Genomic DNA, 57,671 nt, shown 5'->3' with positions numbered 1-57,671 from the left:
AGACCATAGCCATTGGAGCCTATCCTTACTCATCTGGCTGCGGGTCAACCACCACGCCTGCTTCCATTCGTTCATATGCATGCCTGCCTTTCACCTGTCATTCACTCATGTTGCTTACTGTGATTACTGTATATATCAATATACACAGTATACAGACCTATTTCTCATCCCGTCAACCCCTAATTTTCCTGAATCAGGAAGACGGGATGGGACACAGTACGAATTTACGTTAAAATAAATTATAGTAACGAATCATAGAAAGGAAGGTTACAGCTATGGATTGGCTGGTAGAGATCGGATTTGTCCTCCTTTTCCTTATCGTCGTAATCTGGTTGGTCCTCCGGGATGAGCCTCATCGTCATTCTGCCAAAAAAGGCAGACACCGCATCCGCCGTAACAACGGTTATACCGACTCTGCTTCGGGATATCCGGTCATTATGGGAGATGACTCCTACGATCGACATGCCAAACACACATCGGATCACAAACATCATGAGTCGGATTCTTCATCAGACACACATTCTCATCATAACAGCGATAGTGGTAGCAGCAATGACAGCAGTGGGGATAGTGGCGGCGGAGACAGTGGGGGTGGCGGGGATTAAACATCATTTCCCAATCACAAAAGAAGGGCTGTACCTGTTATTGTGTAAACACAATTCGGGTACAGCCCTTTGCCGCTCTCTAGCACCTGTTAGAAGAAGAGGCCTTACGATTAAACGAGGTTATAGCCACTAGGCAGACTGCGATCCCTGCGGATTGCGCGAATCTGAGCCAGCGTTAACCGTTGATTGGTGGAGATCAGGGATTCCACGTCATTGCCACGGATCAGATCATCCAAATCTCTCAAGTTGGTGTTGCCTCGGAAGACTCGGAATCCACCTTGGAAGTTAGGACGTGTAAACACAACCAGTGTTGCATTGGAACTTGTTGAGAAAAAGCGCAGGCTCTCCACCCCATCCAAAATATTGTCCAGGTTACGAAGACCCGTGTTGCCACGATAGATGCGGCTTCTCCCTCTGTAGTTCTCTTCTGAATACACGGTAAGACGTGGATACGTCTGACTGACGTTGACTGTTTTTTTCATTTTGTTTCCCCCTCTCGAACTCATTCTATGAATGAATGAGAGAGGAAGCGTGGACGAATGATCTGCTAGATTCGTCCATTTTCATATTTTCAGAAGAGAGTAGTGACGCACGCCCGAGTAACCGGAGGTTATATCTCTACTTTTATACGCCGAGGATAACTTCCCATACCGGACGTGTATGACCACCAGGATATAAGAGATATAGAAGAACATACACAACAACACCTGTTAGCGCTGACCCGAACCAGATCATGGACGTGAACTTACCCCAGCGGCGATGTTTTCCGAACTTCTTTTTGAACCCCAGCACCAGTGTGGAGATGCCAAATATCGCTGCCACGGTAGCCAGGATAATATGAAAGATCAGAAATATCCGATAAAAGATCTCCAGATCCGGGTCCCCGCCCCAAGCTGTATTACCCACGAACACTGTACGAGACATATAGATCACAAAGAAGATTAGAGCTGCAATCGCACCTGCTACCATGGCGGACTGATGAGCCTCACGTTTACCCCGAATAATCAGTACCCATCCAATCCCCACCAGTACTGCACTAATCACAATGAAAGAAGTACTGATCGTTGGTAGCCAAAAATACATATCCATCGTGTGTTCCCCCTCTTGTCAGAACATTACTTCATTATTTGGCAGCCGGATTGAGCGGCCCCCCTGCGCCTCCTGCAGGATAAGAATCATCATCATCTTCCTGCTTCTCTTTCCGATACCATTGGAAAAAGACATAGGCTAACATCGAGGCGAAGATTCCTTCCTGAATAAACTTCATTACAATGCCACCGACCTGCTGATCTTCCTTCGCGGAAGACAGGAAGTTGAAGAACGCAGGCCCACCGAATGAGCGAAGTAACGCCGTAGAATCTCCAGACACACAATACCGCATGGCTTCAGCCCATACTGCCGGGTTGCTGTACGTCTGATACAACGGCTCGGACGCAAAAATAATCAATCCACACGCAGGCGTAAGCAGTACCATATTCAGAAAAATAAAACCGATCTTGGATAACCCCGATGCTTGTCTGCCTTCTGGCAACGGATTCAGCAATGTCCACCACATGAGCATCGAGGTGATGAACAGTGCAATATAATACAACCGGTGAACGGTAAAATTCAGCATGACGTAATCATGTACAATCGGTAGGTGATACAGCGAGAACAGCCCGTTAAAGAGCACTGCCGCAACGATCGGATGAGCCAGGAACGATAGCTGGCGTGTAGGCAACCAGCGTACGATTCTGCGCCATACCCAGATCGGCAAACCTTTCATCATCAGCGGCGGAGCTACCAGATAGGAGAACGCCATACTTACCATGTGGAAGCTAAACATCACGTGACCAAGCAGATTAAAGGGTCCAGCTTGAGCCAGATACAGGACAAACAGCCCTGTAATAAACATGATTTTCTGTGCAGCAGTCGCAGGTTCGGCATCCTTTATTTGCTCACTTAACGGTCCCACAAGTACCAGATAAGCCGCAGCAATGATCAGAAATAAAGCCAATATAAGCGGACTCCATAAATCGTTGAAGCTAAAATATTGCAACCCGAGCATACGGGAAACCTCCCCGTGACCTGATTTGGTTGTTGCCTTCATTACTTTGTGAAGATTCATTCGCCAAAAAGGGGAAAAGACGGCGGCATTGCGCCGCCGCCATCTCTTTTACCACCAGACCCAATAGAGTGCCATAATGATGCACGTAAAGGCTACGAAAAAGCCAAAGGCCATGAACAGAATCGGCATCAAGTGCCCTTTGTCCTTCAAGTGCATCCAATAACCCAATTGAACGAATACTTGAAGAATAGCCATGACGAGCAAAATAATAATGATAAAGGTTGTGTTGACCCCTCCGGCAGAAGCAGCCGCAAACGCAATCAGCGTAAGAATAATGGAGAAGATAAACACCACGACGTGTTTCTGTGGCCCTTCCGTCCGGTGACGGTGTTTCACAGGCTGTTGATCTGTCTTATCCTGTGCCGACATGTGCTACCCCACCTTTCCGAGCAGGTACACGACCGTAAAGATGAACACCCATACCACGTCAATAAAGTGCCAGTACATTGCGGAGACGTATACTTTAGGTGCGGTTACGACCGTCAATCCTTTTTTGAACAGCTGACCGATAATGATTCCGATCCACACAATACCAAAAGCAACGTGGGCTCCGTGGAACCCGACCAGTGTATAGAATGCTGAACTGAATGCACTCGTGGTCATGCCAAACTCTTTATGTTTCACATACTCGTAGAACTCGTAAATTTCCAGTGCGAGAAATCCCATACCCAGTACTACCGTGATGCCAAGCCACAACGCCAGTGCATCTCGCTTGCCCTTATGCATGGCCTGAATCGCAAATACACTTGTCAAACTACTGACCAAGAGAATGAACGTTGCGGCGGCCACAAGTGGCAGGTGGAACAGTTCATTCGCCGTAGGTCCATCATTGGTTTGGCCACGAAGAGCCAGGAAGGTAGCAAAGAGTGTACCGAACAGTACCGTCTCGCCGCCAAGGAACAACCAGAAGGCGATAAGCTTGTTACGGCCTTCCAGCGTTGCTTTCTCCGGTTCATGCGGCAATTTGTCGTTCACCGGTTCGGCATGTGAGGTTGTCATGTTCTAGCCCCCTTCTCATCCTGATCCTCCGGTTCAATATGCCAGCCATGATCATCATAAAGTGAACGAAGTGCCATTGCACCAAATGTGATTACGAGACCAATAATAACTACAATATAATTGTTGAAAATGACATTCATAAATGCATTACCAAATTCATCATTGCTGAACATCAAGCCAAGTCCGGCGATAAAGATACCTACTGACATTACAAACGGCAACGGCGTTGCTGAAGGCATATGAATCGAACCTACAGGTTCTGCCGGTGTCATCTCCGTATGTCCTGCCATTTTTTCCTTCCAATATGCATCAATTCCGCGTACCAGCGGCGTCTGCTTGAAATTATATTCCGGCGGCGGAGATGGAATAGACCATTCCAGTGTACGGCCGTCTTCCCACGGATCGTTTGGCGCGCCAGCCGGTTTTTTCATTGTGATCACGATGTTCACGAGGAACATGATAACCCCAACACCCATTAGAAACGCACCGACGGAGCTGACCAGATTGAGCAGGTCAAAGTCCTGATTCGGCAAGTATGTAACGATCCGGCGCTGCATCCCCATCAGACCGAGGAAATGCTGTACAAAGAACGTTAATTGGAAACCGATCATAAATGTCCAGAACGTCCATTTGCCCAGTGTTTCGCTGAGAATACGTCCGAACATCTTCGGCCACCAGTAATGCAGTCCCGAGAACAATCCAAGTACGAGTCCCCCTACAATAACGTAGTGGAAGTGAGCTACAACAAAGTACGTATCATGGAACTGGAAGTCTGCCGGAGCAGATGCCAGCATAACGCCTGTAACACCACCCATAACGAAGGTTGGGACGAATCCAACAGCAAACAGGTTTGCCGCTGTAAAACGGATCTGTCCACCCCACATCGTAAAGAGCCAGTTAAAGATTTTGATCCCGGTAGGTACGGCAATCAACATCGTGGAGATGGAGAAAAGCGCGTTGGCTACATTACCCAGACCTGTTGTAAACATGTGATGCGCCCATACCATGAAGCCCAGGAAGGCAATCAGGATGGTGGCAAATACCATGGAGCTATATCCGAACAACCGTTTACGCGAGAAGGTCGGGATAACCTCCGAGATAATACCAAATGCCGGCAGAATCAGAATGTATACTTCCGGGTGCCCGAAGATCCAGAAGATGTGCTGCCAGAGTACCGGGTTACCGCCACCTGCGACATCGAAGAAATTCGCTCCCAGTATACGGTCAAACGTCAAAAGTACAAGCCCTACCGTGATGGCAGGAAAAGCAAAAAGGATAATGGCAGATGTAATAAATGTCGTCCATGTAAACATCGGCATCCGCATGTAGGACATGCCTGGAGCACGCATTGTAATAATTGTTGCGAGAAAGTTAATGCCCCCGATGAGCGTTCCCAGACCCGCGATCTGAAGACCGATGGTGTAGAAATCCACACCATGAGTTCCACTGTACTCACTGCCCGAAAGCGGGGTATATGAGGTCCAGCCCGCATCCGGTGCTCCGCCCATAACCCAGCTCAGGTTCAGCAACAATCCACCAAACAGGAATGTCCAGAAACCCAACGCGTTAAGAAACGGGAAAGCAACGTCCCGCGCCCCGATCTGCAAAGGCACGACAGCATTCATAATGGCAAAAATAAGTGGCATGACACCAAGGAAAATCATCGTTGTTCCATGCATTGTAATCAATTCGTTGAAGACCTGTGCCGATACAAAATCATTCATAGGCTTCATCAGTTGAATCCGAATCAAAATGGCTTCAATGCCGCCGATTCCAAAGAAAAATCCACCCGCAACCAAATAGAGAATGGCGATTTTTTTGTGATCGACGGTGGTGATCCAATCCATCAAGCCCCTGTACCTCTTGACGCTATGCGCATGAGCCAAGGTTGTGTACCCCCTTCTTCGTCCTTGCTGTTCTATTCATAGTCCAATTTGTAGTTGGCCAGATATTCGGCAATTCCGTCGATTTCTTCATCCGTCAACCCAAGATCTTTGGGATTCGGCATGGTATTGCCCGGCTTCACGGATTGTGGATCATGGAGCCATTCTTTCATGTTATCCAGTACCGGATTACCTTCTTCCTGTCCCTCGCGAGAATTCAGCAAAATGCCTGCGACAGATTCCTTGCCGCCGATTCCCGTCAGGTTAGGTGCAACCGGTCCACCTTGATCACCAACAGCGTGGCAAGAAAGGCAGTTTGTTTTGAACTTTTCAGCCAATTGAGTGTCTTCAGGAAGGACTGCAGGTGCTTTCATCTGGTTCACCCATCTGTCAAAGGATTCCTGACTCACTGCTTTTACCTTAAACTCCATAAAAGCATGCGATCTGCCACATAATTCGGCACATTTACCACGGTAAACGCCTTCATTCGGTGCAGAGAAACTGAACTTGTTAAGTGTTCCATCCGGGTTTGTGTCCATTTTGCCCGCAAGTGACGGCACCCAGAAGGAGTGAAGCACGTCAGCGGTTTTTAATTCGAATGCAATTTTTGTTCCGGTCGGGATGATGAGATCTTGAGCGGTGGTTACGTCATATTGAGGATAAGTGAATTCCCACCAGTACTGATGCGAGGTGACTTGGACCTTAAGTGCATTTTTGTCATTGGACAGATCTTCGCCTTGGGCAAAAATCGTTTGGACCGTCGGTACTGCCAGAACAATAACCAGCAATAACGGAATGGCTGTCCAGATTACTTCCAGCTTGAAATTACCTTCAACCTGTTCGGGCATCTCAGTCTGCCCGGCTCGTCTACGAAACCGGATCAGAACATAGGCCGCTATGGCAAATACAATGATGAGCACCACGATCATAATCGCGATGGATAACTTCATCAGATCATATTGGCCTTGCGCTACAGGACCCTGAGGTTTCATTACCGACAAGTCTTCCCGCCCGCATGCGGATAGCAGCAAAGAGAACACCGCCAGCAAGGGGAGAATTCGCTTTGCAACCTGCCACTGTTTCATCATTGATCTACCCCACTTTTTTACGTTTTCGTAGATTACCGTTGTCGTTCGGTAGAAAGGCAACAAAAGGTACGTTTCAGCACGATACGCATAATCCTCTTCATCATACAGAACGCTTAGAAAAATAACGCTTCCAGTACTCCCGTGATTTCCTGCTCAGGGCATGTCTGCGCATTCTTCCAATTCATTCTATATGCTTCAATCACTTATTAAATATAAGTTGAGGGTATGATTTTGTCAATCTTTGGACACATGTTCACAAATTGTTCACTTTATGTAAAAAACCGCTCTACAACTTGATTTGCAAACGATTTCAGTTAAAAGTATTACACTCTACATTTGAAAATTTTTGCCAAATTTCGGTGATAAAACTCGATTTATTGGTGATTTTTCTCACAATGAAAACATGTGCTATTATGCAAAAGAAAGATCAGAATATATGGAAAACCTCTTCCATATCCATTCAGAAGACATGCCTATCGCTCCATACCGCTATCTTCAAGCTCAAAACAGCATGGAGCATTTCTGAGAAAGTTCAACACAAGCCCTCTTCTTCACTGAGTTCATCTCACGTGCCATCGGTCAGAATCAAGGGGCCATTCCCAGTAATCGCAACCGTATGCTCATACTGGACCCCCCAGCTGCCATCTACCGTCCTTACCGTCCATCCATCTTCATCCCAGACAACGGCCCCAGAACTGCCTTTTGTAAAGATTGGTTCAATCGTAATAACCATGCCCTCGGTGAGCATCGTGCCCGTTCTACGTTTGCCATAAGGCAGAACATTTGGGGGTTCATGAATATATTGACCAATCCCATGACCGATGAGAGGCTTCACAATCCCGTACCGATACAGTCTGGCTGTTCGTTCAATGGCACTTCCAATATCTCCGAGTGTATTCCCTGGAACTGCCTGGGCAATCGCCCGCTCAAGTGCCTTCTCCGTGCGCCTCATCAGCTTGCGAATGGATCTGCTTGTTTCACCAATTCCATATGTCCAGGCCGAGTCAGCAAGCCAGCCGTCTTTGTTCACCACCATATCGATGGTCACTACATCCCCGCTCGCCAACTCCTCTTCCCCAGGAAATCCGTGGCAGACCACTTCATTAACAGAGGCACACGTCGCGTAAGGATATCCTTTATACCCTTTTTGCTCCGGTGTGGCTCCTCGTGCTGCCAGAAACTCTTCCACCCGCTCATTAATCGCTACTGTCGTGATACCAGGGACCATCCACTGCTCAATATGCTGGTGACAGCTCCACAAAATTCTTCCTGCTTCCCGCATGTAGCCAATCTCTTCTTTGGTTTTCAAAATAGGGTCCACATGCATTCATCCTTCCCGCTGTAGGTGTACTACCATATATATGCAGCAGGAACGCAAAAAAAACCGCCTTCCGGAGCTTAACGCCCGAGAGACGGTTCTATTCATTATCGGAACAGTATAATCAGAGTTGTGTGTTGTTTCAGGACACGGAAGAATCCATCTTGACAAGCTCATGCTCAACCACAGAAGTCAATTCTTCCTCATATCCACCCGTAATCCGGTATTTTCTCACGTACTCCTTCACGAATTTTTTTGGATCCTTAGGACGGAAAATCCGAGTCATTTCCCTCAAACTTTCTTTGACCTCATTGTGACCTTTCGTTGCCATTGTAATTCCCTCCCAAAACGTTGAAAGTGAATGCTCCGTTTAGAGAATGCCGAATAAGTCTTAAATGCCATCCATGAAGTTGTGTGCGCGGCTTAAAGCAAGCTTTAGGTCGGGAACCTCGCTAGAAAGCAAGTACCTGACACTATAAATACCCGATATGATTCGGAATGAATCATAATCTTATTGTAGCATATTCGGAAGTATCTTACGACTTGACGATTTCCTCTAATAAATATAACGGTTTTCATGCCCAAAAAGTTTAATTCCGAATCATATGTTAAGATTGCCACCATTCTATACGGAATTAATATCTCCAGCATAACACTGAACTATTCGGGGGATATTATCACGGACAACCCATACAGTTAAATTACTGGTATCCAAAGGAGGCGTCGTCTCATGGACCGCAAAGAACAAGATATGCTGCCCCTTTCGCATGAAAAGGTGGAAGTAGACGGAGTTTACATCAACGAAGCCGGACGTGAGGAACATCTGCACCGGGGGCAACATTTCCCGGCTGATCCCGTTCTTGGCAAGTCGGAATGGAAACTGACGGAATATGCATATGATAATCACCACGAAGGAAGAACCGATGAGCGGTTGGTTCCCAAAGAAAACGACACCGATAAAATGGGCAAGATTACAAACCCTCGCAGACAGATCGAGGGCGGATAACGATTTCGTTTAAAGCAACGTTTAATCGTAAACGATAACAGGGGCAGAGTAAGCTGTACAATGGCTTGTTCTGCCCCTGTTTGCTTTTTCCTATGTGTTGATCCCCATCCGTCACAGGCAAATAAATTCATCGGTTCAGTTCTGTCCACCTCTCTCATAGCCTAGTTAAAAAGGTCAAAGGAGGCTGGACCGGATGTCCCCCATGAAATCGTCTAGCGGTCTGGATGAAAATATTGCCGGTATGCTTTGTTATCTGTTTACCTTTGTAGGTGGGATTGTCTTTCTCGCTGTGGAGAAACGGAGCCGGTTCGTGTTATTTCATGCGCTGCAATCTGTAACGGTCTTTGGCATCATTATGGTCGGGCATGTATTATCGGCTTTCCTTCCGTTGTTCGGACCACTGGTGGCATCGCTGTTATCCCTGCTTGGTGTAGTGGTCTGGCTTATTATGGTCGTTACCAGCTTACAGGGGAAATGGCTAAAACTGCCGTGGGTTGGCGATTTTGCAGAAAAACAGCTGCGTCATCTGTAACTTTAGGCAGAAGGTAGACGTGTTCCAAAAAGAAAAGACGATCCATTTCCGTTCAACCGGATGTGGATCGTCTTTGATTATAACGAGGAAAAAGAGTCAACCTCTCACCCTTGTGTCATGAACACGTGGCTTAGAATGCTTTTTACGGATCGGAATGAAACTTAGATAAGTACCACATCTCCATACCCATTCCAGCGGCCCATACTGGAACCAGCGCATCCACAGATTACTCGCGATGACTTGTACAATAACCATGCCAATGCACACAAGGGTAGACACCGTATACGATACAGCAGCATCTGCAAATATGAGTTGGTATACCACCAACAAAATGATGGTCTGTGCAATATAATTGGTCAGGGCCATTCGTCCGAATACATGCAGGGGACTTAACATTTTGGCAAAGGTCATGTTCTGGTTCAATCTCAGTAATGTACTTAGATAAAAGATGGATACCACCGGACCAATTGCCACACCGATATGTTCTAATCGAAAAGCAGCATCCATATTGGCTTGCTCAGCAACAGGCAGGCTCGCACCAATCACTTCGTATAGAAACGGACTCATCGCATCCGGAGGAGCAACCCACCACATGATACCAATCCCCACCGTAGAAGCGATGAATGAAATGAACCAGATTCTGCCCAGATACGGAAGTCCTTTCTGGATCTTCTCCATCAGTTGATATTGACCTGCTGACAATCCCAGTATAATTAAAAAAGGAATCGTTAGCATTTTGACACCTATCGCGGCGGCTGCAATAAATCCCACCACACCGATCACCAAATTCACAGTTCGAGGTGCCCAATATAACGGAATGACAACCAGCCCTATGATGGCATAAAGAAATAAAGCTTCTCCAGACTGATACTGTTGATGAATATATCCCAGCGCTAATAAAATAAGCATCCTGCGGATATAGAGAAACAGCTTGGTTTGACCTTTGGCAGCTGACCGGCTTAGAAAAAGATAAAATCCAAGGCCAAATAAAAAACAGAAGATATCGTAAAAACGTGCCTCCACCCAAAAATATAATGCTCGTTGGATCCAAAAATCTACACGAGTATCCGGCTTCAACATAACCCACAATGCCAATACATTTACAAATGGTAAGCCTATCAAGGAAAACCCTCGAAACAAATCCAGAAACTTCATTCGATCTTGTTTTAATACAGGTTGATAATTCATCGTTCCTCCCAGTGAAATTATTGTTATGTAATCAAAAAGCGATTGGATCGCTTATCTCTTTGGTGTATATCCCCATGCATGATAACAGTCTATCCTTCATACAACATGGCTTGCCATCGAATTAGGTGAATAACTTCTTACATCCGGCATAAGGTCTTGTTCCTGTATTGTTCCTGTACAGCGGCATATTGGACGCTATGCTGATGATAAACAAAACAAAAAAACACCGAAAACACGACTCTGCTGAGTCTGTATCTTCGGTGTTTCGCAATGTAAAAAGGGCTTCTTCATGTGATTGAATATTCATAGCATAAATGATGTATGTCATAAACCATTCATGCTGTATATCTTCATGATTAACCTGATTCATTATTCATCTTGTGAATCGTCTATTTATAACAGTTAACATAACAATCCTGCTGGATGATAACCCTAGCCTACTTCGGCTAATTTAAGCTGACTTGCCCGTCTCTCCAAGGATGGCATCTGCCTGTTGTTCAGCCATTTTGGCGGCTGTTTCCTTGGTACCAAGACCATTAAACAGCAGGTTCATGAAGATCGCCGTGAAGCTGCCTGCAATGATACCATTACCGAGCATAATCTGAGCCCAGGCCGGTGCACCTGCGAACAACTCAGGCACAACGGTAACACCCAGGCCCATACCTACAGAACAAGCGATGACAAACAGATTTTCATGTCGGTTCAGATCAACCTGACTGCCGATAATTCGAATGCCTGATGATACCACCATGCCAAACAAGGCCACCATGGCTCCGCCAAGTACTGCCCCTGGAACGAGCTGTGCGAGGGCTGCAATTTTTGGTACAAATCCAATGACCACCAGGATTCCACCAGCCACCACAATGACATCACGTGTCTTCACACGTGTCATCTGTACAAGTCCTACATTTTGCGAATACGTTGTATACGGGAACGAGTTGAAAATCCCGCCTAACACAATGGCTAGACCCTCTGCGCGATAACCGCGCGCCAGATCCTTGGACGACAGGTCCTTGTCCAGGATTTTGCCCAGAGCCATAAATACACCTGTGGACTCGGCCACGCTGACAATCGCCACCAGAATCATCGTCAGGATCGGTACAATCTCAAATGTCGGTGTACCGAAGTAAAACGGCTGAACAACGTGGAACCAACTTGCATCGCGGATAGGAGCAAAATTAACCTCGCCCATAAACCCTGCTGCAATCGTACCTACAAGCAGACCAATCAATACTGAGATGGAACGGATAAAACCGGTTGTAAAACGAGTCATTAGAATGATAAAGAGCAGCACGCCGAAGCCGAGCATTAGATTAACTCCGCTACCAAAATCTTCTGATCCCTGACCGCCGCCCAGATCGTGGAAAGCAACGGGAATCAAGGTTAAACCGATGATCGTAACCACCGAACCCGTAACCACTGGTGGAAAGAGCCGAATAAGCTTCCCAAAGATTCCGGAGAAGATCAATACGAACAGCCCTGAGGCAATAATCGCTCCGTAAATGGCAGATACTCCACTGTTCATCCCGATTAGGATCATCGGGGACACAGCCTGGAATGCACAGCCGAGCATGACAGGCAGCCCTACGCCGAAATATTTATTTCCCCATACCTGAAGCAGTGTAGCCACACCACATGCGAGCAAGTCAATGGCAATGAGATAGGTTAGTTGTTCCTGTGTAAAACCCAATGCGTTACTGACGATCAATGGAACGACAACAGCTCCTGCATACATCGCAAGCACGTGCTGTAATCCGAGTGAGAACGTTTTGATTGGATGCCGATGCCGTTGAAAGATACGTTCGCGTGCCATATTAGTTCGTGCCCTCCTCGTCCGCAAATGTAACCTGTCCATCCGACAGTGCCCCGATGCGAACCAATGATTCCACACGGTATCCTGCTTCTTTCAGCAAGCGACCTCCCGGCTGGAATGCTTTTTCAATCACAATACCGATACCCACCACTTCGGCTCCAACCTGCTCCACAATGCGAGCCAGACCAAATGCTGCTTCGCCATTCGCCAGAAAATCATCAATGATCAGCACGCGATCACCAGGCTTCATGAACTTCTTGGCAACGGTAATTTCATTGGTCTCCTGCTTCGTGAAGGAGTAGACCTTCTCTACCAGAATGTCTTCCGTCAGTGTGAGCGACTTCTGCTTCCGTGCAAAGATCAGCGGCACGTTCAGCTCCAACGCAGTCATGATACCTGGGGCGATCCCTGACGACTCAATCGTCAGCACGCGAGTAATATTCTCGCCTTCAAAGCGGCGAATGAACTCCTTGCCCACTTCCTTCATCAAAACCGGGTCCATCTGGTGGTTCAGGAATGAATCCACTTTGAGTACTTGCTCGGACAGGACAATACCTTCCTGTCTCACCTTGTCTTTTAACAATTGCATTGTAATTCTTCCCCCTGAATGCCCTCCGCACAGAAGCTCACATGCTCTTCCAATCGCATGGTAAAAAAGCAAAAAGCCCGCCTTTTCACACGCTGCGGAATAACCGGAGACGGGAAAGACGGACTTGTACGTATATGGACAAGCCGTATGGATGCTGCAAGTGTGCTGGATGGACAGAATGACAGGAGTTCAATCCTGCTCTGAGAAACCTCAAACAGTGTAATCGGAAACAGATAAAAGCCACTTGAACCTGCTCTTCAGTCAAACTGTCTGAGAATGATCTCATGCCAACCCTACAAAACATTGCAACATCTTTCCCGTAGTCCGATCATTCCGGTGATCAGGTAGAGACATGCAGGCCTATTCCTGCACATATACGAGTAACGGCATATTTAATTTTTTGGCTCCATGATTCGTTACAATGTATGATCGCGAACCTGAATGTAAAAGGTTAAACATAACTGACAATGTTAGAAGTATACCGAATCAACGCCGTGAAATAAAGAAGTATTTTCATGGAAGTTGCGGAAACTTGTCTTAATTTGCAAACAGGGGGTGATTGGAATCTATTTTTTATGTACAATATGAGAACGGAAGCGCGGATCTGAACGGAGAATGGATGGAAACGCGGCCTAGATTTTGAATCGAATGATCAAAGGAGATATGTAAACATGAAAGGCGTACTTAACGAATTCAAGGAATTTGCCGTCCGCGGCAACGTCATCGATCTGGCGGTCGGTGTCATTATTGGGGCTGCTTTTGGTAAAATCGTCACATCCCTTGTGAATGATATCATCATGCCCCCGGTTGGAAAACTGATGGGTGGAATCGACTTCAGTCAGAAAATCATCAACCTGGACCGGGATATCAAAACAGCAAACGGACAGGACATCACCACCCTCGCTCAAGCCAACGAAGCTGGGGCTACCGTGATTGCTTATGGACAATTCATCAACGTCATGATTGATTTTCTTATCGTTGCGTTCTGTATCTTCATGCTTGTGAAGGGCATCAACTATCTGAAAAGCAAAGAACACAAAAAGCCCGAGCCGCAAAAAACGACCAAGGCTTGCAAGTATTGCCTATCGGAAATTCCAGCCGCAGCTACCCGCTGCTCGCACTGTACTTCAGAGCTCGAAGCTGAAGGCAACGGCGCTCTAGCATAATTACAATGAACGTTTAAAGACGCACCGAGTTGAATTACGGATAAATCCTGATGCGGGGGACAACCTCTTACTTGCTAGGGTTTATGTATGAAAAGCTAGCCATATGGGCTTCATTAACTATGGGTTGCGTAGCTTAAAGGTTTGAAGGTTCCACCGTAAAGGTGGGGCCTTTTTTGTGCCTATCATACATGTATTACATATGCTCCCCCATGAATTTCATTCGCGGCCATGCTCATGAATTAGAAGCGGCGTGGCAACAAATGCTCCAGGATCGACTTCAGATCCTTATCTTCCTTGTAAACTTCTTCCCCAGTATCAAGCTCTGTCACGCGAATATATTCAAAGTTTGCCGAAGCATCCACTGGCTTGAATAACAACTGGGCCTCATCTTCCAAACGTACATTAAATCCCATATCCTTAAACATGCTGCTTAACTGACTGTTAGCCGGTTCCTGACCTTGCCCTACAAATATAAGTCCTCTAAGACTTTTACGTTCCTGAGGTTGCGGATAAATCACCTGAAAGTGTACAATGCATTCCATACGATGGTTCCCCTTTCGTTTAAAACATACTTTGTGAAATTTTGAACTTTAAAATCTGCTATATAAGGAGATACGTTTCATGACCCCAGAACGTTTCGACATTTATGACGATCAGCAAAATTGGATCGGCACTTCACTACGCATCGAGGTCCATGCCAAAGGATATTGGCACCGTTCATTCCACTGCTGGATCGTGCGTGACGAAGGCGAGCAGCGACAGGTTCTTTTTCAGCGGCGGCGTGATATTAAGGATACCTTTCCCGGATGTTACGACATTACAGCAGCAGGTCATCTCACCGCAGGTGAACAACTGCAAGACGCCAGTCGTGAGCTGGAGGAAGAACTGGGTGTTTATACTCCATTCGAGGCACTAACCTATCTACTCACGGCTACACAGCAGCTCCAAGGAGAGGTGCGTGGTGTCCCATTCATAGATCGGGAGTTCAGCGCCGTCTATGGATTATGTCTGAACCAGCGGCTCGAAGCCTACGTTCTGCAGCCTAGCGAGGTGGATAGCCTGTATGAAGTGCCGCTGGATGATCTACTCGCTTTGTTTCGTAATGAGATCGACGTCATTCAAGCTACCGGAGTTCAGACTCAGCCGTCTAGTGATCATGCAGCTGATGAACCGGAACGTATCGTTCGCGAGATTCGGGCAACGGAATTTGTACCCCATGGTACAGCTTATTATACGGATGTGCTCGAAGCTCTATATCACGTGCCCAAAGAGTGATCGTGTACAATCCTGTCCAACCCGATCCAGTTCAATCGAATGTTCATAGCTTCATTTTCTCAAAAATAGCATAACTTCATACCTTTACTATCGACTTGACTAGGAACAGATGCTGTGACGAACATCACTGTCATATCTCAAACCAGCACAAACAGGCGTCTGCCTTCGGGCAGCGCCTGCTTTATGTACACACGTATTCGTTTCGTCAAGATAGATACCTTTGTGCTGGCATGTTCACTCCATCAGAGGTGAATTAGTCGCCGATCTGTCTAGCTCTGGTCACCTTCTCCTGAAGGAGAAGACCAATAACGCGCAGAGAGTTCTTCGTACCGGTGCCCATAGCGGGACTCCAGTTCCTCCCCCATATCCTGTTCCAGTTCGTACAACACCAGCTCTTGAGCAAAATGATTCAGCAGCAGTCCGGTCATTACCGGATGCTCCGTCACTACTGCCTGTGTGGCGCATGATTCACCGCGCATGCCCAGCATGCACCAGCGGCGATCGACCACCAGGGAAAATTTCCGACCATTACCTGTACCATACATAGGCAAACCCGGCCAAGGGACAGGCTGATCGAGCATGCCTTCGCCACCATCACACGACCATAACAGCCGCACACCGCGAGCTTCAGCCTGCTGTAAGTCATTACGTAGCAGCTCTGCCTCTTCACGCCAAACGTCTACGACAATCTCATGCTGAGCCTCGGCCAATTCACGGCTCAGATTCTCAAACACATTTTTGTCACCTTCGACGTTATAGAAGACAGGCTTCTCCGGTTCACTTTTGGGCATGCTGCTCTGAACATAGTCCAGCGAGGTACGCATTTGATCGGAGATCATACGTGTCATCTCCTCTGGCTTCAGCACACTATACTTCGCCGGTTCCCCAGGACTACACCGCAAGAATCCACGCTGTTCCAGCCGTTGCAGGGTCGCATATACATTGGAACGGGACACGCCCAGCCGCTTCGCAACCTCATATCCTGAGGCTGATCCCTGACGGGCGAGTTCCACCATAATTTTAGATTCCATCTCGGTAAACCCGAGATGACGCAAATGATGCAGCAGTTGGTCCATATTCCCGTCCCCCCATGCTGTCAGCAACCCGCACTGCCTCACACTGATGCGGCAGTGCTTCTACTGCATCAGATCAGATCTGTTCGGCACCACAGCGCGGGCACCACTTCGACCCTTTGGGCAGCTCGGCTGCACAAATCTGACAATTCACCATTTCGCGTGATACTTCGGTCTGTACGTCCACCGTGTTCACGATCGGGTTGTTTTCTTTCCAGTAGCGGATGCGTTCGTCCAGTTCCTGCTGACGCTCACGTTCCCGTTGCATCTCTTCATCTCTGCGACGTTCCCACTCGGCATCAAACGCTTCCTTTTCTTCCTGGGTAAATTCCGTACTGTTATATTCCGATTCCGTTTCCAGATCCGCTATGGACGGAATGACCGTATGGTACGGCTCGTCTTCCTCCAGTTCCAACTCAGGTGGCGCATCGTAGAAGTCCGGCTCTGGAGTTGGGGTCTGAGCTACAGCTGCCTCCTGTCTTGCGGCTGTGGTGGCTCCTGCAACTCCTGCTGCTACTTTAGGCGCTGCTGTCTTGAGTTCACCCAACTTACGTCCGCATTTAGGGCAGAAGTTGGCATCCAGGGAAGCGACGTGTCCACACTCGCACAACCGTTCGTTCTTAAGTTGTGCAATCTTGTTGCGCAGACCATCAATCTCGTCCTGCAATTCGTCGCAGAGTTGCGACAGATCCACCATCTCTTTTTCTGCACGCGTCATATCCTGTGCCCGATAACCCTCATAGAAGATGCGACCCATATCTGTAAAATGGACTTCCTGTTCCTGTTGCAAGCCCACAATCTGGTTGTTCAGTTTCCCAATCTCAACGGCGTGTTGGGCACGCTCTGTTGCTTTGTTCGCTCCGTCTTTGATGCGCTGAAGCAGTTTCATGACCATTCCTCCTCTGTCCCGTCAAAACCAATATTATCATTTCTATTTAGTAGTAAATTAGCATATTACATCCTTCATGCAAAATGCTCAGGCATATAACTTATACGATATCATGCCAAAAAGTTGCGTAATCTCGTGCAGGTGCCCGTTTTATACCGATACTGGATGAAATCGGGGGCTTTCGTCAAGACCATATGTTCGGGTATAATGAAGCTTTGACCATACTTAACCGCCTGATTAGGCGACTAACTCTATCATACCAATTTACAATGCGATTGTGAAAAGGGCAAATGGTTTACTTTTAGCCGGGATAGTCCTATCCCTGAATGCATACAGAGGTGGATGAAACATGTTAAGTCCGAACTCAACGTTCTACCCCCGTCCGCTCGGGGTTACCCCGGCGGCGTCCCTGCCCCAGTCCCCGTCTGCTCCGCTGGAGACCAGTCGGCAACTCGTGGGTAATGAGCAACAGGATGCCTTTTATTTTCGCTCGCTGGAAGAGGCCGGCATCAAGTTAAACGCACCACAAATCTCGGCAGTCCGTCACGGCAGAGGACCGATTCTGACGCTCGCCGGAGCCGGTTGTGGCAAAACAACTGTACTGGCTGCAAGAGCCGGCTACCTCATAGAGGTCAGCGGCGTACATGCAGGCAGTATCCTGCTGGTGACGTTCACGAACAAAGCCGCCACCGAGATGAAAGACCGGATCGCCGCATTGCCAGGCATACGCCCGGCAGCCGCGAGAGCCGTACAGGCTCGCACCTTCCACTCTTTTGCGCTGACATTATTGCGTCATTACGGTGTGCAGGAAGAGATCTTTGGCGAGTCGCGAGCCCAGCATACGGTGCTGAAGATGCTTCTTCGCCAAAATGGCATGAGTGAAGCCTTCCAACCTGAAAGTCTGCTGGCTATGCTGTCCGCATGGAAGATGCAAGGATTGGAAACAACCGATCTGCCTGAAAAATCGCAGGAAGAACGCGATGCCAAGCGTGTTCTGCTTGGTTACGAAGCCTGGAAGCAGGATCGCGGCAAAATGGATTTTGATGATATTTTACTGCGGGCAGCCGCGCTACTTCGTGATCCTGCTGTTCTGGGGCCGCTTCAGAAGCGTTTCCAGTACATTATGGTGGATGAGTTCCAGGATACCAACCATCTCCAGTATGAAATTGTGCAAAAACTGGCTTCCGCTCACCGCAATCTGATGGTTGTGGGAGACGATGACCAGACGATCTATACCTTTAATGGCGCACGCCAGGAATCAATTTTGGAATTCGATAAAGTATACCCCGGTGCACGCATTGTGACGCTGGATATCAATTATCGTAGTGATGCACGCATTCTGGGACTCGGAAGTGAACTGGTCGCCCGCAATAAACGCAGACGTGACAAACGGCTACGTGCCGCTGGAAACCGCGGCGATGCCCCCCGTTTCGCTACACCCTCCAATGCGGAGGAAGAAGCAGCGTGGGTCGTAAACCAGCTGTGCCAGCAGGTTGAAGAAGGACAACACACCTATCGCGATATTGCGATTCTTCACCGGACAGCCAGCAGCAGCCGGGCTGTATTCGAGCAGCTTGTGTTGAAAGATGTGCCTTTTGTACAGCATGGTGCTTCTCCGGTGTTCTACGACCAGTCTCTCATCAGACCCCTGATGGATCATTTGCGTCTGTCTCTTGATCCACGTGCCATGGATGCTCTCCCCAGTGCACTAGGACCACTCTATGTATCACGCGATGCAGGGCTGGAGTGGATTCAGCGCTGTGAACAACAACAGGCGAAGAAATATCCGCTCATCCATCTGGTGAAATGGGACAAGCTAAAACCGTTCCAGCAGGAACAGGTCAAGGAGCGCATCAAGCTGATCAAATCACTGCACAAACTAAAACCCATCATCGCCATTCAGGAAATGCGCAGGCAGTTCTACGACAAGTATATGGAAAGTGGTGATCCCAGCATCTTCACCCATTATAAGGAAACGATGCTGGAAACTCTGGATGAATTCGAAGCTGCTGTCAAAAAATTCGAAACGGTAGAAGAGTTCATCCAATTCGCGGATGAGCTGTCCCGCAGACACCGTGAGATGGAATCTTTGCGTCGTGCGCAGGATAGTGACGCGGTACAGCTGATGACCATTCACCGGGCCAAAGGACTGGAGTTCCCTTGTGTGTACTGGATCGGAGCCAGTGAAGGCATTGTGCCTCACAGTACCGCACTGCGTCAGGATATTCCTGAGGATCAGAAAGCTGCGCTTGCTGTGCAGCAGACAGATGCCGAACTGGACATGGCGCTGGAGGAAGAACGCAGGCTCGCCTACGTTGCCATCACACGGGCCAAGCAGTACTTGTATGTCACCTCACCGGCGAGCCATCACGGAAAACCAGCGGATGTGTCCCGTTTCCTGCTTGAAGCCTTCGGCATGGAAGTACCGGACAAACGCAAACCTCGTGAGGAGAGCCGGACGAGCAGTCAGGCTTCATATGGTAAAGGCAACGGACAGTATGCCCGCTCGTCCGGCTCAGGTGCCCGTTCCGAAGGTCGGGATGTGGCACAGCGTCGTGCCATCAGCCACAGTGACCGTCGTGACTATGAGGTCCACAACGAACGTGATGAGGATCGCCTCGGTGAACGGCGTGGCAGTGGTGAAATTCGCAACCATAAGGCATTCAGCACTCCGGGTGTGAGTCAGACAGCTGCGAGTTCCTCCAGTTCGCAGTCGCACACTTCAGGTTCAGGTAATGCTGAGCGTACGGAGACCGTTGCGATCTGGAAATGCAGTTCGTCCACCTGCAAAGCGTGGCTAAGACAGAAACCGGCTGTACCTTCAAAAGCAACCAAGAAGGCATCATCGGGTCCACCTGCCTGCCCTCTATGTTCAGGATCGATGGAGGCCGGTACTCGCCAGGTTCCTGTAACGGGGAGATTTGGGAAATAACTCAAAGGAAGAGGTCCCTTAGGAGTTAGCGATGAACCATCACTCGTGTCATGGCTGGTCATATGTGACTGAACATGTGGATGAGTAAATAACACACGAGCATAGTAGCTCGTTTCAGGGCGCTTTTTGCTGTTTATTAACAGTAGAAGCGTCTTTTTTCCATTTCAGAATGGGGGTTGGAATATGCAGGACGGCAAACAACATCTGTATGTATCGGTAACACATAATCTTATTGAGCAAACAAAGAACGAATCTACACCCTTTGAGGTGTTGGTGGATGACGAACAGTTGGGCCGATTGAAAGATCTGATGAAGGTGCTGGAGGATGACGATGCCTATACATTGCAACGGGCTCCGGTACCCTACAAATCAGCAGACCACGATGAGGCAACAGAGCAATTTTCGGATGGCATGACCTTGCTGTACACCTTTCTGTATGACCATGGCACGCCGGACTCCCGGCAGGCGATTGAGAGCATGAACGTGCTTCCAAGGCTGCAGGATACGGATTATGATGACCCTGGATACGAGAATTCACCACTGAATAAATGACCTGATGCCAAAAAGCATGCGTAACCGCAGATCACGCGGAAGACGCATGCTTTTTAATATGCCGAAGGACAACTGCCATGTAAAACGAACTCAATCCAGACGAATCTCCTGCCCTTTCTCAGCGGATTCGTAGATTCCGCACAACATGCGCGTGGAAGCCACACCATCCGCAATTGGGCTGATCGGCTCTGTACCGTTCAGGCAGCAATCCACAAAGTGGTCAATCTGGTTCTGGAATGCACTATGAATATGGAGACCCGTATTGTCCGTCTGGGGTTCAATATTCAGGATGGTATTATTTTTCTCCGTGACGATCAGTGTCTCCGGCTCCAGTTCGAACCCACCACGCTCTCCGTATAATTTCACCGAAGATTCATCTCCACGTGCATGCAGGGTAAAGCTCACATCCACCGCCAGCGAAGCCCCGTTTTCAAACCGAATAAGTGCATTTGCCATATCTTCTACGTCATTCACAGCTGCGCTGTAGTCGGCTGCTTTGTAAAAAGAAAGATGTTCGATATGGGAACGATTGCCCAACTTCCGATACGTATTACCACTGACCGAAACAGGTTTCGGCCTGCCCATGAGGTACCAACATTGGTCGATAATATGTACGCCGAGATCAATCAGAGGGCCGCCGCCGGAACGGCTTTTATCAGCAAACCATCCGCCTGGATTGCCGTGACGCCGCAGAATGGAGGCTTTGGCATAATACAGTTCACCAAACTCCCCGGCATCAATGAATCTGCGCATCATCTGCATATTGTTATCATAACGCCGCACAAAACCAACGATAAACGTACGTCCACTCTTCTTCACCGCTTCTTCAATCCGGAGCGCATCTTCCACATTGGTTGCGACCGGTTTCTCCAGCAACACATGCTTGCCTGCCTCCAGTGCAGCAATGGCAAATTCGGCGTGTGTATTATTCCAGGTACAGATACTGACGGCATCCACATGCGGGTCCTCCAGCATCTCCCGATAATCGGTATACACGGATTGGGCATCATACTTCTGCGCAGCAGCCTTAGCCCGTTCTTCGTTCAGATCGCAGATGGCATAGATGACGGCATCCTCGTTTTTGGCATAACACCTCATATGAAGATCCGATATTGATCCTGTACCGATCATTCCGATGTGCAACATTTGTTTTGTGCTCATCATCGTCCTCCCTTCCTTTTCCACAGCTTCCACAACATCTTATTGTCTAGTCTGCCCGCAGCATGCCTTCGTAAATACCCGGCGTTGAATTTTCAATCTTCACGGCACCCAGCGTCCGGGCATAGAAATCCACAGGTCCCGCTGATCCGATAATCGCATACCCGTAACCGTCCGCCTTCATCGCATGCATACAGGCCAGTAACAAGGCTGTGCCTATACCTTTGCCTCGTGCATCCTGGCTCACACCTGTCGGTCCGAAGAAGTTGCGACATGTCGCTTCGTAACAGGCAAATCCAATCATTTTCCCATGCTCAACCGCAATATAACAGGACACCGGCTGACGCGCAAAAGCGACATCACATTCATCCACCCAAGCCTGACTAAAATGTGACCTCACCCAATCCAGTACAAGCTGTTTCTCTGGGGCAATGGCTCTTCGAATCACAATGGAGGATTCCTCCAACGCTCTCAGTCCACTCTCTTGCTCCGGTAAACGATAGAGCGCTACCAACATATCACTCATCTAATCCGTTCCTCCTCGTACTTGAATGTGAAATAGGACAAAGGTTTGGCCACTTACCTGAAATTAACCTGATCCTGCTGCGGATAACCTGCAATACATGCGATATTTCTAATTTAAACTAACCTACCGCTTACATTCATTGCATTTCAACTGCAACACTTAGACGATTTGTCCCGTCTATTAACTTGAAGCGCGGCCCTAAGGAAGATTTTACCGCGTCAGTACACAGATTAGAAGGGATGAATATTGATGAACAACAACATGAAAAAAGTAAGTGCACTGATGGCCCTATCCATGGCATTGGGTGGTGGAGCCGCTTATGCAGCAACACTGGACAACACAAAACCAGTCCATCAAACATCCGTTTCAGCAGATAGTAACGCAGCGAGTGTAGTAAACGTATCCGTGAATGGCGCAGCCATCTCTGATGGTTATTGGAACAAAGATGGCAAAGTAGCCATGATCCCGCTGCGTGATCTTACCGACGCACTGGGTATTGAACTGGAATGGAATAAAGAAACTAAAACTGCAGAGCTGACTCGCGGTGCTCTCTGGACACAGGTAATCACAGGCAAGGATCAATATTCCGTGAATAAAATGTCGCTCACGCTGGGTACAGCGCCCGAAATCACAGGCGGCAAATTGTATGTACCGGTTTCTTTTGCTGAGAAAGCACTGCATGGACAAGTGAACACAACCGGAAATCAGGTGACTATCTCCAGTGAAGAGGACGTGAAGACGGTCACTGAGCGTGGTGTCATTACCAGAATCTCGAACCAAGATAAATATCAGTCCATCCAGATTGGCGGTGCAGGTACGGATGGTATTGTGCTCAATCTGAGCGATGAGACAAAATTCATCTCAGTTGAGGGAAAAGAGATTGCACTGACTGATCTGGCCATTGGCATGAACGTGGAAGCTGAGCATTCCCTGATCACCACCCGCAGTTTGCCACCACAAACGCCGACCTATACAGTCACTGTGTTGGATGCGGCTACAGCATCTGAGGCACAACCTAAAGAGCTTCTGGGTACAGCGGGTACAATTGAAAATGTAACATCAGCTGAAGGCAGCATCTCACAGATTGAGATTACAGGTACACGGTTAACAGAAACAGCTCCTGACCATGTCGTGCTGAACATTGCTAAAGACACGCTGATCGTGAACCACGAAGGTGAAACGGTGAAAGCTGAAGAACTCACCAAAGGCGCTAAAGTCATTGGGTTCTACAGCCCTATGTTGACACGCAGCCTGCCTCCAATCGGAACAGCTTGGAAAGTGGTTGTTGAAACACCTGCAGCAGAGCTGGAAGCGAAATAATACGGTTAGAAAAACGTCTGACTGAAACACATGTTATATGTTGTTGCAGACGACCGTGTGCATCGCTTAGCGCGGGGTCATGAGTGTGGAGCGTCATAATGACCAGCCATCCGCATGTAGCTCCTGGCGCGCGGTGTAATGAGTTTGGCGCATCAAGAGCTCAGCCGTGCGGCCAGGCGGCGAAGTCAATTCAAAATAGCCTTATCCGCTTGTCTTCTGACAAGCATGGATAAGGTTGTTTTTTTGTTTTGGTTTTGGTTTTTGGTTTTGTTCTGGTTCTGGTTCTGGTTCTGGTTTTTTAGAGTGTGTCTACAAACTGCTTCAAACCGAAGGGTATCTGAAACTTGTCCGGAGCAGACACGTGCGATGTGCACTGCATACGAAATGCATTGCTTACCGAATGTAAGAGCAAGCGGAGTTAACGCTAAGGAATCTCAGGCACGCTAATTTGAATAAATAGCTATTTATAGCATTTTTATCAGAGAAATTTGGGAAATAACGTGTCTGAAGTTCTTTACATTTTAGCAAGAGGACCTGATGGCCAAATAAGACGTCCTGTGTTCCTTAGATATCTTCTGGATAACGGTCAGAATCAATCGGCTTGGGTTTCATCTTCAACAATCGCTTCCACTTCAATCTCAACCATCAACAAGGGATCAATGAGTGCGCTAACTTCAACCATGGTGGCTACAGGCTGGATCTGTCCAAAAAATTCACCGTGCGCCTTGCCAACTTCCTCCCATCTGGAGATATCGGTCACAAACATCCGGGTTCTCACCACATGCGACATGTCAGCCCCCAGTTCTTTCAGTGCATTCTCGATCGTCTGCAAAACGAACCTTGTCTGTGCATACGGATCACCTGCCCCAACAACTACACCATCTTGCATCGCGGTTGTACCCGCCACTTCAATTCGGTTCCCTACACGGATGGCACGGCAATATCCCACCAATGGTTCCCATGGGGAGCCCGTAAATACCTGCTGTCTGCTCATTCTCTCGTCCCTCGCTTTGGTTGTATTTGTCTCTTCGGATTAAACATGAATTATATCAGTCCCCCATCATCTCAGACAATGGAATCAAGTTTAATTCTATCTTAACTCCATTAACATTTTTGCACAGAAAAAAATCCCCTGAATGACTGCCCATTGGTTAGATCAAGGACGGTTCATTCGGGGATTTATGAGAATTAGGATTTTTGAGAATTAGTATTAGTATCTTTTCTTTAAGGATGAAACATCCAAATTACAACTTGATATTAGCCTCATCGAAGTATTCTTCCAGAGTTAACCCACTCTTCGCCACATCCGGTGCCAAATCTGTACCGATGTACCGGATATGCCAAGGCTCATAGACGTAACCTGTGGTATCTTCTTCACCTTGTAGATAACGGATGACATATCCGTATTCTGCAGCATGTTCAGCCAACCACTGGCCTTCCTTCGATGTGCCAAATACCTCTTCCAGCACATTGCCCACACTCGGACTCGATACATCGATGGCAAGACCCGTCTGATGTTCGCTTCGGCCTGGCACAGAGCTCACACGATCTGTGTATTCTTGACCTTTGGTTTTGACATTATTGTTATAGATGGATACCTGACGCTGATATGAACGATAACCGGACACCGCACGAAGCTCAATGCCATCCGCTTTTGCACCTGCAAACAACTTCTCCAGTGCCTCCGCAGCTTCCTTGCGCATATGCCGCTTCTCGTGTGGTTCGTCGAAGGAGAACGGTACATTCGGCTCTACCAGATCGTTCGGCTCGTAACCGTCAGGCAGACTCCGTTGTTTGTTCACAATGACGGTCATAGACTCGGCATTGGTCACCACAGATTGTGCATCAATCGTCGTTTGCAGTGCGCTGATACTGCGTTTCTCCAGCAATGGATCTTCCCCTGTCGCTCCATTACCATTGTCCGAAGAGCCCTGCCCTTCGCCCGCTGAAGCATTCCCAGACTCGCTATCCGTGCCTTCACCGCTGTTGCCAGAAGATGATGTGTCATCCCCGCCAGCATTGTCGCCATCCGTTCCTTTATCCTCCGTAAAATGAACCGTTGTGCCGTCCGTCTCCTGTTGTGTGTTACCTGTTCCATTCGGATTCTGGCTCTCCTCTGTGCCTGAACCGTTCTGGCACGCGGCAAGCAATGCTCCGCATATCATCAATGAGGACAGCATAACCACCATGCGGCGCTGTCTTCCTGTAGTTGATTTCATGTAAAAACTCCTATCGCAATAATATAAATGTTATATAGTTCTCAGCGTGCAATGTTCCCTGCGACAGTATACCTTAATTGGGAGCGAAGCTCCACCGGTAAAGACCTCCTTTAGAAGAGATCCGAATGAACATATACGGGCTGTACAGCCTGTATGATCGTTTTTTGGACTTTTAGAGCTACATCCCTGTGCTGTACACAATAGAATTGAAATGGGAATATACCTTCATATATCCAATATGCAAAAAATTGATTATACCGAGATGCACTTTATTAATGAGCATTAGCATTGTTGGATAAAGACAAAATTCATCTTGTACCGGGAAATGAATTAAATCAAATAATGCAACATGCTGCAATAAAAACAAGCAGGGGTGATCTGAGATCTCCCCCGCTCTGATGGGTGCATCATTTGGTTGCTGGGCTGTCCGTCTTCTTCTGGACAGCCTGCCACATCCGCGCGGCTACACGCTCGCGGATCAAATCCAGCCCTGCGGTGGCTGGCACGCCCGGCAGCAGCGCCGTCAGCTCCGGCAAGGCCGGCGGCTTGCCCGGCTGCGCGAGGCGCACCTCAACGGCGCCAAAGCCCGGCCCCGGCTGGTGCATGGCGCCGTCCGCGGCAGCCTCGGCGATCCACTCGCCGACGGCAGCGCCGCCTTCGCCGCCGCGCACTTGCGGGCGGCCAGCCGTTTCCGCTGCGCGGCCGGGGCCGCTGGGATCATGGGCGAGTTCCTCCGCCCATGCCCCCAGCACGCCGGCGAGCAGCGCTTCGCGCGGCAGGCCGGCGTGCGCCAGCTGCAGCAGCGGCTCGGCCGCGAGGCGCGCGGCTACGGCGCGCTCAGCGGCCGCGGCATGCGCGCAGCTCGGGCGGCCGCAGGTGCACGCCACGGCCGCGCTGGCCGTTGCTGCGCCTGGCGAGCCCTCGGGCGCTTGCGTAGCCGGCAGCAGCCCGGCGAGCTCCTCGGACGCCGGGCCGCCGCGCAGCAGGGCGTACAGCGTCAGCGGGCGCTTGCGCAGCTGAGCCAGTACAGCCTCGCGCTGGGCTTCGCTCAGTCGCGCGGGCGTTCCCGTGACCGTGAACATGCCTGCGGCCGATCCGGTCTTGCCCTCAACAGCGGAAGCGGAAACGGAAACTTCCTGGTCCGCTTCCGCTGCTGTATTTACTTCTGCTGTCCATCCACCGGGGGACATATGCAGCTCGATCTTCCATTTTTCGCTCACAATAATCCCCCTTTCTCAACATCTATATTCCCCTGAATGTTCAAGGTCACAGCCACGTCTCACCCTGAAGAGAAATCAGGCCACGCAGCTCATCATCCGACATCTCGGTCAGCCAGTTCTCACCCGAACCAACGACCTGCTCGGAGAGTGCCTTCTTGCTCTCAATCAGCTCATCAATCCGTTCTTCCAGTGTTCCCTGACAGATCAACTTATGCACCTGCACGTTGCGATTCTGCCCGATTCGGAATACACGGTCCGTCGCCTGATTCTCAACCGCAGGATTCCACCACCGATCATAGTGAACGACATGACTCGCTCGTGTCAGATTCAGACCCACACCTCCGGCACGAAGAGATAGAACAAACATGGACGGCCCCTCTCCTTTTTGGAAAGTCTCCACCATATCATCTCTTTGTGCCTTCGACACACCGCCGTGCAGGAAATAAGGTTCTTCCTCATATCGCTGTTTCAACCTCGATACCAGCAGATCTCCCATAGCAACATACTGCGTGAAGATCAGAGCCGATTCCCCGTTATCACGGATGGCGTCCAGCAGCTCAAGCAAACGTTCCATCTTACCAGATGCCTCAGCCTTGCCGTGGTCTTTCCGATTGCTGTCCGCCAGCACCGGATGATCACAGATCTGCTTGAGCTTGGTCAGGGAGGACAGAACAATCCCCTTCCGGGCAATGCCATTTCTGCCGTCCAGACCACCCATCAGATCATCCACCACACGCTGGTACAACACCGTCTGCTCCGGCGTCAGAGAACAATAGGATTTCAGTTCAAGCTTCTCTGGCAGATCCTTGCGAATATCCGGATCACTTTTCAGCCTGCGCAGCATGAATGGAGATACCAGTCGATGAAGCTCACGCAAGGATGCTGCATTTTCTTCGGATGGCCCCAGTCCCGTATACCGCTGGCGGAACGATGAAGCTGTGCCCAGATACCCCGGATTGAGAAACTGGAAAATCGACCAAAGTTCGCTCAGCCGGTTCTCTACAGGCGTTCCCGTCATCGCAATACGATGAAGTGTAGACAGGCGCATTACGCTTTGCGCTTGTTTGGTACGGTAGTTCTTAATATATTGTGCCTCATCCAGCACAATGGTGGACCAGTGCAACGAAGCCAGATCCGGGCCATCTCTGCCTGCCAGATGATAGGTCGTCAGTACAATGTCATGCGTCTGCGCTTCTGCCTGGAATTCGTTCCCGTGCAGCCGTTGTCCGCCATGATGAATATATAGCGACAGATCCGGGGCAAACCGCTTCAGCTCACGCTGCCAGTTTCCAAGCAGCGAGGTAGGACACACAATAAGTGCAGGCAGATGAACAGGCTGTTCATTCGTGTGCTGATCCGCCGGGAATGAATCATCTGATCCATTCAACAGCTCATTCTCACGGGCTTCCTCTTCAGCGGCCTGGCGTTCCTCGTGTTTGCGGTCCAGCAGACAGGTAATTACCTGAATCGTCTTCCCAAGTCCCATATCGTCCGCCAGACATACGCCAAAGCCCAGCTCACGCATCGCGGATAACCATTGGTAACCTCGTTCCTGATAAGGTCTTAGTTCACCATGCAATTCTGCCGGAACCTGACGAGGCTCAATACTGCGAAGCACCTGTCCATCGAGCAGGAAAGCAAGCATCCCATCAGATTCGGCACCAAAGACGGAGAGGCCCTTCCATGCGGAATCCTCCCCTTCATCCGCTGCCAGATGCAGCCATTCGGAGAGAGGCATATATTGTTCTTCTTCTTTTTTCATGTAACGCAGAACTTGACGAATCTCTTTTGTATCCACTTCAATCCATTCACCACGGAACATGACATACGGAACTGTGGATTCAGCCAATGCTGCCAGTTCCTCCGCCGTGACCGGTTTACCATCCAGCATAGGTTCCGCCTTGAAAGCAACCAATTGTTCCATGCCCAGTGCCGATGTGGCTCCAGGCAACCGCTCTGTTCCCCGATTCAACATCTGCAGACGCAGTCCCGCACGACGTTTCCCGGCACGACTCCACCTTGAAGGCATGAGAACAGTTATCCCGGCCTTCTGCAAACGTGGAACCGCATGCGTGAGAAATTCAAAGAAACCCTGCTGCTCCAGCTTAATTTCCTCCGGACGAGCGGTAAGCAGCGCTGTCTCCAGTTCAGGTGCCAGTTCTGCTGCTTGCCCGAGTGCCATCAATAATTGCTCTGCCGCCGAGGTATATAACACCTTCCCTCGGTCCAGATCTCGCTCTGGATGTGCCCAGATAGTCCGTGCAGGCAACCTCAAGCTTGGTTCCTGCTCACTGTCCGCCCAAAAGCTGATCCCCCAGATCGTTTCATGTTCGCCCAGCGGCGGCTCCAAGCGGAGCACCAGCTTCAATTGGCCTTCAGCAGGCGCCATCTCTTCTGCTCCCACAATTGGCATTGACGTTCCACCAACTTCTTGCAACGTATGAATAAACGCTGTCATATCGTCCGTCGGCCCTTGCACCGTCACAGGACGGAACATCGAGATCAGACTGTTCCACCAGAGTTCGGCTACTGGCGAAGATCCACGTCGATATGGGGTGCGGTAACGGGACAGTTCACTGTCCATGCCCTCCAGTTCACTTGTCACCACAGCATGAATCATGCCACTCATGAATGAAAATAATACCGCAGCCCCTGCTTCTTCACGCGTTTCCGGTTCCAATGAAGCATAAGCTCCAGGAGCAGCCAATCCAATCGGAGGCATCGCTTCAGCAAGATCGCGGAAGCGTTCAATGTCCTCCTCCTGCTGCAAACGTGGCCGCCATACGCCTGTTAATGTCTCTTGCCCGGTCCGTCGCCGTGCTCCGGTCTTTGCTGCGAATTCAGCCGATGGAGCAATTGCTCCCCGCAACAGCAGCTCCTGTGTGAACTGCGCCGCCTTGATCCAGTAACGCATCTCTTCTCCAACCTGAATTCCGGCTGCATTTAACAAACGGTCATCCCATTGCAACAGCAGCCTGAAGGCATCCTTGGGCGAGACTGCCAATCCTTCCAATGTGCGTCCCAGCAGTTGACGCCGCTTCGTGTTCTTCGCTTCAGCCGTGTTCCTCAGCGGATTCGGCCAGCGCAGCTCCGCAAGACGCAGAGCGGCAGGCTGAAACAGACGACCCCCGTCGCCAAAATTCAACCTTCTTACCACGTGGCTCCATGCATCCACACGTGGTTCCGATGTTTCACCGGAAAAACAAAAAAATACGTCACCAAGCCATACTCCATACAGCGATTGCATCATTAAAGTCTCCCGTCATCCCTTCGCATTGTTACTCTCCATCATATACGAAAATGACCGGATTTAAAAACCTTTGCCCATAAAAAGTGGTTATTTCAATGGTTAGGGGGTGTCTCAAAACGCCCTAGAGGCACAAAAAAATGTCCCTTCACCCTAAAAGCGGATGAGGAACATTTGGGTAAACCGAAGGATAATACTGAATATTGAAAGAATTACGGATTGTTATACTCCTATGATCTGATCAAGCTGCCCAGCAATACATCCAGGTTCAAAATACCTGCACGATGATCTTCACAGAACCCGATCTTGTCAAAAACGCCAAGCATGAAACGGCGGTGTTCCTCAGCTGGTTCCTCGAAACGATCATAACTTACGACAGAATCGACCATATCTACGATAAGCGGTACAAATCCACCTTTGTAAGGCACCACAATAATACGTGTAGAAGTGGTATCCTCCTGGTCTGGCATGCCTAACAATACACGAAGACTCACCACCGAAACGACCTTACCGTACAGCGAAGCAAAACCTCGGATCTCCGGGCTTCCAAATGGAACTGTTGTTACCTGTACCATTCTGATGATCTCATGAACTTCATCAATTCGTAGTGCAAAGATCTGGTCTCCTACCGAAAAATTAATATATTGCATTCCCTCGTCCATAGTTATCCCCATATCCTCTCATTCCGTATAATCAGATCATTATAAAATATAAAAACAAAACCACATGAAGAGCACTTTATTTGGCTAAGTGACCTGCTTGTGGTTCGCATTCACCAAGTCACCACAGGTACTTTCGTCCCACTAGATGTTACTTTGGTGTATCGGTTATTTTTGATCAAATGTTTAGGCTTCAGATCAATTTTGCCAACTTCAACAGACGTTGCATTACGGTTGCTGTCTCCGCTCTGCTCATTTGCCCTGCTGTGGAGGGTGGTGGAAATCAGTCGTTTTAATATTGAGCGTAAGTAACCTGACATCGGATTAAAAAATTATATTCAAAAAAAGACCAAAGATCAGCTTTATGCCGATTTTTGGTCTTTTTTATCCCCATATATTATGGATCTGTTTCTATGTTTTCAAATACTTGGAACAAAAAAGCGTTATTCCTGTGGATAACTTGTTTAATTACTCCAAAACGACTGTTTTATCGCATGAAAACACGAGTTATACCTGATTTGTGGATAAGTTGTGCACATATTGCACACATGCTGTGGATATCTTTGGCGTTTCATGTGGATATTCATTAATTTAATGTGGACATGTTGTGTATTTGTTTGTAAATCTGACGTAAAATCCGAATTTCCGCTTCAGTTATCCATTACTGTGGACACGTTGTGGACATGCCCAATTTCCTTCGCTGTAGTTATTCGACCAATTCACCCTGACGCATGATCAGCCTGTCATCGATGTACACGTCCGGCTTTTGTACAACTGCATCAATATGAACACCTGCGGCAATCGTTCCACCAAATGTGTTATTGCTGCCAAAGGCCACATGAATTGTGCCGTACACCTTCTCATCTTCCAGCACCACACCCGTGATTCGTGCCTTGTTATTGGTACCGATCCCGAATTCGCCGAGAAAACGACCATCCCCCTCACCCAGCGTTTCCAGTAATTGAGCCCCATCAGGTCCTTCAGCTGACACCAACCGTCCTTCACTAACGGTCAATAACATCGGTTCACGGAGTGCCCCAATTCCAGCAACGGAACCATCTACAACAATACTGCCCTCGCCCTTGCCCTCAACGGGAGCAATATAAGCTTCTCCTGACGGCAAGTTGCCCGATTCACCAGGGTTCAAATACATACCTGTGCTTGGTACACCGTTACGATCTTCAATGGAAAAGGAAAGACTATGGCCCTGCTTCTCTATTCGCACATGGCGACCTGCGGTTAATAGAGCCGTTACCTTCTCGGTCAACGCCTTTACTTGCGAATATTCAGCTGTAATGGCTCCGTTCATAAACATATCCTCTGTCATGCCAGGCATGGTTGCCACTCGGGTCCCTGAAGCAGCGGCTTTTTTGCGTGCTTGGGTATGTGTTACTGAATATTTTGTTACACACACGGCTACATCTGCTCGAATCATGGCCTCTGCAATCGGCGCAGGTGGCTCTTCTCCAGATCTGCTGCGTTCCTTCATGATTAACAGGACCGACTCTGCACCAAGTGCTTTGCCTGCCTCATAGATGGATTCAGCCAGATCCCGTTTCATATCGTCTGCGATAACTACCAGATTCTCTCCGCTACGCAGTCCGAGACATTCGGTTAGCACATTTTTACTGATTTCCACACGTTGCTTGCTCATACATTCATCTCTCCTGTCTTTGGTTCAGCTCTCAAAAGTCGACTTGACCCTTTCGACAATTGGCACGGGATTCCTGCATGTCCAAACCTGAACTCACCTTAAGGTATCGGCCCATTCGGCGAGAATTGCAGCTGTTTCCTTATACTGAAACGTCGGAAAGTAATGTCCATAGGGTACATCTATCCGTTTGACCTGTGAGTTCATATCCTGGGGATAGTGATATTCCTGATCTTGATTGGCCCATACAACTAATACATTCTTGGCATAATGCTGACTTTCCATTTTCGCCCACAACGTTGATCTGGCGCCTTTCCTCTGACCCGAGTGGATCCAGCGCAATAAGTCTGCATGTGCTCCTGCAATGCGAGGGGACTGGAGACTGGAGCGTATTCTCTTGCCCATGGTATCGGCCATAACACTGCTGTCGCCTACGCCGCTATGTGAACTGAACATTTGATTCCAACTTTTCTCCGATCTGCCACGCAGCAGGGAGCGCATCACCCCTCTTGGCAAACGAGAAATCCATCTCAGCACATTCGGATTCGAATTGTTAGCTACTGGCTGAAGCAACCCCAGTCGAATGTCTGTCCGCCCGCTACGCATCTGTGCCGCAGCTGCAATAGCAGCCCCGATCGAATGACCAACCAGCTTCACCGGACCTTCAAACTCGCCAAGAGCCGTAAGCAGTGCATCCACCTGACCTTCAAACGCTTCATCCCCCTGATGCACCGGAGACCGTCCGAATCCAGCGAGATCGATTAACCATACCGGGTTCCCGGTCCGGTCCCTAAGCTGTTTTCCTAAAGGTAACATCTCATCCGCAGATTGAAGCAAACCATGTACAATAATCCAAGGCTCTCCCTCACCCTCCCAACCAAGCATAGCCATATTTCCACTTCGAGACCGATTATAATCTGTCGGAAAACCCTCAGGTAACGGCGTATACCGAAGACGATAGTCTAGATCGGCTGTAACCAGCGGAAGCTGTTCCCGGATGTCCGGCCAGGATTGCCCCATACGTGTGAACAGAGCCTCCGTCTCTTCAACCGGGAATGACCTGTTGGTAATAAAAGCAACCGACTCCGTTGGAACACCACTGATGCGTGAACCACCTGATTTCATGATCCATTGAATCCATGGTAGTGGCACAGCCCCTTTCGGCTTGGGTACGTCCAATTGCTGCGCCAAGAGTTGCAGCAGTTCCTTCATATTGGGATTGTCTTCCCTCCGAGCCAACAGTGGATAAGTTCCTCCGACTGGAGCGGCTTCACTGGATAGAAAAACAAGCGTCTGTGCAACAAGGTCATTCTCCACAAGCGGTAACCAATAGGATGAACCTCCCGGCACTACCGGCATAAGTCCTTTCTGAATCGCCTGAATGAGCAGCCCAATCCCACCCGTTTGCTCGGTTTCACCTGTGGGACGTGGCCCAACCACTGTACTCGGATTTACAACGGATAAGGGATAGTGATGCTGTTCAGCATGCTCGCGAATGTGCAGATCGGCATGGAACTTCATCTCTTCATATGCACTTTCATTGTTATCCACATGCTCAACCTGTAGATAATTCCCCTGTTCATTCCGCTCTCCATAAGGACTCATATAACCAACAACGTGGATAAAGTGTCTCAATCCATGAGTAGAGTGGATTTCCTGTGCTAGCTGTGCCACTTCTCTGGCCCCGTTCATGAATATCTGCTCGGCTACTTTTCGTTCCAAAGTGACGTCCATCGTTCCACCCGCGTGAATGATCACATTTGCTTCAAGAGCACGCTCCCGATCTACTGCGGTAAGGCCAAGACCCGACATGGATAAATCACCTGTAATAAAGGTAATCCGCTTGAAATCCTTCACTCCATAAGCCTTCAGCACAGTTCTGGCTCGCTGTTCCGAACGAACCAGCAAGAGCAATTGTGCGTCTCCCTGCGTGAGTTGTTTGACCGTTTCTTTGCCGATAAAACCTGTGCTTCCTGTCATAAAAATGGTCTTGGCTGCAATATCAGACTTGCGTATTACCTGATTCATGTTTGTTGAATGTACATTCATTCTGTTACGGCTCCTTTTAGTACTGTATAGTACTAGTTATATTCAAAAAAAGAGCTTCGATTAACGAAGCATCTGACAAAACGTACGTGCCGATTGTTCTATAATCCCTACATCACGGGCAGTTCCCGCTAGGATTAGTGAACCTTCCAGTGCTGCAATAAACAACAACGCAGCTGGTCCCGGTTCGATTTCTTTGCGAAATTCACCGCGATCCAAACCTTGCTGAAACAACTTCTCCACCATAGGTCTAAGCTCACGAAAGAATCTGGATATGCTTTCCTTCACTTGGGGTGCACTGTCCGGTGTCTGCATATATAACGTAACAAAGGGACAGCTCCCTTCGTAATTTCGGCCCTCAATACCTGCCGACAGCAATGCCATAAATGAGTAAATACGCTCCTCCACTCCTCGTTCACGCTGACTGAGCAGCAGGTACAGCTCCGACTCATACTGGGCAATCCAGTATTGTACCACGGCCTGGAGCAGCTCCTCCTTGTTTTTAAAATGATAATAAATATTTGACTTGGATACCCCACTCACTCGCACGACCTCATCCATGCTGACGTAGCTGTACCCCTGACGCAGAAATAATTGTGCCGCCACTTCAACTGCCTTGGTCCGGTTCACCGGATTGGAACTTTTGGATTTGGCAGGTCCCGTATTCATTTTTGAATTTGTCATACTTAGTACTATACAGTACTAATCAGTTGAAAACAAGTATTTCTGTTAACAAAAGAGGACCTCCTACTCCAATTACTCCATACTTGTCCACATTTAGAGTGTAATACACACAGGATATCCACATATAGTATTAACTCTGTGTTAAATACGTCATGAAATCGTTAAATTACTTTCGGGTTATCCACATTTCAGGAATATAGGTGACTTTGAACTTTTCAGAGAGCGTTATTGGCTCCTCGGAAAAACAAAAACAGGCCAACCAGAATAATATTTCTGGCTAACCTGTTTCCAATTGACTTATTTATCTAATAGACTAACTTTTCTATCCAAAAATTTCTGAACCGTTTTTGGTAACCTGTGGATACCGTCCATGATCCGGATTATTTTTTCAGACTATCCCAGTTCTGTTGCAATGCGTCGAGCAATCCGGCTTTATCCGATTTGCCTGCAACGTAAGCCTGAATTGTGCTGCCATACTCTTGTGGAACCCCTTCAGGGAAACGGTTGAAGTTCCAGCTGAGTGTTTTATTTTCCTGGCTATACTTCATGATCTCTGTGGCGAGGTCACCCAGATCCTCTTCGGATGCCGTGATGGAACTGAACGCCGGAATGAATTTGAATTCTTTTGTCATGTATTGTTTCCCGATATCCGAAGTTACGAGCCACTCCAAAAACTCTTTTGCTTCCGGTTTCACTTGAGAGTTCTTGTTCACAACCCAATAGTTCGGTACACCGACAAATAATTTGTCATTGGGTTCATTGTTAATTGGCATTGGGAGGATACCCAGATTCAGATCTGGATCGATTCCATCGATCTGTACTTGAGTCCAGTTTCCTTGTTGCATCATCGCCGCTTCTCCACTCGCAAACAACGTAACTTGCGTATTGTAGTCGGTTGTCAGCGGGTTTTTGTTGCTGTATTTCAGCGTTAAGTCGAGCAAGTTGATCCAGTCGGCGAACACTTGGTTCCCAGGAATCTTCTCCGTACTTTCGTTGAGTCCTTGGATGAATTTAACCGGATCTGCCTGATTTGCAAATGCGACGTTTACGTTATGATTGCCCAGCACCCACCACTCTTGATATCCATTAGAGAATGGGGTAATGCCTGCGGCTTGAAGTTTCTGTGCAGCTTGATCCAATTGTTCCAGTGTCGTTGGAATTTCGGTAATACCTGCTTTTTGGAAGAGGTCTTTGTTATAAATGAAACCATAACCCTCCAGCGCGAGCGGCTGTCCGTAGAGTTTGCCATCTTTGGTCATTGGCTCTTTGGCTACTTCAAGTGCATCCTTGGCCCATGATTCTCCAGACAGATCTTCCAGATATTCAAGCCATGTATCCAATTCACGATAACCACCTACGTTGAAAATGTCCGGTTGTTCGCCAGCGGCAAACTTGGCTTTTAATGCAGCACCGTAGTCACTGCCGCCACCTACAGTCTGAATGTCCAGTTTGACACCTGGATGGGAGGATTCATATTCCGCTTTGAGACGATTGAGTGCTTCCGCGATTTCGACTTTGAATTGGAAGATCTTAATGGTTTTATCTCCAGCAGCAGCCTCGCCACCACCTTGAGCATCCGTGTTGACCGGACTGCCACTCTTGTCCCCATTGCCACAACCCGCGAGCATTACCGAAAAAGCAATCAACATAAGCAACGTCAACTTTGTCATTCTTTTCATACATACACTCTCCCTATAGTAGTTTCAGTATAACCGTTCCACTAATGAATATTTACACTGGCACTCCGATGACAGAATAACCTTCCCTTGAAGTGTGTTTTCATTCTAACGAACCGAGCCCACGTAATTCGCACCTATTTGCACAGGCTCCCATTCTAACGAATCACAGCGATGTTATTCCGTCGATTTGATCCAATTTTAAGGCTCTGGCGCCCTTTTGTACCCGAATAACGTTGCTGAGATTCGTTACAATTTGTATTCCTTGATTATCCACCTATTAAGATGCGGTGGATTCGTTAGCGCTTTGAAAAAGGAGCATACCCTCACTCTGTAGAAGAAGTTCCTGGCCATATAAGCTTCTTCCTTGGTCTTTTCTCTTTATTGCTCTTTCCCCAGGAGTCATGCCCAAGCTATGCGGGCATGACTCCCTTTGCACACCTCCGTGCGAGGTGGGAGCAAAGGGATCAGGATGCGATGTAGGAGCGGAGCGTTCGCCTTTGATACTCGGTGGCTTCCTTGCCCTAATACATTCAGGCCACCGAGGAGCAACAGCGACCGAAAGCGCAACTTGATCCCGCAGCGACCTGCACTCGCACTCCGCCACAGCGACCCTGCCCTCGCACCTTATCCTTTAACTGATCCAGCCGTAATCCCCTGAATGATGTACTTCTGCATCAGCAGGAAGAAGATAATGATCGGCATGATGCCGAGCACAAGTGCCGGCAAGGCAAGATCCCATTGCTTCGTATATTGACCGAAGAGTGCAAAGGTCGCAATCGGGATCGTACGCAGGTTGGAGCTTTGCAGGATCAGGGATGGAAGCAGATAATCATTCCAGATCCAGAGTGTGTTCAGAATGATGACGGTTACATACATCGGTTTCATGAGTGGAAATACGATCCGGAAGAACACTCCGTAGACCGAGCTTCCATCCACACGAGCCGCTTCCTCAATCTCCAGTGGGACGGATTTTACGAATCCGTGGAACAGGAAGACAGACATCGGTGCCCCGAAACCGAGATAACAGATAATGAGGCCGCCAAGGCTGTCGATCAATCCCAGATTACTGGTTACAGTAACAAGTGGAATCATGATAGACTGGAACGGAATCACCATGGCGGCAATGAACATGCCGAACAAAATACGGTTGAACCGGGTATCGCTGCGGACCATTCGGTACGCGGCCATGGAACTGATCAGCACAAGCAACAGATTGCTGACCAAGGTAACGATAAGCGAGTTCATCAGCGCGGACGGGAAGTTAATTTTCTCCCAAGCGTTAGCATAATTGCCCCACTGAAATACTTCCGGCCATGCAGCCGAATTGGTGAGCAGATCACCGAAGGTTTTGACCGAATTCACGAACAGGAAGTAAAACGGAACCAGGAATAAAAGTCCAAGGAGTACCATGACAATCTCAGTTACAATGGTACTGAAGCGGTAATTTTTTGTCGTCTCCATTAGGCTTCTACCTCCTTGCTCTTCGTCAGACGTACCTGAATCATGGTGATGATGGCAACGATTATGAAGAACACGAGCGCTTTGGCGGTTCCGATGCCATATCTGTTATTTACAAAGGCTTCATTGTAAATATTAAGTGCAACCGACTCTGTTGATCCGAACGGTCCACCTTTGGTTAGCGACAGATTGAGATCGAACATTTTGAACGACCAGGAGATCGCCAGGAACAGACAGATCGTTACACCTGGCATAATGAGCGGAAGAATGATGCTCCGCAGTACCTGCCAGCGACTTGCGCCATCAATCTCGGCGGCTTCCAGCAGATCAGGGGATACATTTGTCAGAGATGAGATGTAGATAACCATCAGATATCCTGCGGTCTGCCATACAAACACAATCACGATTCCCCAGAAGGCGGTTGGTTCGTCTCCCAGCCAAGGAAGGTTGAAGAAGGACCAGCCGGTTACATCGCCTACTGCTGAAAACCCTTTCACAAATATGAACTGCCAGATAAAGCCGAGCAACAACCCACCGATCACGTTAGGCATAAAAAAGATCGTACGCAGAATGTTTCTCGTCTTGAGCGGTTTGGTCAGGAAATACGCCAGGAAAAAACCAATCACATTGGTCAGTACCACACCAACCACGGTGAAGCGTACCGTAAACCAAAACGCCGTTTGGAACTTGGGATCATTCGCAAAAACATGCACAAAGTTATCAAACCCTACCCAATTAATGTTCTCGGATACCCCGTTCCAATCCGTGAAGGAATACACCATGCCAAGCAGGAAAGGGACCACGATGATGAGAATAAAAAACACGATGGAGGGACCCACGAACACAAGCTGCTGTAACAGCTGTGAAGATTTGCGATGCTTCATATCGTTCTCCCCTTCTATAGATGGATGAAATTGGTCTCTTTTTCTATTAAACCCCATTATCGCCGAGGGAAACACCGACCCTTGTGAACAGTTGGGGGTAAAATATTGTCCTCTCTTAACCTGCAACCAGAAGGGGTGTTCCGATGTCCAAATACTACAGTATACGCACGAAATTAATTGCCTTTATGCTCATTGCTACCACACTTCCGCTGCTCGCGTCGATCAGCATGACGTTTATCCAGACCAAGACGGCCCTGCGGGAACAGGCTGTTGAAGAGAACAAACGCCTGATCTACCAAGCATCCACGAATCTCAATAACTATGTGGATAACGTGGCTAGAGCGTCACTCGCTGTGTATAACGACCCGAACTTTCTGCGTAACCTCGCGAAGATTCCTGGGGATTATCGTGCGGTGGCAGAAGTGTACACCACTTTGCAGACGATCCGCGCTGCTGTGCCGGATGTATTCCAGCTGTATTTACACTCATTTGCCGCCAATCAATCCACCTTAATTACCAATCCCTTTCCGAAGCGGGAGGAACGCAAACAGGCCTATTCCGGCTCCCTTCATGGAAAAACAGGCGGTGACAGCCCGGATATCTGGGTGGAATCGGCCCATATGAGTCACACGTACGGATTCAAGGCTGCCTCACCCGATGACCCTGCCAGAACGGTCATTACCCTGCATCGGGTGATCAAGGATATTCCGTCCACCGAGCGTCTGGGTGTACTCGCTATTGATCTGAATATGAATACCATTGCAGCAATCTGTAGCAGGCTGTATGATCCGGCTAAGGAACAGATCTATGTGGTGGATGGTCAGAATCAGATCATTTACCAAGGACGTTCCGAGGTTAATCATACGGATGCACTACGAGAGGAAACGGCTAGTGAACTGAATATCGCACGATCTGGCGCTGGTACAGCCCAGAATGTCGCAGGGCATTTTGAACAGGATCGATCCATGTTTGTATACCAGCAACTTGGCAGCACATACGCCGATTGGACCATCGTCAAACAGATTCCAAATGAGACGTTTTATGCCAGAGCGACCACACTTACGTGGAATAACGCAATGATTGCCATTGCGGCACTTGTATTAGTCATTGTTGCAACCTTATTCATCTCCATCCGAATCACCGGTCCACTCAAGCAACTCATGCGGTATATGAACCAGATTCAAGCCGGGCGTCTGCATGTGGATATCCATCTATCCAGTCGCGATGAATTCGGGGTGCTCGCTCGTCATTTCCGAGATATGATGGATACGGTAAATAATCTTATTTTGCGGGAATATCGACTCGAGATCGCCAATAAAACAAATCAACTCAAAGCGTTGCAAGCGCAGATTCATCCGCATTTTCTGTATAATACACTGCAATCGATCGGTACACTTGCCCTTCAACAGCAAGGACAACGGGCGTATACACTACTCTCTAGCCTGTCCAAAATGCTGCGCTACAGCATGCGGGATCAGACCTGCGTGACCTTACGCGAAGAGGCGGAGCATGCCCGATTATATCTGGAACTACAGCAGGAGCGGTTTGGTGACCGCCTTGAGGTGGATTTGGATTTTGCCGAAGATACCCTGTCTGTCGAAATGCCAAGAATGACGTTACAACCTTTAATTGAGAACTATTTCAAACATGGAGCAGATATTCAGCCTGGCAAAGGTCACATATCCCTATCCAGCCGCCGGATCAACGATCATTGGATTGAAATCGAACTGAATAATAACGGTCCCTCCATACCTGAAGAAAAATTACTGGAGATCTGCGGATGGCTACATCAAAGTCATACAACAACCGGGTTATCCACACAAGAATCCGACGAGTCTGAATCCATCGGTCTACGAAATGTAATACGCCGACTTCAATTGAACTCACATCCCGGTCACTCAGCCAGGCTTGAGATCAACAATCGGGAACCCAATGGTGTGAAGATCACGGTTAAACTATACGCGGGAGAGTGAACAACATGAAGGCACTGCTTGTAGATGATGAAAAACATGTCCGCGATGCCATAAGGTTGCTTGGTCATTGGGAAGAGTGTGGCATTGATACATTACTTGAAGCAGCAGACGGGGATGAAGCCATCGCCGCCATCACGGCACATCAACCTCAAATCATACTCAGTGACATGCGTATGCCGGGCAAGGACGGTATGGCATTGCTTGAATGGATATCGGCTCATACCCCGCACAGCAAGGTGCTGGTTATCAGTGGATATGATGATTTTGAACTCGTGAGGCATGCAATTAGACATGGTGGCACGGACTACCTCCTGAAACCTGTGGAAGCAGATGAGCTGAATGCATCTCTATTAAAGGCCGTTACAGCTTGGGAAGAGGAAGACGCCATTCGGATACAATCCACCAGGCAATCCATTGTTGTTAATCGAATGCGCCCCCACTACCAGGATCGTCTGCTCACCGAACTTGCCGTCGGAAGAGGCAGCAGCCCTTCTCACATGCAGCGATTGCAGGATGAGTTAAATCTCCCCTGCCTAATCCCTGTCTGTAGTGTCGCTGTCACCAGCCTGTCCCATCTGGATGCAGATTGTCTGGCAAAATACCGCAGTCAACCGGACCTGCTTGTGTTCTCGGTCCTCAATATCTGTGCCGAGATGTTATCCACACCAGACGAAGGCGTAATGTTTCGTCAGTTGGATCAACCGGACGAGATTGTTCTGCTGCATTGGGGTCCATCCACTTCATTGGAACATATTCTGGACAAGGTCAATCAGGGATTGGAACAGACGATTCAGCGCCGGCTTCATTTTGGCATCTCCACCTGTGAGTCCTACCCAGGCGGAATCTCAGCGGCCTATCTGGAAGCAAATTCAAGGTTGTGGCGACGTAATGCTGTGCAGATTAAACAGCGAATCCATGCCTCAGTGGAATCATCAAATGGAAATAAAATCAGGCGTTTAACCGCCCATGAAGAACCCCTGCGTATGGCAGCCATGAGTTGCCGGGCTTCCAGTGTATCTGCTGCGGTCGCCGAGTGGCTTGACCCGATTACTGATCTTGAGGTTGTCAGTGCTGAGCAGATCCAGCAATGGATCGATGAGCTGGAATGGATGCTGAGCCGCTGGCTTGATGATACGGCAGGTTCGTCATTCCACGAGGAAGAAGTGACGGAGGAACAGTCTATTCCCTTTGCCGAGTTACCTTTGGACGCTGAAGGACTGTTATCCTTCCCCCTGCTTCGTTCATTGTTGGAACAACGGCTGCTTGCCGCAGGAAAGGCGCTCACCGCTCATCACCACGCCAATCCTGATCCCATGAGTGAGATTGCACGTTATATGGACGCCCATTATCAGGAGGACCTGTCCTTACAGCAGATTGCTGCGCGTTTCTACCTGAGCCGGGAGTATATCTCACGCAAATTCAAACAGCAATTTGGTCTGAACTGGTCGGAATATCTGGGCAAACTGCGGATCAACAACGCCAAGCTGTTACTGCAAAATCCTTCCCTGCGTGTCGCCAAAATCTCGGAGATGGTTGGATTTCAGGATGAAAAGTATTTCAGCAAAGTGTTCAAAAAAATGGAGGGCATCACGCCAGCGGAATATCGTAAAACATTATTGGAGGCTGGTACGTAACGAGTATTTGATCCGAATTAAAAAGAGTACTCCCGGCATGACCCATCGGAAGTACTCTTTTTAATTTTACTTTTACAGAAAATAGCCTATATCATGACGATTTGTTGACTCTTTCTTTTCTAAGATAGGATACGATCCGAGAGATTGTACCTATTAAAATTACAGCCATAAATCCATAAGCCATATTATTTCCTGTCTTATGAGCTACTACGGGGAAATAGATGAGGCTGAACAGTAATAGGACAATATCCAGGTAGAACATAATCTTTCGATAAATAGGGATTCTCACCCCCCCTTTTATTTACCAAAAATGGTTTTATTAATTGTAATATATCATAACATAGATACACCCTAGTACGCTCACCGATCCCGCAAAATCACCGCAGGTACAAGTCGAATGTAGATTAATTCCCCTGCAAGCTCCACCATCGTCTGTGTAACGATGACTGCCGCTGCTATAGTTGCCCATTCTGGCGGGAGTGCCAGCGCCAGTGGCAGAACAACCAGCGAATTCCGTGTGGCTGAACTGAAAATCAACGCCCGCCCTGCACCTGGATTCAATCGAAATCCATTGGCAATGATCCGAGATATCCAAGGCATAATGATCAGAAAAGCAATGTAGATCGGGATCACGTTTACGATAATCGCCATATCATTGTAGACTTTGCCAATCTGGGAAGCGACAACCACGATCAGCGCAAGTGCCATCATCGGAACCGGGAGCCATGCCGTCGCATTTATGACCCGCTCCCCGCTCGCTTTACCTCTGGAGAAAACTTGTGTAACAACAGCGAGCAGCAGTGGAATAACGATGAGGAACAAAAAGGCCTCTACAAACGGCCCTACCTGCATGATCTGCGCCACCTCAGTACCCATCAATAGCCATAAATAAAACGGCAACAGGATCATTTGTATAACAAATAAAAGAGGTGTTGCGGCGAGCATCAGTTTCTCATTGCCCCTGCCGAGTTGTGTGAACACAATGACGTAATCAATACAGGGTGTTAACAGTACTAGATAGACTCCGATCAGAACGCCTGGTGATTGCGGAAAGACAAGTGTTAGCAACCATACAACTACAGGTACAACGATAAAATTAGCCACCAGTAGCGCCCCCATAAATCGAAGGTTGGACCAAGACTCTTTTAACTGTAAAAAGGGAATCTGTACAAACATGCTGTATAACAGAACGGCAAGAACCGGGGACACGGTGTAGTGTAAAACATTCCCCCATGCCGGATTACTCAGCCCTATCGCTGCTCCTACGAACAGTGCAACTACATAGAACCAGGTTTGCTGTTGCTCCATCGTTTCTCTTGTGAGCATTCTCTTCCTCCTCTTCCAGTGGGACATCGTGGGCATGGACATATTTCTGCTTCGTTTCGCGTACATTGGGACAGAGTACCGTTCCAACGTAGTGGCAGAGCACAAGGATCTGAAAGATCCAACTTGTGAATTTTTTGCGGCTGTTATTAGAATGTGCAAGAACTGGGTATATTCATTGTAGACTGACCCGTGGTTCATTCATTCGTTAAACCAAGGAGGAAACACAATGTCACGTAACAATCCGTACAAGTGGTTAAACGCCATTGGTTTTATCGCTGTAATTATCGTGAACTACCTCTCCAACGCGCTGCCGATCGGGGGCAAGACCAATAAAGAAGTATCGGATATGTATCCTGTGCTGCTCACACCTTCTGGCTATGCCTTCTCTATATGGGGTTTGATCTACTTGCTGTTGGCAGGGTTTGTGATCTATCAGTTCGTGCCCGCTTCCTGGAAAAGGGACTCGATTACCCGTCTAGGGTATTGGTTCCTGGCAAGCTGCGCTTTCAACGTAGCCTGGATTTTTGCTTTTCAAAACTTGCAGACCGGTCTCGCTTTACTGATTATTGTACTGCTTCTGTTGTGCCTGATCATGCTGTATGTAAAAACACGTACCATTACGGTTCCAACCACTGCTGAGATCTGGCTTGTAAAGCTGCCATTCAGCATCTATCTTGGATGGATTAGCGTGGCAACGATTGTCAATGCAGCTGTATTGTTATATAAAATTGGCTGGGATGGTTTTGGTATCAGCGAACCAACCTGGACGATCATTATGCTGATTGTCGGTATGGTGCTGGCTGTACTCGTTAGCTTCCGTTATCGCGATAGCATATACCCACTTGTATTCACATGGGCATATATCGCCATTGCACTTAAACAAAAGGATGTCACTTCCGTATATTATACGGCAATCATCATTGCGATCGTACTGGCCATCTACGCGGTATGGTTGTTCTTCGCCCGGAATCAGGATCGCGATTGAGTAGTTTCCATAACGCTTAAATATAACGAAAACACGTAACGCAAACAGCCGATTCTGGTCTTCGACCTGAAATCGGCTGTTTATGTATAAAAGAACGAATAGGTTGTCCTATTTCAGGGCAATAACTTCAATCTCAACCAGTGCATCTTTTGGCAAACGAGCAACTTCCACTGCACTGCGTGCAGGATAAGGCTGTTCGAAGAACGTGCTATACACTTCATTCACAGGAACGAAGTCGTTCATGTCTTTCAGGAACACCGTCGTTTTCACGATTTTATCCATACTTGTACCTGCTGCTTCAAGGATAGCCTTCACATTGCTCAAAGACAGACGTGTCTGCTCCTGTACATCTGCGCCAAACTCTCCCGTTTGAGGATTCAGACCAAGCTGTCCGGAAGTGTAGATGAAATCGCCTGCATCAACGGCTTGACTGTATGGACCAATGGCGCCTGGCGCCTGATCGGTAGAGATTGGTTTTTTCATGGACGAGTTCTCCTTTGTGTTCGTTATCCTGCTGCCGCATGGAGTCAGGGTTCGAACTCATTTTTGTTGCCTATTATACCACGATCTACCTCAAGCGAGAAACGCTCCTCACTAGCCACATGAAGTAAACAGCTCGTTCAAAGGTTTCTTAGCCCCCGTCCACACCAAGGACATGAATGACTTCATTTGAATACACATGGTTTCCCTTGGCTTGCACCAGCGCAATATTGGTCATGGCCTGTGCAATGGTTGCGGCGTGGACCGCCCGGTATTTGTCCACTCTGCCTTTCATCCAGCGATCCAGAAACTTCATGGCATAGGCAGCCATCTGCTCACCAAACCGCTTCTCGTTTCGATCTCCCAGAATCAAGGAAGGGCGGAAGATATGCAATGACGGAAAACCGATATCGGACAATGCATCCTCCATTTCCCCTTTGGTCCGACTGTAAAAGACACGGGAACCTGCACTCGCTCCCATGGAGGAGATCACCAGCATCTGTGATACACCATGTTGCTTCGCAATCGTAGCTGCACGAACCGGGTAATGATAATCCACCTGACGGAAATTGTCCTGACTGCCTGCTTTTTTGATCGTTGTCCCCAAACAACAGTACAGGTCATCGATTCCATCGAATAAGTGGTCTTGGCTCTCCAGCTGTTCCCAGTCCACCACATGCTGTTCCAGTTTGGGATGTTGTAGCTCAAGCGGACGTCTAACCAGAACGCGAACCAAGCTGTATGCCGGGTGCTCCAGCAGATTATGAACCAGTAATTCGCCTACAAGCCCGGTGGCTCCAATCACCATGGCTTTCCGTTCGAGACGATTCAAATACATCCCTCCACTTCGCCATCTTTTTTGAAGTCATACCAGATACATATGATCAATCTAAATATTTACAAGGTTGTTCTGTCATCGAAGTGCCAGTGTAAATATTCAATATCTATTTTAACAGTACACGACGTCCAAGGGTAAATGTCAGAATCAGCATCACGACACCAACCCCCATCTGAAATCCATAGGCTGAGATCCAGGCCAGCGCATCGGACCAGGTTTCCATCTTTTCATACAACCAGCCACCCAACAACGGCCCGAGAAACGAAGTGACTCCGGTCAGAGCCGAATACACCGCGACAAACATCGGTCTTTCACTTTTGGGTGTGTCTCCAATCGTAAAGTTAAATGCCAGCTGGTTGAATCCACCTACACCGATCCCAAGGAAGATATGAGATAGAAATAGTGCGATCAATACGGGCATGAACGACATTAACCCCCACGACAAACAGGAGAGTGCAATGACTGGCAATGTCCAAAATAGGAGGGTTTTGTTGCTGAATCTGGCATTCAGATTACCCCAAACATAGAACCCGGCCATCATGACCAGCGTCTGGACTACCGTGATCAGGGATACCGTCTGATAATTGATGTTCAATAAATCGAGCATAACATAGGAATAAAGCGGAACAATCAAGGTCTGGATCAATAACCATGAAGCCAGGAACAGCGTTGCTTTCAGAAAAGAACGATCCTGGAACGGCTTGATGAACATGCGCCAGAAAACCTTTTCGGTAGAACGTTCAAAGGGAACGTCCGGATAGAAGAAATAGATGACTGTATTGGCAATAGCACATATCCACACCGGAATAAACAGGATCAGAAAGCCCATTTCTCCCGGGTAACGGTCCAAAACAATACCGCCTGCAAATAAGCATACGCTTCCAAGAGCATTCAGAATCGTATTTCGAATTCCAAAATAACGCCCTCTCACCTTAGCAGGTACGATATCGCCAATCAGTGAAGTCCAGATCATACCGCCGATGGTATTTGATATAAAAGCAACCGTATACACGCCAATATATACACTTACCCACCACTCTTTGGGGAATATAAACGGGATCAGTCCCGTTGCACTCCACAAGATGCGATGTGTGCCCACAAATAACAGCAGCATGCGTTTACGACTGCGAATCCGCTGCATCCAGTAAGCTGCTCCGATCTGGGCAATGTTCACAAACGTCGTAATCGCGAGCACAAAGCCGATATGTCTCGACCCGGCCCCAAGGTACAGCAGAAATCCGGTTAAAAATGGGCCTCCCAGCAAGGTCTGTAAAATAATTGCCGGTACACCCTCCCATGTTGCAATCGATAAATTCGTGCGTTGTGTCGAACCCTTGCGCCGTGGTTTGCTTGCTAACGGGGGAGGGTTAACGTTGACCGTCTTCTGTATGGGGATACACTCCTTAGACCGGGTCTCAAAAGCCGGTCGATGCTAGTTGTCATCCCAAATTCTACTCACGGCGCGAAGGTTGTCAACTCATTTTTTCACGGTCCAACGGGAGATAGAGATAGAAGGTGCTTCCTTTACCTTCAGTGCTCTCAAGTTCAATCGATCCCCCCAGTAATCTCGCTAAATCCCGACTGATTGACAGGCCTAGTCCGGTACCGCCAAATTTTCGACTAATCGACCCGTCAGCCTGCTGAAATGCTTCAAATATGGAATGATGCTTGTCCTCAGAAATGCCAATGCCTGTGTCCTGAACGGAGAAAATAAGCCATCGATTCTGAATACCTGCATTCTTAATCTGCTTGGTGCTTACGGTCAGCGTGACCTTCCCCCGGTGAGTGAACTTGATGGCATTGGACATCAGATTCCGCAAAATCTGTTGAACCCGCTGGGGATCAGACCAGAGCGTCTCAGGCAGTCCCTGTTTTTTGTCCAGAACCAACTGAATTCCCTTTTTCTCGGCAACGAGTTGAAAGTGGCTCATGGCATCTTCTGTAAGTTGTGCAACACTGATATCCTCCAATACAATATCCAGCCGCCCCGCTTCTACTTTGGAGAGATCCAGAATATCGTTAATGAGCGTGAGCAGTTCCTGCCCGGAGTGGTCGATCATATTGGCAAAACGTACAATATCCTCCTGATCCATTGTGTCAGCGTTCTCACTGATCATCTGGGCAAAGTTAATGACACTGTTCAATGGTGTACGCAGTTCATGGGACATATTGGCGAGAAATTCGGATTTGTACTGTGAGGCAATCATCAATTGTTTCGCTCGATCCTCCAGTACAATCTGGGCTTTCTGTAACTCTTCCTTTTGCACAGATAAAAGCCGGTTTGTACTCTGGATCAGCAAAATTCGATTCTGTTCATTCTGAAAATCACGTAAAATAAATGCAAAAATAAGGCTCAGCAAAATGCCTGTAGGGAGTGTATAAGGCATAATATGTGAAAAGAAGTATGTAGCCGGGATCACACCAACGATAGCAATGTTTACACTATTGACCACATTGACGATAACTGTAACAAGGATTCCTTTAATAATCAGCCTGTAGTTGCTGCGTCTCATCCATATATTCAGACCTGCACATATCACGCCCAAAATAGACATGTTAAGTACTGCCGCCAATGTAGCATCCGTGATGCCAAAAGTCAGCCTCGACAGCCCAATTCCAATACCCACGATAATTACGCTATAGGGTTGTCTATACGTTAGAACGGCAACAATTAAAGGAACATATCGAAGATCAAAGACCACTTCATCGGTGAGTTGAAACCCAAAAACCGTACTGATCCAACCTGCAAAAATAAGGACAAGCACGGAACTAACCTGCTTCACTCGGGAAGAGGTACGTATTACGACATATTTATAGAACACACTAGCAAGATATGCAATGGTAATAAGCATCCCCATATTCAATACGAACATTTTTGAAAATTGCATTCACTCACTCCTGTTGAACCGACTTTACTGGCCAAATTACCTTCGTCCGTATGTGTCTCTATCATATCATGCCCATTGAAGCTTCGGCATTCCTTCTTCGTCAAAAAAATACACAAAAATACACAAATTAGGATTCAATTTGTGCGCTGGCCGTAGTAGAATATATTGTTGTTTAAATTTGAATTAGTTATTTGCTGGGGTCATGCTCCTAGGGAGCATGAATGAAAGGAGTAAGGTGTTGTGCAATTGTTAAAAAGCAAATCCTATTGGCTGTCATTGAGTTTAATGCTGTCTTTGGCCGTCATGGGGCTCTTCTATGATATTCTTAATAGTCCAGAACGCGGGTTCGTAGTGCTTGATTCGCCGCTCGACCGGATCATTCCCTACGTGCCTGGCATGTCCATTCCATATTTGGGCTGGTACCCGTTTGTATTCGGTGTGCTCGCTTACCTGTGTGCCAAAGATCGCCTGACGTATTACCGCGTCTTGTTATCCATGAATATCTGTGTCTGGATATGTTATCTGATCTACTTCAACTTTCAGACCATGGTACCGCGCCCGGAACTGACGGGTACTGGCCTGGGAGCATCTGTTCTCGGATGGCTCTATAGCCAGGATCGTCCTTATAATTGTTTTCCAAGTATTCATTCTCTTCACTCTTATCTGGTTATGCGTGCTGTTCTCTCGGTTCCAAGTATCCGCAAACCCATCAAGATTTTGGTCGCCGCCGGGGCAGCAACTATTATAGTATCCACGCTAATGATCAAACAACATGTGATCTATGACGCCTTGGGTGCAGTCATACTCGGCGAATGTGTTCTCACCATCATAACTGGCCTCGCTCTACACCGGAGACGCAGAAAAGAATCGAAGTGGACAGAGGGAATCAGCTGATCCCTCACTTCGATGGTTTCTGAAGATGCTGTTGTCGTCTCCATTCATCAATAAACAAACCTGCAAAATAGGGGTCCCATTGGGTCCCTTTTCCTTCTTCCAAAATGGTTAGCGCTTTCTCGTGACTCATCCCATTCCGATAGGGTCGATCAGACGTCATGGCATCAAAGGCATCCGCTACCGCAATGATGCGGCCAAAAAGGGGAATATCATCACCAGCCATCCCATCCGGGTATCCTTTGCCATCATATCTCTCATGGTGAGATCGTACACCAGGCAGAAAGTCAGCCATGGCATCAATGGGTTCTATCTGCAGCAAAATACTCTCTCCCTGCACGGGATGTGTCCGAATAATTGCAAATTCTTCATCGCTTAGTTTTCCATCCTTCAGCAGCACCTCATCAGGTATGCCGATTTTCCCGATATCATGAAGCAGGGCTGATTTGTACAATAAATCCGCCTGTTCCTCACTCATTCCGCTCAGCTTACCAATCATCAGCGAATACTCTGCCACACGCATGGAATGTCCTGCCGTGTACTTATCTCGGGCGTCTAAAGCAGCAGCCAGCGTAGAAAAATAACTTTGCAACAACTGTCGATTGCGTTCCTGTCTCATCTCCAGCCGATTAATCATCATATTAAAACCGGAGATCAGTGCCGAAAACTCATCCGCATATAGATCCGGAGCTCGTCTGCCAAGATCTCCCCCCTGAATTCGGTTCATCTCATGCGTCAGTTCAGCAACTGGATCACGAACATCACGAATCAACAGCCAGCTTCCCACCAGGGCAAACCCCGCGCCCAGAACAACGATGAGAATTCCCCACAGTATGTACTCTTTCGCAAATTCACTGTCCATATACTGAAGTCGGATATATGTAGCCAGGAAAAATAGAAATAGAGGAAATAAGCCAATCAGTGCCGTACTTAACTGAAATTTACGCTGGATCGATACCAGGATGCGCCCTCCCAGTGAAGGTTCCATCCCGTATTGGACTTTGCCTCGATGTCGAATCTCAAGTAAAAGGGGTCTAATCGCCCGCACCGTTAGGTAATACTCAATCAGCGCATGCATGATGGCAATCAGAAAGGCACACGCAGCGGCCACGACAGTATAGAAGTAAGGAAATTCAAGCCACCCTGTGGATATCATCCATATTGTTAATCCGGCTGCCGGAAGTGAGAAGCCAAGCATGTGCGGACCCATGATCCGATATATGGTCTGTCCCGGGAAACGATGAATTTTCTCATACATGTGGTTCAATTCGTCTCTCTCGTGGTGCTCGGAATTGAAAAATTGTCTTATGGGGCCAAGCTGTACCCACAGCGTAATTAATTCTGCAACCAGCATGAACAAGAGTGAAATCAGTACAATGAAGATGAGTCGAACAAATTGAATATTGGGTATTTGCAGAGTAGATACCATAACTACTGTACCGACAACAAAAACAGCTGCCAGTGAACCGATCAGATAATTGCGTATCAGGCGAAAGATAAATGAACGGTATGCTTCCAACTGAACCCCTCACTCTCTATGTGCAACCAGTTCTCCCTTGAGACACAGGGAGATTAAGGGTATTGCCTTCTATTTGTTTATCGGTTGCTCCGACTAAAAAAATTAATAAATTCCAATGGATGGGCATCAAAACTGGAAAACACAAAAAGGCTACTCCACGACGGAGCAGCCTTTGGTGTTATATCCTATATTTATCCTTTAATCTTGGCAGCCAGAATCATTGTACCGCGCGGCTCATCTCCCATTGCATCCGGTTCAAGCGTGATGGCAACCGTATCATAGTCGTTGGCCGAATCCAATGTGTAGTATACTGCTCCCGTTCCGTCACGACTAAGGAAAGTACCCGCATTCTGAGGGGTATCTCCTTTGATCAACCAGACCTGAAAAGCCTCGTTGCCTTCCAGGTTCGGCAGGTTCTCAGCCTGCACAACCAGGTGAGTGCCTTTGCTGTCAATAACGATGGTTGCGAGACCCTGAGCTACAATGTCCTGCGTTGCAGGATTCAGCTTCACTGCCTCGCCGGTCTTCATGCCCTGTGCGGGCTTCAGAGCTGATGCCAGCTGCTCTTGCAGCTGTGCATTCTGCGCCTGTGCCTGCACCAGTTGCTCTTGCGTAGCCGACGAGCCCGCCGCTTGCTGCGTCAGCGAGTCGATCTGGCTCCGCAGCTGCGCCGTGTACACGCCCAGCAACAGTGCCGCGGCCGCAAGGCCGGCACTAGCTATGCGCCAGGCGCTGCTGCTGCGCGCACGCGCGCGCGCTTGTGGCTGCCATGGCTGTGCCTGGGCAGCCTCTTCCACCCGGGCCGCACGTTTGTGCTGCGGCGCAAGATCCTCCTGAAGCACCACGGGTGCTTCAGGCTCTGCAGGAGTAGCCGCTGGCTTCGCCTCGGCGCTCTCCTGCGCATGTCCGAGCACGTTGCCCAGCACACGTGCTCGCATGCCTTGCGGCGGTGCTACAGGTTCCGCCGCAAGTGGCAGGAAGCCAGTCACTTCCTGCAATTCCCTTACCTCCTGGCGGCAAGGTTCGCAAGTTGCCATATGCGCTTCAAACGCCGCCACTTCCTCTGCTTCCAGTCCGCCCAGCACATACATCGGTGCCAGATCAGACCACTCCTCATGTCGTTCTATCATGGATGTATGCCCTCCCTTCCCGCGTCCGGATGCAATTCAGCATCGGCCAGCAACTTTTGGAGCTGTCGCATGGCAAGCCTGACACGGCTCTTTACTGTACCCAGCGGAATCCCGAATCGGCTGGATACTTCCTGCTGGGTTAATCCCGCATAATAAATCGATTCTATAACTTGTTGCTGATCACCGTTCAATTGGGACAACGCCTCTTTAATCCGGGTACCTTCCCATTTACGCTGCACTTCTTCTTCCGTGTTTGTATGTTCATCGGCATAGGCCGCCAGTGTCTCGTGTTCAACTGAAGTAGTCGCTGCCCCTTTTGATTTCCGCCTCAGCATGTCCACTGCAATGTTACGCGTAATCGCAAACATCCATGTGGTCAGCTTCCCCTGTGAGGCATCGTATCGTTCAGCATTATTCCAGACCCGCATAAAAAGTTCCTGAACGGTCTCTTCTGCCGTCATGGGATCACCAACGATCCGGTAGGCAAAAGAATACACCGCTCGCTCATAACGGTCATATAAAAGCTCAAGTGCGGAGGAATCACGTTCCGCGATCTGCCGCATTAACCTGCTGTCCTCCATCGATTCAGTCATGCGAGGGCCCCTTTCTGTTTCTTCCCTCTTATTATAACCTACGCAGAAACTTTTGAAGAGGATTACCCCTATGAAGAAATAGTTTGAAAATTTTTCTGTATCTTTTCAAACTAACCTTTCACTTTTTAACATAAAAACAGTCCGAATACATGTTTCTCTGGTCGCGCTTTCCTTTTTATTGCAGAAAATTACAACCTGTGGTACACTATAAGAGTTGTATTAAACAACCTCATATGATTTCTGTCTTCTTTAAACCCCGGAATATTTTCTTCATGCTGCGACCGCAGCGAACTATAAGCACAATTAACCTATGAAGATTGAAGAACCTGAATCACAATAACCCGGTAGTACAGAGTTTCACAAGATGTTCCCATTCACACTGGCGCGGTCATCGGAGCCGCAAGGACAAAAGAGAGGTAGGGCTTTTGTTGTTTTGGATATCACTTATTCTTGAGAAGATTGAAAACATACACAAAGCACCCGGAATTGGGTTCCGGGTGTTTATCCATGTCTACATATCCAATTTAGTAACATCTACAGACTGTCGGACACCGTTCCTACATTAAGAAAAGTCCTCCTTTCACTTATCAGACTAACCAGATAAATTCGGCTCTGCTTTTAAAACTTTTCCATTCTCCCACTGACTGCACTCCTCGATACTTCCTTACTTCTCCAATTGTGCAAATAACTTCGGCCTCTAAAGCAAATGTTAACGCTCACCAGACGCTAACGAATCCTGCACACCTTATATTGGGGATTTCTGTGCTATGTAAAATCTAACGAATCTCAGCCACGTTAATCCATGTCACTTCATGAATATAAGCTCCAAACATGCCCAAATTGAGGAAATAAAACGTCTACGATTCGTTAAACTTTTGAAATGGCAAAAATGCATGGAATAGCGTCTGTGGAGTTCGTTAAAGAAAGTAATCCCAACGCTCCTTCACTTCTAATAAAAAAGGGACACCGCAGGATGGAATCCTACGCTGTCCCTTTCTGAATCATAGGTACGTTATGCCCCAACATGGAACTCAGACTTCGGAGTTTATTTAGAGCATCTATCACAACGATCCACGATCAGCAAAGTCCCCTTGCACTCACAAATCCTTAGATAAACATCGTTTTGGAGATGATGACCAGCAAGATGAACAGTACGAGGATCGTACCCATGGAACCCCAGCTTCCGCCGCCATGACCATAGGATACTCCACAACCCTGTTGATAACCGTGCATCATTGGAGCCTGATTGGCATGGTGTCCGTATCCATAGCCATATCCCATTGGCATTGTTCCACAACCATATCCATACCCATGCATTTCATGACCTGTGTATTGGTATCCTTGCATATGCTCATAACCTCCCATATGTCCGTATACGTGTCCCTGTCCGTTCGGTGAATTCGGTTTTACTTCGCTCATTGTTCATTCCTCCTTAACATTTGCCTACACCCCTAAGCTATGTATTATGCCTACCTCTGGACCGGGCTATCGCCCTCATTTTGACAAAATGGGCTTTTAGCCATGAGGTACCCTCCCCATTTTCGAAGCATACTCCGCTCAACCACAAGCTATCTTAGCTTCCTATCTCTCCACCATGCTTGTCCTCTAGAAAAAAAACCCCACCGGTTGCCCGGCAGAGCTCGCCATATTATACCCAGAAAGATTTAGTGATGATTACGAGAAGAATGAACAGAACCAGGATTGCTCCAGTCGATGTCCAGCCGCCGTATCCTACGCCTTCAACTACGTTGCTCATGCAGAACCCTCCTTTACAAATATATTAGGGTCCAAGCGGTTTATTAGATCAAGAATGCTTTAGAGATGATGACCAACAAGATAAAGAGAACCAAGATCGCGCCAGTCGATGTCCATGCGCCGCCGTATCCACCTACTACTCCACTCATGTAAACCCCTCCTTTGATTTGAGGTACAGTTCACTATATGCACCAATCACACATGGGACCGGGCTCAGGTCGAAAATGGGCTGTTTTTTTCCACCGACTATTCGTTAATTTCACCTACACAAAGGGTTAGTTCTTAAGTCGGAATGTTATGTTCAAATATGTTTAAGTCATAAATAAATCCCACGGTTATATCAACCAAATGTATGTACTATCGTTCAAAATGGATAACCATACGGTATATTATTAGCTTTTAACTTGTTAAATACAGATAAATTACCTTTTTAGTAATTATGAATACTGAAATCTTTATTTATGTTATTATTTTACTAATAAAGTAGAAAGGAGTTTCTATGCTCACGACCTAAACTAGATTATCCCAAACGAAATGATGACCTTAGAAAAAATCCCAACCGATGGGAAGCACATTAGGAGAAATTAGACATAATGAAGAAACTTATTACGATTTTGGCATTAGCCACATTGCTTAGTGCTTGTGGTAATTCAGAAAAAAACACAACAACCAATAGCCAAACGACCGAAGCATCCAAGGCAACTGAAACTGTCTCATCAGAAGCTAAAGCTACGAAATACACTACATATAGTGGAGAAGGATTTTCTTTTGCATATCCTGAATCCTGGAAAAGCGTAGATACAAGTCAAATGAATGCTCCATCCATTAAAGCTGCTTTTTCAGACCAATCTTCATCAGTCACATTTGCAGATAATATGAATCTGACGATTGAGGCCAGCTCAACCGGTTCAATTAATCCTGAAGAATACGCCAATAATATAGTGGATTATTACACACAAAGCGGTTCAAGCATCGGCATTTCCGATTATAAAAAAACCAGCTACACAAACAAGCCTTATAAAGAATATAGCGCTGGTGTCTTGGAAGGAGCCTATAAGCATTCCTCGGGTACAGATGTTATCCTTGTGCAGTATCTGATTCCGACCAATACAGAACTCTATACCATGACGTTAACCTACGCCAAGGATACTTATAATCAGGATGAGATCAAAGATATCCTTGATTCCCTGAGCATTACTGCTCCGCTGGAGCAAACAGCACCAACTGCAACAACTGGAAATTCATCTGTTACGGCATCAGCTGCGGATTTCTTTAATGAGTTAACTCCGTACATTACAGAAGACACAGCCTTTATGGAGCAGGCATCTTATGATTTCTTTGGTAAACATAACGATGTATTCCCGGCCATTACGACAGAACTAAGCAAAAAGGTACAGGGGCTCGTTGACTCCAATGTAACGACCCGTCATCTGAATAAAAATGTAGGCAACTATTACAATACTTTCGTACAAGTTAACGGGGAAGTCATTTCCGTTGAAGAAGATAGCTCTCTCGGAGCAACCTTCTCTATCGTTCATGTCATGGATGAGAACGGAAACGATATTATAGCGTTGTACCCTGCAACGACTGGAGATCTGCTTGACGGTGATTATGCCACTGTTATCGGTGCGCCAATTACCAACTTCTCTTTTGAAAATGTTGGCGGTGGTTACACCAACGCCACTTTGATTGGAGCCTCATTGGTAGTTGCAGATTAATTAAAATGTTAAATGAGTATACAAAAAGACCAGCTTAATGAACGTTAAGTGGTATTATCCCCTTTAAGTAGACACTTGAAAAAACCTTCATGTTATCATGAGGGTTCAAGTGACACTTGGAGGGGATATTTTTATGGCCAAAAAAGGACAAACATTTCACACGTATACCGAAGAA

At 47.9% G+C, this 57,671-nt stretch carries 54 protein-coding genes and 1 riboswitch (1 of these 55 running past the window's edge); of the genes, 14 read left to right on the top strand and 40 right to left on the bottom strand.

Annotation, left to right across the window (positions count from 1 at the left end; translation table 11 throughout):
• A protein-coding gene (locus CXK86_RS29885) for a hypothetical protein (protein ID WP_047840453.1) crosses the window boundary here: on the bottom strand, nt 1–75 show its start. The gene continues 639 nt to the left of window position 1, outside the view; 75 of the gene's 714 nt are visible here — the first part of the coding sequence; the start codon lies at nt 73–75; the stop codon falls past the left edge of the window.
• A 200-nt stretch (nt 76–275) separates the two neighbouring features.
• Here CXK86_RS29885 and CXK86_RS29880 point away from each other — a divergent pair, with 200 nt between their 5' ends.
• Entirely contained in the window at nt 276–605 is a 330-nt protein-coding gene (locus tag CXK86_RS29880; RefSeq protein WP_076254697.1) for a hypothetical protein, read from the top strand.
• Nucleotides 606–715: 110 nt separating this feature from the next.
• On the opposite strand, the gene CXK86_RS29875 is transcribed toward CXK86_RS29880, so the two are convergent.
• The 9 genes from CXK86_RS29875 to CXK86_RS29835 all read right to left on the bottom strand — a co-directional run bounded on the left by CXK86_RS29875 (nt 716) and on the right by CXK86_RS29835 (nt 8,331).
• Nucleotides 716–1,087: a hypothetical protein gene (locus CXK86_RS29875; protein WP_036613171.1), complete on the bottom strand. Its 372-nt coding sequence runs from the start codon at nt 1,085–1,087 to the stop codon at nt 716–718.
• A gap of 142 nt (nt 1,088–1,229) precedes the next feature.
• Entirely contained in the window at nt 1,230–1,694 is a 465-nt protein-coding gene (locus CXK86_RS29870) for a DUF420 domain-containing protein (RefSeq protein WP_074093349.1), read from the bottom strand.
• Between the two features lie 34 nt (nt 1,695–1,728).
• Nucleotides 1,729–2,652: a cytochrome c oxidase assembly factor CtaG gene (gene ctaG / locus CXK86_RS29865; RefSeq protein ID WP_076254695.1), complete on the bottom strand. Its 924-nt coding sequence runs from the start codon at nt 2,650–2,652 to the stop codon at nt 1,729–1,731.
• Nucleotides 2,653–2,760: 108 nt separating this feature from the next.
• The gene (locus CXK86_RS29860) at nt 2,761–3,081 is read right to left on the bottom strand and encodes a cytochrome C oxidase subunit IV family protein (RefSeq protein ID WP_036613178.1); all 321 of its coding nucleotides are present in this window, start codon (nt 3,079–3,081) and stop codon (nt 2,761–2,763) included.
• A 3-nt stretch (nt 3,082–3,084) separates the two neighbouring features.
• Nucleotides 3,085–3,711 (bottom strand): cytochrome c oxidase subunit 3, encoded by a 627-nt coding sequence (locus CXK86_RS29855; protein ID WP_047840264.1) that lies wholly within the window; start codon nt 3,709–3,711, stop codon nt 3,085–3,087.
• Nucleotides 3,708–5,558 (bottom strand): cytochrome c oxidase subunit I, encoded by a 1,851-nt coding sequence (gene ctaD, locus CXK86_RS29850; RefSeq protein ID WP_370511460.1) that lies wholly within the window; start codon nt 5,556–5,558, stop codon nt 3,708–3,710. Before ctaD ends, CXK86_RS29855 begins: the two co-directional genes overlap by 4 nt.
• A 71-nt stretch (nt 5,559–5,629) precedes the next feature.
• A complete protein-coding gene (coxB, locus tag CXK86_RS29845; protein WP_036613183.1) occupies nt 5,630–6,682 on the bottom strand; it encodes a cytochrome c oxidase subunit II in 1,053 nt (350 codons plus the stop codon).
• 565 nt (nt 6,683–7,247) lie between these two features.
• Complete coding sequence (gene map / locus CXK86_RS29840) at nt 7,248–8,009, bottom strand: type I methionyl aminopeptidase (protein WP_101315039.1); 762 nt, start codon at nt 8,007–8,009, stop codon at nt 7,248–7,250.
• A gap of 133 nt (nt 8,010–8,142) precedes the next feature.
• Complete coding sequence (locus CXK86_RS29835; protein ID WP_017690840.1) at nt 8,143–8,331, bottom strand: hypothetical protein; 189 nt, start codon at nt 8,329–8,331, stop codon at nt 8,143–8,145.
• Between the two features lie 399 nt (nt 8,332–8,730).
• Between CXK86_RS29835 and CXK86_RS29830 the strand changes: the two genes are divergently transcribed.
• On the top strand, nt 8,731–9,006 hold the full coding sequence (locus tag CXK86_RS29830; RefSeq protein WP_036613189.1) for a hypothetical protein: 276 nt from the start codon (nt 8,731–8,733) through the stop codon (nt 9,004–9,006).
• A 193-nt stretch (nt 9,007–9,199) separates the two neighbouring features.
• Nucleotides 9,200–9,538, top strand: a complete 339-nt coding sequence (locus CXK86_RS29825) for a DUF4870 domain-containing protein (RefSeq protein ID WP_047840268.1) — start codon at nt 9,200–9,202, stop codon at nt 9,536–9,538.
• Nucleotides 9,539–9,634: 96 nt separating this feature from the next.
• On the opposite strand, the gene CXK86_RS29820 is transcribed toward CXK86_RS29825, so the two are convergent.
• The 3 genes from CXK86_RS29820 to CXK86_RS29810 form a co-directional block, all read right to left on the bottom strand.
• Nucleotides 9,635–10,726: a DUF418 domain-containing protein gene (locus tag CXK86_RS29820; RefSeq protein ID WP_101315038.1), complete on the bottom strand. Its 1,092-nt coding sequence runs from the start codon at nt 10,724–10,726 to the stop codon at nt 9,635–9,637.
• 451 nt (nt 10,727–11,177) lie between these two features.
• Nucleotides 11,178–12,539 carry a nucleobase:cation symporter-2 family protein gene (locus CXK86_RS29815; protein ID WP_076329702.1) on the bottom strand — a complete coding sequence of 454 codons (1,362 nt, stop codon included), beginning with the start codon at nt 12,537–12,539 and terminating at the stop codon, nt 11,178–11,180.
• Between the two features lies 1 nt (nt 12,540).
• On the bottom strand, nt 12,541–13,128 hold the full coding sequence (locus CXK86_RS29810; RefSeq protein ID WP_036613196.1) for a xanthine phosphoribosyltransferase: 588 nt from the start codon (nt 13,126–13,128) through the stop codon (nt 12,541–12,543).
• Nucleotides 13,129–13,185: 57 nt separating this feature from the next.
• On the opposite strand from CXK86_RS29810, the gene CXK86_RS32360 reads away from it, so the two are divergent.
• A complete protein-coding gene (locus tag CXK86_RS32360; protein WP_157116037.1) occupies nt 13,186–13,332 on the top strand; it encodes a hypothetical protein in 147 nt (48 codons plus the stop codon).
• Nucleotides 13,333–13,428: 96 nt separating this feature from the next.
• Nucleotides 13,429–13,528, bottom strand: a riboswitch (purine riboswitch).
• 271 nt (nt 13,529–13,799) lie between these two features.
• Nucleotides 13,800–14,294 (top strand): large conductance mechanosensitive channel protein MscL, encoded by a 495-nt coding sequence (gene mscL / locus CXK86_RS29805; RefSeq protein ID WP_101315037.1) that lies wholly within the window; start codon nt 13,800–13,802, stop codon nt 14,292–14,294.
• A 239-nt stretch (nt 14,295–14,533) separates the two neighbouring features.
• Here the strand turns inward: mscL and CXK86_RS29800 are convergent, their stop codons facing one another.
• Complete coding sequence (locus tag CXK86_RS29800) at nt 14,534–14,836, bottom strand: hypothetical protein (RefSeq protein ID WP_017690846.1); 303 nt, start codon at nt 14,834–14,836, stop codon at nt 14,534–14,536.
• 79 nt (nt 14,837–14,915) lie between these two features.
• On the opposite strand from CXK86_RS29800, the gene CXK86_RS29795 reads away from it, so the two are divergent.
• Entirely contained in the window at nt 14,916–15,569 is a 654-nt protein-coding gene (locus CXK86_RS29795) for an NUDIX hydrolase (protein ID WP_101315036.1), read from the top strand.
• Nucleotides 15,570–15,838: 269 nt separating this feature from the next.
• On the opposite strand, the gene CXK86_RS29790 is transcribed toward CXK86_RS29795, so the two are convergent.
• Nucleotides 15,839–16,645, bottom strand: coding sequence for a TrmB family transcriptional regulator (locus tag CXK86_RS29790; RefSeq protein WP_101315035.1), 807 nt, complete (start codon nt 16,643–16,645; stop codon nt 15,839–15,841).
• Nucleotides 16,646–16,718: 73 nt separating this feature from the next.
• Complete coding sequence (locus CXK86_RS29785; protein WP_074093341.1) at nt 16,719–17,531, bottom strand: zinc ribbon domain-containing protein; 813 nt, start codon at nt 17,529–17,531, stop codon at nt 16,719–16,721.
• A gap of 349 nt (nt 17,532–17,880) precedes the next feature.
• On the opposite strand from CXK86_RS29785, the gene CXK86_RS29780 reads away from it, so the two are divergent.
• Both CXK86_RS29780 and CXK86_RS29775 read left to right on the top strand, forming a co-directional pair.
• Nucleotides 17,881–20,463, top strand: coding sequence for a UvrD-helicase domain-containing protein (locus CXK86_RS29780; RefSeq protein WP_101315034.1), 2,583 nt, complete (start codon nt 17,881–17,883; stop codon nt 20,461–20,463).
• Nucleotides 20,464–20,646: 183 nt separating this feature from the next.
• A complete protein-coding gene (locus CXK86_RS29775; RefSeq protein ID WP_036613213.1) occupies nt 20,647–21,015 on the top strand; it encodes a hypothetical protein in 369 nt (122 codons plus the stop codon).
• Between the two features lie 90 nt (nt 21,016–21,105).
• Here the strand turns inward: CXK86_RS29775 and CXK86_RS29770 are convergent, their stop codons facing one another.
• On the bottom strand, nt 21,106–22,176 hold the full coding sequence (locus tag CXK86_RS29770; protein ID WP_076254691.1) for a Gfo/Idh/MocA family protein: 1,071 nt from the start codon (nt 22,174–22,176) through the stop codon (nt 21,106–21,108).
• A gap of 46 nt (nt 22,177–22,222) precedes the next feature.
• Entirely contained in the window at nt 22,223–22,699 is a 477-nt protein-coding gene (locus CXK86_RS29765; protein ID WP_076254689.1) for a GNAT family N-acetyltransferase, read from the bottom strand.
• Between the two features lie 261 nt (nt 22,700–22,960).
• Between CXK86_RS29765 and CXK86_RS29760 the strand changes: the two genes are divergently transcribed.
• Nucleotides 22,961–24,019 (top strand): copper amine oxidase N-terminal domain-containing protein, encoded by a 1,059-nt coding sequence (locus tag CXK86_RS29760; protein ID WP_180361901.1) that lies wholly within the window; start codon nt 22,961–22,963, stop codon nt 24,017–24,019.
• Nucleotides 24,020–24,611: 592 nt separating this feature from the next.
• Here CXK86_RS29760 and CXK86_RS29755 read toward each other — a convergent pair.
• The 11 genes from CXK86_RS29755 to CXK86_RS29705 all read right to left on the bottom strand — a co-directional run bounded on the left by CXK86_RS29755 (nt 24,612) and on the right by CXK86_RS29705 (nt 39,766).
• Nucleotides 24,612–25,013: a RidA family protein gene (locus CXK86_RS29755; RefSeq protein ID WP_047840278.1), complete on the bottom strand. Its 402-nt coding sequence runs from the start codon at nt 25,011–25,013 to the stop codon at nt 24,612–24,614.
• Between the two features lie 250 nt (nt 25,014–25,263).
• Entirely contained in the window at nt 25,264–26,238 is a 975-nt protein-coding gene (locus tag CXK86_RS29750) for a M15 family metallopeptidase (RefSeq protein ID WP_076254686.1), read from the bottom strand.
• 407 nt (nt 26,239–26,645) lie between these two features.
• Nucleotides 26,646–27,458, bottom strand: coding sequence for a hypothetical protein (locus tag CXK86_RS29745; protein ID WP_101315033.1), 813 nt, complete (start codon nt 27,456–27,458; stop codon nt 26,646–26,648).
• 46 nt (nt 27,459–27,504) lie between these two features.
• Nucleotides 27,505–30,708: a DEAD/DEAH box helicase gene (locus CXK86_RS29740; RefSeq protein WP_076254682.1), complete on the bottom strand. Its 3,204-nt coding sequence runs from the start codon at nt 30,706–30,708 to the stop codon at nt 27,505–27,507.
• 227 nt (nt 30,709–30,935) lie between these two features.
• A complete protein-coding gene (locus CXK86_RS29735) occupies nt 30,936–31,355 on the bottom strand; it encodes a chemotaxis protein CheW (protein ID WP_169480758.1) in 420 nt (139 codons plus the stop codon).
• A 715-nt stretch (nt 31,356–32,070) separates the two neighbouring features.
• A complete protein-coding gene (locus CXK86_RS29730) occupies nt 32,071–33,018 on the bottom strand; it encodes an aminopeptidase (protein WP_076254680.1) in 948 nt (315 codons plus the stop codon).
• Between the two features lie 93 nt (nt 33,019–33,111).
• Nucleotides 33,112–35,064, bottom strand: coding sequence for an alpha/beta fold hydrolase (locus CXK86_RS29725; RefSeq protein ID WP_083685171.1), 1,953 nt, complete (start codon nt 35,062–35,064; stop codon nt 33,112–33,114).
• A gap of 60 nt (nt 35,065–35,124) precedes the next feature.
• Complete coding sequence (locus tag CXK86_RS29720; RefSeq protein ID WP_036607516.1) at nt 35,125–35,691, bottom strand: TetR/AcrR family transcriptional regulator; 567 nt, start codon at nt 35,689–35,691, stop codon at nt 35,125–35,127.
• 434 nt (nt 35,692–36,125) lie between these two features.
• Complete coding sequence (locus CXK86_RS29715; protein ID WP_036607334.1) at nt 36,126–37,424, bottom strand: ABC transporter substrate-binding protein; 1,299 nt, start codon at nt 37,422–37,424, stop codon at nt 36,126–36,128.
• A 624-nt stretch (nt 37,425–38,048) separates the two neighbouring features.
• A complete protein-coding gene (locus CXK86_RS29710; protein ID WP_076254678.1) occupies nt 38,049–38,885 on the bottom strand; it encodes a carbohydrate ABC transporter permease in 837 nt (278 codons plus the stop codon).
• On the bottom strand, nt 38,885–39,766 hold the full coding sequence (locus CXK86_RS29705) for a carbohydrate ABC transporter permease (RefSeq protein WP_076254676.1): 882 nt from the start codon (nt 39,764–39,766) through the stop codon (nt 38,885–38,887). The genes CXK86_RS29710 and CXK86_RS29705 overlap by 1 nt, the downstream gene beginning before the upstream one ends.
• 143 nt (nt 39,767–39,909) lie before the next feature.
• On the opposite strand from CXK86_RS29705, the gene CXK86_RS29700 reads away from it, so the two are divergent.
• Nucleotides 39,910–41,739: a sensor histidine kinase gene (locus CXK86_RS29700; RefSeq protein WP_076254674.1), complete on the top strand. Its 1,830-nt coding sequence runs from the start codon at nt 39,910–39,912 to the stop codon at nt 41,737–41,739.
• Between the two features lie 5 nt (nt 41,740–41,744).
• On the top strand, nt 41,745–43,373 hold the full coding sequence (locus CXK86_RS29695; protein WP_076254673.1) for a response regulator: 1,629 nt from the start codon (nt 41,745–41,747) through the stop codon (nt 43,371–43,373).
• A gap of 360 nt (nt 43,374–43,733) precedes the next feature.
• On the opposite strand, the gene CXK86_RS29690 is transcribed toward CXK86_RS29695, so the two are convergent.
• On the bottom strand, nt 43,734–44,699 hold the full coding sequence (locus CXK86_RS29690) for an arsenic resistance protein (protein WP_076254671.1): 966 nt from the start codon (nt 44,697–44,699) through the stop codon (nt 43,734–43,736).
• A 226-nt stretch (nt 44,700–44,925) separates the two neighbouring features.
• Here CXK86_RS29690 and CXK86_RS29685 point away from each other — a divergent pair, with 226 nt between their 5' ends.
• Entirely contained in the window at nt 44,926–45,684 is a 759-nt protein-coding gene (locus tag CXK86_RS29685) for a tryptophan-rich sensory protein (RefSeq protein ID WP_017690869.1), read from the top strand.
• 108 nt (nt 45,685–45,792) lie between these two features.
• Here the strand turns inward: CXK86_RS29685 and CXK86_RS29680 are convergent, their stop codons facing one another.
• The 4 genes from CXK86_RS29680 to CXK86_RS29665 form a co-directional block, all read right to left on the bottom strand.
• Nucleotides 45,793–46,167 (bottom strand): RidA family protein, encoded by a 375-nt coding sequence (locus tag CXK86_RS29680; RefSeq protein WP_017690870.1) that lies wholly within the window; start codon nt 46,165–46,167, stop codon nt 45,793–45,795.
• A 148-nt stretch (nt 46,168–46,315) separates the two neighbouring features.
• The gene (locus tag CXK86_RS29675; RefSeq protein WP_076254669.1) at nt 46,316–47,002 is read right to left on the bottom strand and encodes an oxidoreductase; all 687 of its coding nucleotides are present in this window, start codon (nt 47,000–47,002) and stop codon (nt 46,316–46,318) included.
• Between the two features lie 106 nt (nt 47,003–47,108).
• Nucleotides 47,109–48,266 (bottom strand): MFS transporter, encoded by a 1,158-nt coding sequence (locus CXK86_RS29670; RefSeq protein WP_235193865.1) that lies wholly within the window; start codon nt 48,264–48,266, stop codon nt 47,109–47,111.
• A 208-nt stretch (nt 48,267–48,474) separates the two neighbouring features.
• Nucleotides 48,475–49,890, bottom strand: a complete 1,416-nt coding sequence (locus tag CXK86_RS29665) for a sensor histidine kinase (RefSeq protein WP_076254668.1) — start codon at nt 49,888–49,890, stop codon at nt 48,475–48,477.
• Nucleotides 49,891–50,130: 240 nt separating this feature from the next.
• On the opposite strand from CXK86_RS29665, the gene CXK86_RS29660 reads away from it, so the two are divergent.
• A complete protein-coding gene (locus tag CXK86_RS29660; protein ID WP_036607365.1) occupies nt 50,131–50,784 on the top strand; it encodes a phosphatase PAP2 family protein in 654 nt (217 codons plus the stop codon).
• Nucleotides 50,785–50,788: 4 nt separating this feature from the next.
• Here CXK86_RS29660 and CXK86_RS29655 read toward each other — a convergent pair whose 3' ends face one another.
• The 6 genes from CXK86_RS29655 to CXK86_RS32465 all read right to left on the bottom strand — a co-directional run bounded on the left by CXK86_RS29655 (nt 50,789) and on the right by CXK86_RS32465 (nt 55,927).
• On the bottom strand, nt 50,789–52,300 hold the full coding sequence (locus tag CXK86_RS29655) for an HD domain-containing phosphohydrolase (protein ID WP_036672104.1): 1,512 nt from the start codon (nt 52,298–52,300) through the stop codon (nt 50,789–50,791).
• Nucleotides 52,301–52,491: 191 nt separating this feature from the next.
• Nucleotides 52,492–53,430: an anti-sigma factor gene (locus tag CXK86_RS29650; RefSeq protein ID WP_076254666.1), complete on the bottom strand. Its 939-nt coding sequence runs from the start codon at nt 53,428–53,430 to the stop codon at nt 52,492–52,494.
• Nucleotides 53,427–54,023: an RNA polymerase sigma factor gene (locus CXK86_RS29645; RefSeq protein WP_076254664.1), complete on the bottom strand. Its 597-nt coding sequence runs from the start codon at nt 54,021–54,023 to the stop codon at nt 53,427–53,429. The genes CXK86_RS29650 and CXK86_RS29645 overlap by 4 nt, the downstream gene beginning before the upstream one ends.
• Nucleotides 54,024–55,130: 1,107 nt before the next feature.
• Nucleotides 55,131–55,442 (bottom strand): hypothetical protein, encoded by a 312-nt coding sequence (locus CXK86_RS32845; protein ID WP_017690878.1) that lies wholly within the window; start codon nt 55,440–55,442, stop codon nt 55,131–55,133.
• A 229-nt stretch (nt 55,443–55,671) separates the two neighbouring features.
• Nucleotides 55,672–55,779, bottom strand: coding sequence for a hypothetical protein (locus tag CXK86_RS32470; RefSeq protein WP_017690879.1), 108 nt, complete (start codon nt 55,777–55,779; stop codon nt 55,672–55,674).
• A 43-nt stretch (nt 55,780–55,822) separates the two neighbouring features.
• Nucleotides 55,823–55,927 (bottom strand): hypothetical protein, encoded by a 105-nt coding sequence (locus CXK86_RS32465; RefSeq protein ID WP_017690880.1) that lies wholly within the window; start codon nt 55,925–55,927, stop codon nt 55,823–55,825.
• A gap of 444 nt (nt 55,928–56,371) precedes the next feature.
• Here CXK86_RS32465 and CXK86_RS29635 point away from each other — a divergent pair, with 444 nt between their 5' ends.
• Nucleotides 56,372–57,496, top strand: coding sequence for a PsbP-related protein (locus CXK86_RS29635; protein ID WP_076254662.1), 1,125 nt, complete (start codon nt 56,372–56,374; stop codon nt 57,494–57,496).
• Nucleotides 57,497–57,671: the final 175 nt, after the last annotated feature.

Source organism: Paenibacillus sp. BGI2013, assembly GCF_002843485.1.
GTDB lineage: Bacteria > Bacillota > Bacilli > Paenibacillales > Paenibacillaceae > Paenibacillus > Paenibacillus amylolyticus.
Note: the sequence above shows the minus strand (reverse complement) of the source record. Positions and strands in the feature narration are given on the sequence as shown.

Bases quoted from the DNA above. Each gene is read 5' to 3' on its own strand.
- CXK86_RS29860 (WP_036613178.1), bottom strand. From the start codon at position 3,081: ATGTCGGCACAGGATAAGACAGATCAACAGCCTGTGAAACACCGTCAC.
- CXK86_RS29700 (WP_076254674.1), top strand. From the start codon at position 39,910: ATGTCCAAATACTACAGTATACGCACGAAATTAATTGCCTTTATGCTC.
- CXK86_RS29715 (WP_036607334.1), bottom strand. From the start codon at position 37,424: ATGAAAAGAATGACAAAGTTGACGTTGCTTATGTTGATTGCTTTTTCG.
- CXK86_RS29645 (WP_076254664.1), bottom strand. From the start codon at position 54,023: ATGACTGAATCGATGGAGGACAGCAGGTTAATGCGGCAGATCGCGGAA.
- CXK86_RS29780 (WP_101315034.1), top strand. From the start codon at position 17,881: ATGTTAAGTCCGAACTCAACGTTCTACCCCCGTCCGCTCGGGGTTACC.
- CXK86_RS29875 (WP_036613171.1), bottom strand. From the start codon at position 1,087: ATGAAAAAAACAGTCAACGTCAGTCAGACGTATCCACGTCTTACCGTG.
- ctaD (WP_370511460.1), bottom strand. From the start codon at position 5,558: ATGGATTGGATCACCACCGTCGATCACAAAAAAATCGCCATTCTCTAT.
- CXK86_RS29675 (WP_076254669.1), bottom strand. From the start codon at position 47,002: ATGTATTTGAATCGTCTCGAACGGAAAGCCATGGTGATTGGAGCCACC.
- CXK86_RS32360 (WP_157116037.1), top strand. From the start codon at position 13,186: ATGGTAAAAAAGCAAAAAGCCCGCCTTTTCACACGCTGCGGAATAACC.
- CXK86_RS29820 (WP_101315038.1), bottom strand. From the start codon at position 10,726: ATGAATTATCAACCTGTATTAAAACAAGATCGAATGAAGTTTCTGGAT.
- CXK86_RS29710 (WP_076254678.1), bottom strand. From the start codon at position 38,885: ATGGAGACGACAAAAAATTACCGCTTCAGTACCATTGTAACTGAGATT.
- CXK86_RS29750 (WP_076254686.1), bottom strand. From the start codon at position 26,238: ATGAAATCAACTACAGGAAGACAGCGCCGCATGGTGGTTATGCTGTCC.
- CXK86_RS29635 (WP_076254662.1), top strand. From the start codon at position 56,372: ATGAAGAAACTTATTACGATTTTGGCATTAGCCACATTGCTTAGTGCT.
- CXK86_RS29740 (WP_076254682.1), bottom strand. From the start codon at position 30,708: ATGATGCAATCGCTGTATGGAGTATGGCTTGGTGACGTATTTTTTTGT.
- mscL (WP_101315037.1), top strand. From the start codon at position 13,800: ATGAAAGGCGTACTTAACGAATTCAAGGAATTTGCCGTCCGCGGCAAC.
- CXK86_RS29765 (WP_076254689.1), bottom strand. From the start codon at position 22,699: ATGAGTGATATGTTGGTAGCGCTCTATCGTTTACCGGAGCAAGAGAGT.
- CXK86_RS29685 (WP_017690869.1), top strand. From the start codon at position 44,926: ATGTCACGTAACAATCCGTACAAGTGGTTAAACGCCATTGGTTTTATC.
- CXK86_RS29880 (WP_076254697.1), top strand. From the start codon at position 276: ATGGATTGGCTGGTAGAGATCGGATTTGTCCTCCTTTTCCTTATCGTC.
- CXK86_RS29725 (WP_083685171.1), bottom strand. From the start codon at position 35,064: ATGAATGTACATTCAACAAACATGAATCAGGTAATACGCAAGTCTGAT.
- CXK86_RS29810 (WP_036613196.1), bottom strand. From the start codon at position 13,128: ATGCAATTGTTAAAAGACAAGGTGAGACAGGAAGGTATTGTCCTGTCC.
- CXK86_RS29755 (WP_047840278.1), bottom strand. From the start codon at position 25,013: ATGAGCAGACAGCAGGTATTTACGGGCTCCCCATGGGAACCATTGGTG.
- CXK86_RS29730 (WP_076254680.1), bottom strand. From the start codon at position 33,018: ATGAGCAAGCAACGTGTGGAAATCAGTAAAAATGTGCTAACCGAATGT.
- CXK86_RS29795 (WP_101315036.1), top strand. From the start codon at position 14,916: ATGACCCCAGAACGTTTCGACATTTATGACGATCAGCAAAATTGGATC.
- CXK86_RS29735 (WP_169480758.1), bottom strand. From the start codon at position 31,355: ATGCAATATATTAATTTTTCGGTAGGAGACCAGATCTTTGCACTACGA.
- CXK86_RS29800 (WP_017690846.1), bottom strand. From the start codon at position 14,836: ATGGAATGCATTGTACACTTTCAGGTGATTTATCCGCAACCTCAGGAA.
- CXK86_RS29870 (WP_074093349.1), bottom strand. From the start codon at position 1,694: ATGGATATGTATTTTTGGCTACCAACGATCAGTACTTCTTTCATTGTG.
- CXK86_RS29760 (WP_180361901.1), top strand. From the start codon at position 22,961: ATGAAAAAAGTAAGTGCACTGATGGCCCTATCCATGGCATTGGGTGGT.
- CXK86_RS29665 (WP_076254668.1), bottom strand. From the start codon at position 49,890: ATGCAATTTTCAAAAATGTTCGTATTGAATATGGGGATGCTTATTACC.
- CXK86_RS29785 (WP_074093341.1), bottom strand. From the start codon at position 17,531: ATGAAACTGCTTCAGCGCATCAAAGACGGAGCGAACAAAGCAACAGAG.
- CXK86_RS29790 (WP_101315035.1), bottom strand. From the start codon at position 16,645: ATGGACCAACTGCTGCATCATTTGCGTCATCTCGGGTTTACCGAGATG.
- CXK86_RS29680 (WP_017690870.1), bottom strand. From the start codon at position 46,167: ATGAAAAAACCAATCTCTACCGATCAGGCGCCAGGCGCCATTGGTCCA.
- ctaG (WP_076254695.1), bottom strand. From the start codon at position 2,652: ATGCTCGGGTTGCAATATTTTAGCTTCAACGATTTATGGAGTCCGCTT.
- CXK86_RS29830 (WP_036613189.1), top strand. From the start codon at position 8,731: ATGGACCGCAAAGAACAAGATATGCTGCCCCTTTCGCATGAAAAGGTG.
- CXK86_RS29690 (WP_076254671.1), bottom strand. From the start codon at position 44,699: ATGCTCACAAGAGAAACGATGGAGCAACAGCAAACCTGGTTCTATGTA.
- CXK86_RS29775 (WP_036613213.1), top strand. From the start codon at position 20,647: ATGCAGGACGGCAAACAACATCTGTATGTATCGGTAACACATAATCTT.
- CXK86_RS29650 (WP_076254666.1), bottom strand. From the start codon at position 53,430: ATGATAGAACGACATGAGGAGTGGTCTGATCTGGCACCGATGTATGTG.
- CXK86_RS29855 (WP_047840264.1), bottom strand. From the start codon at position 3,711: ATGACAACCTCACATGCCGAACCGGTGAACGACAAATTGCCGCATGAA.
- coxB (WP_036613183.1), bottom strand. From the start codon at position 6,682: ATGATGAAACAGTGGCAGGTTGCAAAGCGAATTCTCCCCTTGCTGGCG.
- CXK86_RS29825 (WP_047840268.1), top strand. From the start codon at position 9,200: ATGTCCCCCATGAAATCGTCTAGCGGTCTGGATGAAAATATTGCCGGT.
- CXK86_RS29695 (WP_076254673.1), top strand. From the start codon at position 41,745: ATGAAGGCACTGCTTGTAGATGATGAAAAACATGTCCGCGATGCCATA.
- CXK86_RS29815 (WP_076329702.1), bottom strand. From the start codon at position 12,539: ATGGCACGCGAACGTATCTTTCAACGGCATCGGCATCCAATCAAAACG.
- CXK86_RS32470 (WP_017690879.1), bottom strand. From the start codon at position 55,779: ATGAGCAACGTAGTTGAAGGCGTAGGATACGGCGGCTGGACATCGACT.
- CXK86_RS29770 (WP_076254691.1), bottom strand. From the start codon at position 22,176: ATGAGCACAAAACAAATGTTGCACATCGGAATGATCGGTACAGGATCA.
- CXK86_RS32465 (WP_017690880.1), bottom strand. From the start codon at position 55,927: ATGAGTGGAGTAGTAGGTGGATACGGCGGCGCATGGACATCGACTGGC.
- CXK86_RS32845 (WP_017690878.1), bottom strand. From the start codon at position 55,442: ATGAGCGAAGTAAAACCGAATTCACCGAACGGACAGGGACACGTATAC.
- CXK86_RS29835 (WP_017690840.1), bottom strand. From the start codon at position 8,331: ATGGCAACGAAAGGTCACAATGAGGTCAAAGAAAGTTTGAGGGAAATG.
- CXK86_RS29705 (WP_076254676.1), bottom strand. From the start codon at position 39,766: ATGAAGCATCGCAAATCTTCACAGCTGTTACAGCAGCTTGTGTTCGTG.
- map (WP_101315039.1), bottom strand. From the start codon at position 8,009: ATGCATGTGGACCCTATTTTGAAAACCAAAGAAGAGATTGGCTACATG.